At 73.7% G+C, this 55,867-nt stretch carries 55 protein-coding genes and 1 riboswitch (1 of these 56 only partly in view); of the genes, 29 read left to right on the forward strand and 26 right to left on the reverse strand.

What is annotated here, in order from left to right; all coding sequences use genetic code 11:
• Positions 1–194: 194 nt before the first annotated feature.
• A complete protein-coding gene (locus tag ACZ7G3_RS21420; RefSeq protein ID WP_470927701.1) occupies positions 195–716 on the forward strand; it encodes a GNAT family N-acetyltransferase in 522 nt (173 codons plus the stop codon).
• Positions 717–815: 99 nt separating this feature from the next.
• Positions 816–3,209 (forward strand): HAD-IC family P-type ATPase, encoded by a 2,394-nt coding sequence (locus tag ACZ7G3_RS21425; RefSeq protein ID WP_470927551.1) that lies wholly within the window; start codon positions 816–818, stop codon positions 3,207–3,209.
• Between the two features lie 170 nt (positions 3,210–3,379).
• Here the strand turns inward: ACZ7G3_RS21425 and ACZ7G3_RS21430 are convergent, their stop codons facing one another.
• The 3 genes from ACZ7G3_RS21430 to ACZ7G3_RS21440 form a co-directional block, all read right to left on the reverse strand.
• Positions 3,380–3,715: a CPCC family cysteine-rich protein gene (locus tag ACZ7G3_RS21430; RefSeq protein ID WP_470927553.1), complete on the reverse strand. Its 336-nt coding sequence runs from the start codon at positions 3,713–3,715 to the stop codon at positions 3,380–3,382.
• 48 nt (positions 3,716–3,763) lie between these two features.
• Complete coding sequence (locus ACZ7G3_RS21435) at positions 3,764–6,883, reverse strand: sacsin N-terminal ATP-binding-like domain-containing protein (protein ID WP_470927555.1); 3,120 nt, start codon at positions 6,881–6,883, stop codon at positions 3,764–3,766.
• Between the two features lie 233 nt (positions 6,884–7,116).
• Positions 7,117–8,043, reverse strand: a complete 927-nt coding sequence (locus ACZ7G3_RS21440; protein WP_426596791.1) for a DUF3027 domain-containing protein — start codon at positions 8,041–8,043, stop codon at positions 7,117–7,119.
• 333 nt (positions 8,044–8,376) lie between these two features.
• Between ACZ7G3_RS21440 and ACZ7G3_RS21445 the strand changes: the two genes are divergently transcribed.
• The 4 genes from ACZ7G3_RS21445 (at position 8,377) to ACZ7G3_RS21460 (ending at position 12,237) form a co-directional block, all read left to right on the forward strand.
• Entirely contained in the window at positions 8,377–9,780 is a 1,404-nt protein-coding gene (locus ACZ7G3_RS21445) for an MFS transporter (protein ID WP_470927557.1), read from the forward strand.
• Positions 9,781–10,176: 396 nt separating this feature from the next.
• A complete protein-coding gene (locus ACZ7G3_RS21450) occupies positions 10,177–10,665 on the forward strand; it encodes a DUF2771 domain-containing protein (protein WP_426596793.1) in 489 nt (162 codons plus the stop codon).
• Positions 10,666–10,676: 11 nt separating this feature from the next.
• Positions 10,677–11,384 carry a futalosine hydrolase gene (locus ACZ7G3_RS21455; RefSeq protein ID WP_470927559.1) on the forward strand — a complete coding sequence of 236 codons (708 nt, stop codon included), beginning with the start codon at positions 10,677–10,679 and terminating at the stop codon, positions 11,382–11,384.
• Entirely contained in the window at positions 11,374–12,237 is an 864-nt protein-coding gene (locus ACZ7G3_RS21460) for a 1,4-dihydroxy-6-naphthoate synthase (protein ID WP_426596795.1), read from the forward strand. The genes ACZ7G3_RS21455 and ACZ7G3_RS21460 overlap by 11 nt, the downstream gene beginning before the upstream one ends.
• Before the next feature lie 16 nt (positions 12,238–12,253).
• Here ACZ7G3_RS21460 and ACZ7G3_RS21465 read toward each other — a convergent pair whose 3' ends face one another.
• The gene (locus ACZ7G3_RS21465) at positions 12,254–12,637 is read right to left on the reverse strand and encodes a cold-shock protein (protein ID WP_426596796.1); all 384 of its coding nucleotides are present in this window, start codon (positions 12,635–12,637) and stop codon (positions 12,254–12,256) included.
• A gap of 162 nt (positions 12,638–12,799) precedes the next feature.
• Here ACZ7G3_RS21465 and ACZ7G3_RS21470 point away from each other — a divergent pair, with 162 nt between their 5' ends.
• On the forward strand, positions 12,800–13,084 hold the full coding sequence (locus ACZ7G3_RS21470) for a hypothetical protein (RefSeq protein ID WP_426596797.1): 285 nt from the start codon (positions 12,800–12,802) through the stop codon (positions 13,082–13,084).
• Here the strand turns inward: ACZ7G3_RS21470 and ACZ7G3_RS21475 are convergent.
• Both ACZ7G3_RS21475 and ACZ7G3_RS21480 read right to left on the reverse strand, forming a co-directional pair.
• Complete coding sequence (locus tag ACZ7G3_RS21475) at positions 13,027–13,695, reverse strand: HAD family hydrolase (RefSeq protein WP_470927561.1); 669 nt, start codon at positions 13,693–13,695, stop codon at positions 13,027–13,029. The two genes, ACZ7G3_RS21470 and ACZ7G3_RS21475, sit on opposite strands and share 58 nt — an antisense overlap.
• A gap of 482 nt (positions 13,696–14,177) precedes the next feature.
• Complete coding sequence (locus ACZ7G3_RS21480; RefSeq protein WP_470927563.1) at positions 14,178–15,314, reverse strand: hypothetical protein; 1,137 nt, start codon at positions 15,312–15,314, stop codon at positions 14,178–14,180.
• A gap of 131 nt (positions 15,315–15,445) precedes the next feature.
• On the opposite strand from ACZ7G3_RS21480, the gene ACZ7G3_RS21485 reads away from it, so the two are divergent.
• The 3 genes from ACZ7G3_RS21485 to ACZ7G3_RS21495 all read left to right on the forward strand — a co-directional run bounded on the left by ACZ7G3_RS21485 (position 15,446) and on the right by ACZ7G3_RS21495 (position 20,715).
• Complete coding sequence (locus ACZ7G3_RS21485) at positions 15,446–18,091, forward strand: helicase C-terminal domain-containing protein (RefSeq protein ID WP_470927565.1); 2,646 nt, start codon at positions 15,446–15,448, stop codon at positions 18,089–18,091.
• A gap of 653 nt (positions 18,092–18,744) precedes the next feature.
• Positions 18,745–18,978 carry a hypothetical protein gene (locus ACZ7G3_RS21490; RefSeq protein WP_426596801.1) on the forward strand — a complete coding sequence of 78 codons (234 nt, stop codon included), beginning with the start codon at positions 18,745–18,747 and terminating at the stop codon, positions 18,976–18,978.
• A gap of 93 nt (positions 18,979–19,071) precedes the next feature.
• Positions 19,072–20,715, forward strand: a complete 1,644-nt coding sequence (locus ACZ7G3_RS21495) for a DNA repair helicase XPB (RefSeq protein WP_470927567.1) — start codon at positions 19,072–19,074, stop codon at positions 20,713–20,715.
• Between the two features lie 148 nt (positions 20,716–20,863).
• Here ACZ7G3_RS21495 and ACZ7G3_RS21500 read toward each other — a convergent pair whose 3' ends face one another.
• Together ACZ7G3_RS21500 and ACZ7G3_RS21505 are read right to left on the reverse strand one after the other, a co-directional pair.
• Positions 20,864–21,253, reverse strand: a complete 390-nt coding sequence (locus ACZ7G3_RS21500) for a hypothetical protein (RefSeq protein WP_470927569.1) — start codon at positions 21,251–21,253, stop codon at positions 20,864–20,866.
• A 140-nt stretch (positions 21,254–21,393) separates the two neighbouring features.
• Complete coding sequence (locus tag ACZ7G3_RS21505; RefSeq protein ID WP_426520540.1) at positions 21,394–21,579, reverse strand: hypothetical protein; 186 nt, start codon at positions 21,577–21,579, stop codon at positions 21,394–21,396.
• A 277-nt stretch (positions 21,580–21,856) separates the two neighbouring features.
• Between ACZ7G3_RS21505 and ACZ7G3_RS21510 the strand changes: the two genes are divergently transcribed.
• Positions 21,857–24,025, forward strand: coding sequence for a HelD family protein (locus ACZ7G3_RS21510; protein WP_470927571.1), 2,169 nt, complete (start codon positions 21,857–21,859; stop codon positions 24,023–24,025).
• Between the two features lie 176 nt (positions 24,026–24,201).
• On the opposite strand, the gene ACZ7G3_RS21515 is transcribed toward ACZ7G3_RS21510, so the two are convergent.
• Positions 24,202–24,891, reverse strand: a complete 690-nt coding sequence (locus ACZ7G3_RS21515) for a copper homeostasis protein CutC (RefSeq protein WP_470927573.1) — start codon at positions 24,889–24,891, stop codon at positions 24,202–24,204.
• A gap of 94 nt (positions 24,892–24,985) precedes the next feature.
• Positions 24,986–25,669 carry a maleylpyruvate isomerase family mycothiol-dependent enzyme gene (locus ACZ7G3_RS21520; RefSeq protein WP_470927574.1) on the reverse strand — a complete coding sequence of 228 codons (684 nt, stop codon included), beginning with the start codon at positions 25,667–25,669 and terminating at the stop codon, positions 24,986–24,988.
• Positions 25,670–25,887: 218 nt separating this feature from the next.
• On the opposite strand from ACZ7G3_RS21520, the gene ACZ7G3_RS21525 reads away from it, so the two are divergent.
• Entirely contained in the window at positions 25,888–26,550 is a 663-nt protein-coding gene (locus ACZ7G3_RS21525) for an HD domain-containing protein (protein ID WP_470927575.1), read from the forward strand.
• A 10-nt stretch (positions 26,551–26,560) separates the two neighbouring features.
• Positions 26,561–27,637: a GNAT family N-acetyltransferase gene (locus tag ACZ7G3_RS21530; RefSeq protein WP_470927577.1), complete on the forward strand. Its 1,077-nt coding sequence runs from the start codon at positions 26,561–26,563 to the stop codon at positions 27,635–27,637.
• A 181-nt stretch (positions 27,638–27,818) separates the two neighbouring features.
• Here ACZ7G3_RS21530 and ACZ7G3_RS21535 read toward each other — a convergent pair whose 3' ends face one another.
• Together ACZ7G3_RS21535 and ACZ7G3_RS21540 are read right to left on the reverse strand one after the other, a co-directional pair.
• A complete protein-coding gene (locus ACZ7G3_RS21535) occupies positions 27,819–28,097 on the reverse strand; it encodes a DUF4031 domain-containing protein (RefSeq protein ID WP_470927578.1) in 279 nt (92 codons plus the stop codon).
• A 10-nt stretch (positions 28,098–28,107) separates the two neighbouring features.
• On the reverse strand, positions 28,108–28,491 hold the full coding sequence (locus tag ACZ7G3_RS21540) for a hypothetical protein (protein WP_426596811.1): 384 nt from the start codon (positions 28,489–28,491) through the stop codon (positions 28,108–28,110).
• Positions 28,492–28,546: 55 nt separating this feature from the next.
• Here ACZ7G3_RS21540 and ACZ7G3_RS21545 point away from each other — a divergent pair, with 55 nt between their 5' ends.
• Genes ACZ7G3_RS21545 through ACZ7G3_RS21560 form a run of 4 tightly spaced genes read left to right on the forward strand, consistent with a single transcriptional unit; the run spans position 28,547 to position 32,732 of the window.
• Positions 28,547–29,461: a MurR/RpiR family transcriptional regulator gene (locus tag ACZ7G3_RS21545; RefSeq protein ID WP_470927580.1), complete on the forward strand. Its 915-nt coding sequence runs from the start codon at positions 28,547–28,549 to the stop codon at positions 29,459–29,461.
• Between the two features lie 51 nt (positions 29,462–29,512).
• Positions 29,513–30,448, forward strand: coding sequence for an N-acetylmuramic acid 6-phosphate etherase (gene murQ, locus ACZ7G3_RS21550; RefSeq protein WP_470927581.1), 936 nt, complete (start codon positions 29,513–29,515; stop codon positions 30,446–30,448).
• A 15-nt stretch (positions 30,449–30,463) separates the two neighbouring features.
• Positions 30,464–32,212, forward strand: coding sequence for a PTS transporter subunit EIIC (locus tag ACZ7G3_RS21555; RefSeq protein ID WP_470927583.1), 1,749 nt, complete (start codon positions 30,464–30,466; stop codon positions 32,210–32,212).
• Entirely contained in the window at positions 32,160–32,732 is a 573-nt protein-coding gene (locus ACZ7G3_RS21560) for a hypothetical protein (RefSeq protein ID WP_426596815.1), read from the forward strand. The genes ACZ7G3_RS21555 and ACZ7G3_RS21560 overlap by 53 nt, the downstream gene beginning before the upstream one ends.
• Before the next feature lie 18 nt (positions 32,733–32,750).
• Here ACZ7G3_RS21560 and ACZ7G3_RS21565 read toward each other — a convergent pair whose 3' ends face one another.
• Entirely contained in the window at positions 32,751–33,344 is a 594-nt protein-coding gene (locus ACZ7G3_RS21565; protein WP_470927585.1) for a dihydrofolate reductase family protein, read from the reverse strand.
• Between the two features lie 82 nt (positions 33,345–33,426).
• On the opposite strand from ACZ7G3_RS21565, the gene ACZ7G3_RS21570 reads away from it, so the two are divergent.
• A complete protein-coding gene (locus ACZ7G3_RS21570; RefSeq protein ID WP_470927587.1) occupies positions 33,427–34,011 on the forward strand; it encodes a TetR/AcrR family transcriptional regulator in 585 nt (194 codons plus the stop codon).
• A gap of 12 nt (positions 34,012–34,023) precedes the next feature.
• On the opposite strand, the gene ACZ7G3_RS21575 is transcribed toward ACZ7G3_RS21570, so the two are convergent.
• Positions 34,024–34,773, reverse strand: coding sequence for an SDR family NAD(P)-dependent oxidoreductase (locus ACZ7G3_RS21575; protein WP_470927589.1), 750 nt, complete (start codon positions 34,771–34,773; stop codon positions 34,024–34,026).
• A 97-nt stretch (positions 34,774–34,870) separates the two neighbouring features.
• On the opposite strand from ACZ7G3_RS21575, the gene ACZ7G3_RS21580 reads away from it, so the two are divergent.
• On the forward strand, positions 34,871–35,479 hold the full coding sequence (locus ACZ7G3_RS21580; RefSeq protein WP_470927591.1) for a TetR/AcrR family transcriptional regulator: 609 nt from the start codon (positions 34,871–34,873) through the stop codon (positions 35,477–35,479).
• Between the two features lie 20 nt (positions 35,480–35,499).
• Here the strand turns inward: ACZ7G3_RS21580 and ACZ7G3_RS21585 are convergent, their stop codons facing one another.
• Positions 35,500–35,889 (reverse strand): hypothetical protein, encoded by a 390-nt coding sequence (locus tag ACZ7G3_RS21585; protein WP_426596820.1) that lies wholly within the window; start codon positions 35,887–35,889, stop codon positions 35,500–35,502.
• Between the two features lie 117 nt (positions 35,890–36,006).
• Between ACZ7G3_RS21585 and ACZ7G3_RS21590 the strand changes: the two genes are divergently transcribed.
• The 5 genes from ACZ7G3_RS21590 (at position 36,007) to ACZ7G3_RS21610 (ending at position 39,467) form a co-directional block, all read left to right on the forward strand.
• Complete coding sequence (locus ACZ7G3_RS21590) at positions 36,007–36,846, forward strand: helix-turn-helix domain-containing protein (protein ID WP_470927592.1); 840 nt, start codon at positions 36,007–36,009, stop codon at positions 36,844–36,846.
• Complete coding sequence (locus ACZ7G3_RS21595) at positions 36,830–37,048, forward strand: DUF397 domain-containing protein (protein WP_470927593.1); 219 nt, start codon at positions 36,830–36,832, stop codon at positions 37,046–37,048. The genes ACZ7G3_RS21590 and ACZ7G3_RS21595 overlap by 17 nt, the downstream gene beginning before the upstream one ends.
• 205 nt (positions 37,049–37,253) lie before the next feature.
• Positions 37,254–37,943: a hypothetical protein gene (locus tag ACZ7G3_RS21600; RefSeq protein WP_470927594.1), complete on the forward strand. Its 690-nt coding sequence runs from the start codon at positions 37,254–37,256 to the stop codon at positions 37,941–37,943.
• A 91-nt stretch (positions 37,944–38,034) separates the two neighbouring features.
• On the forward strand, positions 38,035–38,568 hold the full coding sequence (locus ACZ7G3_RS21605) for a SigE family RNA polymerase sigma factor (protein WP_470927595.1): 534 nt from the start codon (positions 38,035–38,037) through the stop codon (positions 38,566–38,568).
• Entirely contained in the window at positions 38,565–39,467 is a 903-nt protein-coding gene (locus tag ACZ7G3_RS21610; RefSeq protein WP_470927597.1) for a hypothetical protein, read from the forward strand. The genes ACZ7G3_RS21605 and ACZ7G3_RS21610 overlap by 4 nt, the downstream gene beginning before the upstream one ends.
• Before the next feature lie 161 nt (positions 39,468–39,628).
• On the opposite strand, the gene ACZ7G3_RS21615 is transcribed toward ACZ7G3_RS21610, so the two are convergent.
• The 6 genes from ACZ7G3_RS21615 to thrC all read right to left on the reverse strand — a co-directional run bounded on the left by ACZ7G3_RS21615 (position 39,629) and on the right by thrC (position 45,335).
• On the reverse strand, positions 39,629–40,759 hold the full coding sequence (locus ACZ7G3_RS21615; protein ID WP_470927598.1) for an NADH:flavin oxidoreductase: 1,131 nt from the start codon (positions 40,757–40,759) through the stop codon (positions 39,629–39,631).
• A gap of 101 nt (positions 40,760–40,860) precedes the next feature.
• Positions 40,861–41,004 (reverse strand): hypothetical protein, encoded by a 144-nt coding sequence (locus tag ACZ7G3_RS21620; RefSeq protein WP_470927600.1) that lies wholly within the window; start codon positions 41,002–41,004, stop codon positions 40,861–40,863.
• A gap of 125 nt (positions 41,005–41,129) precedes the next feature.
• The gene (gene groL, locus ACZ7G3_RS21625) at positions 41,130–42,755 is read right to left on the reverse strand and encodes a chaperonin GroEL (RefSeq protein WP_356359560.1); all 1,626 of its coding nucleotides are present in this window, start codon (positions 42,753–42,755) and stop codon (positions 41,130–41,132) included.
• 393 nt (positions 42,756–43,148) lie between these two features.
• Positions 43,149–43,352: a cold-shock protein gene (locus ACZ7G3_RS21630; protein ID WP_004929928.1), complete on the reverse strand. Its 204-nt coding sequence runs from the start codon at positions 43,350–43,352 to the stop codon at positions 43,149–43,151.
• A 406-nt stretch (positions 43,353–43,758) separates the two neighbouring features.
• Complete coding sequence (locus ACZ7G3_RS21635; protein WP_426596827.1) at positions 43,759–44,034, reverse strand: MoaD/ThiS family protein; 276 nt, start codon at positions 44,032–44,034, stop codon at positions 43,759–43,761.
• Complete coding sequence (thrC, locus tag ACZ7G3_RS21640; protein ID WP_470927603.1) at positions 44,031–45,335, reverse strand: threonine synthase; 1,305 nt, start codon at positions 45,333–45,335, stop codon at positions 44,031–44,033. Before thrC ends, ACZ7G3_RS21635 begins: the two co-directional genes overlap by 4 nt.
• A gap of 17 nt (positions 45,336–45,352) precedes the next feature.
• A riboswitch (SAM riboswitch) is annotated at positions 45,353–45,500 on the reverse strand.
• 171 nt (positions 45,501–45,671) lie between these two features.
• Here thrC and ACZ7G3_RS21645 point away from each other — a divergent pair.
• Positions 45,672–46,616 (forward strand): glucosyl-3-phosphoglycerate synthase, encoded by a 945-nt coding sequence (locus tag ACZ7G3_RS21645; protein WP_426596829.1) that lies wholly within the window; start codon positions 45,672–45,674, stop codon positions 46,614–46,616.
• 130 nt (positions 46,617–46,746) lie between these two features.
• On the opposite strand, the gene ACZ7G3_RS21650 is transcribed toward ACZ7G3_RS21645, so the two are convergent.
• Positions 46,747–47,445, reverse strand: coding sequence for a hypothetical protein (locus ACZ7G3_RS21650; protein WP_470927605.1), 699 nt, complete (start codon positions 47,443–47,445; stop codon positions 46,747–46,749).
• A gap of 144 nt (positions 47,446–47,589) precedes the next feature.
• Here ACZ7G3_RS21650 and ACZ7G3_RS21655 point away from each other — a divergent pair, with 144 nt between their 5' ends.
• Positions 47,590–48,993 (forward strand): alpha,alpha-trehalose-phosphate synthase (UDP-forming), encoded by a 1,404-nt coding sequence (locus ACZ7G3_RS21655; RefSeq protein ID WP_470927607.1) that lies wholly within the window; start codon positions 47,590–47,592, stop codon positions 48,991–48,993.
• 124 nt (positions 48,994–49,117) lie between these two features.
• Here ACZ7G3_RS21655 and otsB read toward each other — a convergent pair whose 3' ends face one another.
• The 3 genes from otsB to ACZ7G3_RS21670 form a co-directional block, all read right to left on the reverse strand.
• Positions 49,118–49,984: a trehalose-phosphatase gene (otsB, locus tag ACZ7G3_RS21660; RefSeq protein WP_470927609.1), complete on the reverse strand. Its 867-nt coding sequence runs from the start codon at positions 49,982–49,984 to the stop codon at positions 49,118–49,120.
• Between the two features lie 211 nt (positions 49,985–50,195).
• Positions 50,196–50,420 (reverse strand): DUF3263 domain-containing protein, encoded by a 225-nt coding sequence (locus tag ACZ7G3_RS21665; protein WP_426520588.1) that lies wholly within the window; start codon positions 50,418–50,420, stop codon positions 50,196–50,198.
• Between the two features lie 112 nt (positions 50,421–50,532).
• Positions 50,533–51,798, reverse strand: coding sequence for an ABC transporter substrate-binding protein (locus ACZ7G3_RS21670; RefSeq protein WP_470927611.1), 1,266 nt, complete (start codon positions 51,796–51,798; stop codon positions 50,533–50,535).
• 146 nt (positions 51,799–51,944) lie between these two features.
• Between ACZ7G3_RS21670 and ACZ7G3_RS21675 the strand changes: the two genes are divergently transcribed.
• From ACZ7G3_RS21675 to ACZ7G3_RS21685, 3 genes are all read left to right on the forward strand, one after another.
• A complete protein-coding gene (locus ACZ7G3_RS21675; RefSeq protein ID WP_470927613.1) occupies positions 51,945–53,030 on the forward strand; it encodes an ROK family protein in 1,086 nt (361 codons plus the stop codon).
• The gene (gene nagA / locus ACZ7G3_RS21680) at positions 53,030–54,175 is read left to right on the forward strand and encodes an N-acetylglucosamine-6-phosphate deacetylase (protein ID WP_470927615.1); all 1,146 of its coding nucleotides are present in this window, start codon (positions 53,030–53,032) and stop codon (positions 54,173–54,175) included. Before ACZ7G3_RS21675 ends, nagA begins: the two co-directional genes overlap by 1 nt.
• A 224-nt stretch (positions 54,176–54,399) precedes the next feature.
• Positions 54,400–55,332 (forward strand): 1-phosphofructokinase family hexose kinase, encoded by a 933-nt coding sequence (locus tag ACZ7G3_RS21685; protein WP_470927703.1) that lies wholly within the window; start codon positions 54,400–54,402, stop codon positions 55,330–55,332.
• Between the two features lie 25 nt (positions 55,333–55,357).
• Here the strand turns inward: ACZ7G3_RS21685 and ACZ7G3_RS21690 are convergent, their stop codons facing one another.
• On the reverse strand, positions 55,358–55,867 hold the 3' portion of the coding sequence (locus ACZ7G3_RS21690) for a carbohydrate-binding protein (protein ID WP_470927617.1). 471 nt of this gene lie beyond the right edge of the window; only the last 510 of its 981 coding nucleotides appear in the window; its start codon lies beyond the right edge, outside the window; its stop codon occupies positions 55,358–55,360.

Here is a 55,867-nt window from a genome sequence, read left to right on the forward strand (position 1 = left end):
GGTGCGGTATGGGGCTGCGGATTTGGTGTGTGTGTGGGGGCCCCCCCCCCCCCCCCCCCCCCCCCCCCCCCCCCCGACGGCGCCTGACGCCCGTGACCGAGCACGGGCCGACCGCCCCGCCCGGGCCGGCGCCGACCTGCCCGCCCGGGCCGCACGGGCCGACCGCCCCACCCGGGCTGCCTGAGCCGACCGCCCTGCCCGGGCAGCCCCGGCTGCAACGGCTGCGGCCCGGCCACGCGCCCGCCCTGCTCGCCTTCGAGCGGGAGAACCGGGCCTGGTTCGCCGCCTCCGTACCCGACCGGGGTGACGACTTCTTCGCCCGTTTCGACGAGCGGCTGGACGCACTGCTGGCCGAGCAGGAGGCCGGGGTCTGCCACTTCCACGTGCTGACCGGTGCCGGCGGCGAGGTACTCGGCCGGGTCAACCTCGTGGACGTGGAGCACGGCGTCGCCGATCTCGGCTACCGGATCGCCGAGCATGCCGCCGGGCGGGGCCTGGCCACCCGCGCCGTGCGGGAGGTCTGCGCCCTCGCCGCGCGCGACTACGGACTGACCGCGCTGCGGGCCGCCGCCACACTCGAGAACGCCGCCTCACGGGCCGTACTGGCCCGCACCGGGTTCGTCCGCACCGGCGAGACACGGCTCGACGGGCGCCCCGGGCTGACGTTCCGGCGCGAGCTCGGGGACCTCTGCCGTCCCGCGGTACACGCCCCGTAGTACTACGGCATCACTACCCGGACCGCCCCGTCCTCCCGTGGTCGGAACTTCCGCCCATTCGGGGGGTGAAGCCCCAAAACCGCACGTACCGTCGAACGCATGACGCATCTCGACGCGGACGACCGGCCCGGCTCCGCGCTCCCCGTGCACGCCCCGACCCCGGCGACCGGCCTGACGGCAGCCGGGGTCGCCGAACGGGTGGCGCGCGGCCAGGTCAACGACGTGCCCGTGCGCAGCAGCCGGTCCCTCACCGACATCGTCCGCGCCAACGTCCTCACCCGGTTCAACGCGATCATCGGCGTGCTCTGGGTGATCATGCTGGGCGTCGCGCCGATCCAGGACAGCCTGTTCGGCTTCGTGATCCTCGCCAACACCGGCATCGGCATCGTCCAGGAGTGGCGGGCGAAGAAGACCCTCGACTCCCTGGCCCTGATCGGCGAGGCCCGGCCGACCGTGCGCAGGGACGGGACGGCCGCCGAGGTCAGCACGTCGGAGATCGTGCTGGACGACGTCATCGAGATCGGCCCCGGGGACAAGGCCGTCGTCGACGGGGTGTGCGTCGAGGCGGACGGGCTGGAGATCGACGAGTCGCTGCTGACCGGCGAGGCGGACCCGGTCGTCAAGCAGCCGGGGGACCAGGTCATGTCCGGCAGCTTCGTGGTGGCGGGCGGCGGGGCGTTCCAGGCGACCAAGGTCGGGCGCGAGGCGTACGCCGCGCAGCTCGCCGAGGAGGCCTCCCGCTTCACCCTGGTCCAGTCCGAGCTGCGGTCCGGCATCTCCACGATCCTGAAGTACGTCACGTGGATGATGGTCCCGACCGCGATCGGCCTGATCCTCAGCCAGCTGCTCGCCAAGGACGACGAGCTGGACGACTCGATCGCGCGGACCGTCGGCGGCATCGTGCCCATGGTCCCGGAGGGCCTGGTCCTGCTCACCTCCGTCGCCTTCGCGATCGGCGTGATCCGGCTCGGCCGCAAGCAGTGCCTCGTCCAGGAGCTGCCCGCCATCGAGGGCCTGGCCCGCGTCGACACCGTCTGCCTGGACAAGACCGGCACCCTCACCGAGGGCGGCATGGACGTCACCGGGCTGCGCGTCCTCGACGGCGCCGACGAGGAGCACGTCCGCACGGTGCTCGGCGCCCTCGGCGAGTCCGACCCGCGCCCGAACGCCTCCCTCCAGGCCGTCGTCACGGCGTATCCGGCCCCGGACGACTGGCGCTGCACCGAGTCGCTGCCCTTCTCCTCCGCCCGCAAGTACAGCGGCGCCGCCTTCAGCGAGGGCGACGGCGCCTCCAGCACGTGGCTGCTGGGCGCGCCCGACGTGCTGCTGGCGGAGAACGACCCCGCCCTCGCCGAGACCGGGCGGCTCAACGAGCAGGGCCTGCGGGTGCTGCTGCTGGCCCGCGCCCACCGTGACCTGGACGACCCGGGGGTGGCCGAGGGCGTCACGCCCGCCGCCCTGGTCGTCCTGGAACAGCGGCTGCGCCCGGACGCGGCCGACACCCTGCGCTACTTCGCCGACCAGGACGTCAGCGCCAAGGTCATCTCCGGTGACAACGCGGTGTCGGTCGGCGCGGTGGCCGCCAAGCTGGGGCTGTCCGGCACGGTGGTCGACGCGCGCCGGCTGCCCGCCGGGCGGGAGGAGATGGCCGGGGCGCTCGACGACGGCACGGTCTTCGGCCGGGTCACCCCGCAGCAGAAGCGGGACATGGTGGGTGCCCTCCAGTCGCGCGGGCACACGGTCGCGATGACCGGTGACGGCGTGAACGACGTGCTGGCGCTCAAGGACGCCGACATCGGCGTGGCGATGGGCTCGGGCTCGGAGGCCACCCGGGCGGTCGCGCAGATCGTGCTGCTGAACAACAGCTTCGCCACGCTGCCGTCGGTGGTGGCCGAGGGCCGCAGGGTCATCGGCAACATCACCCGGGTCGCGACCCTGTTCCTGGTGAAGACCGTGTACTCGGTGCTGCTGGCGATCCTGGTGGTCTGCTCCCAGGTCGAGTACCCGTTCCTGCCCCGGCACCTGACCCTGCTCTCCACGCTCACGATCGGCGTGCCCGCCTTCTTCCTGGCCCTCGCGCCGAACAAGGAGCGGGCCAGGCCCCACTTCGTACGGCGTGTGATGCGGTACGCGATCCCCGGCGGGGTGCTGGCCGGGGCGGCGACCTTCACGACGTACCTCGTCGCCCGGCAGCACTACTCCGGTCCGGGGGCGCTGGACGCGGAGACGAGCGCGGCGACGCTGACGCTGTTCCTGATCTCCATGTGGGTGCTGGCGATCATCGCCCGCCCGTACACCTGGTGGCGCGTGGGGCTGGTGGCGGCGATGGGCGCGGGCTTCCTGGTGGTGCTGGCGGTGCCGTGGCTCCAGGACTTCTTCGCGCTGAAGCTGGTGGGCGTGACCATGCCGTGGGCGGCGGTCGGCATCGCGGTGGCGGCGGCGGCCGTCCTGGAGTTCGTGTGGAGGTGGGTCGACCGCCGCGTACCGGCCTAGCCGGGCCGGACCGCCGGGCTGCTCCGGCCCGGGGGCCACCACCCTGCCCGGAAACCGTGAACACTTCGGCCCCCACTGTCCTCGTGCCGCTCATCTGAGCGCATCGAGGACGATTCGGCCGTCGCGTACTCACGCCGGCGAGTACGCGGCGAGCGTTGCCGGACGCCTCTCTACGCAGCGCCCTCCTCTTCACCCAGGTCCGGGATCTGGCGTCGTGCTTCCGACAGCCACAGACCTTCGCCGCCGCGCGTCATGGACTCGTCGCCCGTCTCGGCTACGTCCTCAAGGTAGTCCAGCCGGGCCTGGGTCAGGCTCAGCGAGCCGTTGGGCCCGCCTCGGACCATGTGGGCGTCCGCGTCGTCCTGGCCGTCGTCCTCCCAGCCGCACTCCGGACAGATCTCGAAGCCGGCCCGCGCCGCCAGGGTCTGCTGGAAGCAGCAGGGGCAGGCGACAAGGCCGCTCGCAGGGTCGTCCGAGGGGCCGGGGGCCGGATCCACAGAGGTCATGGCCGACATCGTTCCGTTCTCACGGGTGGTCCACAAGAAGCGCCCCGGCTAGTCGAACCAGCGGTCCCGGGCCAGTTCGTCCGTGCGGGACTCGTCCTCCAGCAGGGCGGCGACCTCGAAGCGGCGCGGCCACTGACCGGCCGCCCACGCGAGCCCGGCGGCGACGCCCTCCAGGGTCGCCGCGTGCAGCACGCCGTCGCCCGTCAGCCGCCAGTCGATCTCCACACCGTCGACGACCAGCTCCTCGTGCTCCACGTACGACGCGGGGGTCCGCGCCCCGAGCAGCGCCCGCACCGGCTCCGGTACGCCGTGCTCGGCGCCCTCGGAGTCCACCTCGCCGGTGACGGACTCGCTCAGCCGCCGCACCTGGAACAGTTCCGCCAGCTCGGCGGCCCGGGCCGGCCGTACGGGCAGCAGCGGCACGCCCGACGTGAAGGGCAGCAGGTCCGGCGAGTCCACGACCACGGCGTCGGCGGCGTCCACCACCTCCACCCGGCCGTCGACGACGGCCCGTACCTCGTCCGGCAGGGTGACCTGGTCCGGGTCCAGCTCGGCCAGCGCCCCGTACAGGGCGTGCAGTTGGGCGGCCGTGACCGGACGGTCGGGGTCGGCGAGGCGGTCCAGCAGCTCGGCCGCGCCGCCGGGCTCGGCGAGGAGGGCCGCGACGGACGTCCGTACGCCCAGCGCCCGCAGCACCTGCTCGTCCTCGAAACCGGCGGCGTCGGCCTCGTCGTACAGGCCCCGCAGCAGCGGGTCGCCGCCCGCCGCGCGCAGCCCCGCCGGGCGGCGCCCGCCGAGGACCGGGTGCCCGCGCAGCCACCACGCGGTGTACGGCCGCACGATCTCGTGGGTGCCGTCGGGCAGGAGGACCCGCACGGGCAGGACCAGCGCGTCGCGCAGCGGCGGCTGCGACAGCAGGGCGAGCGCCTGCGGCCACCGGTCGTCGTCCACCAGGTCCAGGTCGCGCACGGCGACGATCTCGGTGGCGACCGGCGGTACGGGGCTGTCCGGGAAGCGGTCGAGGACGTCCTCGCTCCACACGTCCACGGCGTCCAGCAGGCCCGCGTCGTCCGGCTCGGCGAAGTCGCCCTCGCGGGGCTCCAGTTCGTCGGGGTCGAGGACGACGTCGGTGGCGCGGACCAGGGCGAAGGTGACGAGCACGCCGCAGGCGGCCAGGGGCTCCGGCCCCCACTTGCGCGCCAGTTCCGCGTCCACGGTGGCGAGTTCGTCCTCGCGCATGACCTGGGCGAACGGGCCACCGGGGAAGACGAGTTCGCCCGCCGGGGAAAGTTCGCCGTCCTCGTCGGGCAGGGCGAGCGCGCCGAGCCAGGGCTCGTCCCCGGGGTCGAGTCCGGCGTCGCGGACCAGGCCGAGGACGGTGTCGGCCAGTTCGTCGGCGTCGAGGACGTCCTCCTCCCAGTTCGTGCCGCCCTCGTCGTCCAGGGACGCGGCGACGGCGGCCCGGACCTGCGGGGTGGTGAGCACGGCACGCGGGGTGGCCGGCAACGCGCCCAGCTTCTCCAGGAGCCCGTGGGCGGCGTCCGGGTGGGCGACCTTCAGGCCGAGCCGGGTGAGGACCTCCGGGTCGAGGGAGGCGGCGTCCGCGGAGGGCAGCAGCACCTGCCGGGGTCCGATGGTCGTACGGCCGTCCGCGAGGGGCACGGGCAGTCCGGACAGCCGGTCGGGATCGACCCCGGCGAGGCTGTCGTAGAGCCGCCGCCACCAGCCGGGGTCCTTCTCCAGGCCGGCCAGCCGGTCGATCGCGTCGGTCAGCGGCACCCGGGCCACGCCCAGCGTGCGCAGCTCCGCCCGGCGTTCGAGTCCGGCGGGCAGCAGGGTCGGCAGCACCTCGGCGAGGACCCGCACGGTGTCGGTGCCCGCGCCCTCGACGACCTCGGCGTCGCGGGGCCGCAGGGAGACCGGCAGGTCGGGGTCGTCCTCGCGCGGTGCGGCGGGCGGCAGGAAGGCGGTGCGCGGCAGCCGTGCGAGGATCGCCTGCCGCAGCGCGCCGTCCAGCTCGCCCTTGCCCAGCGGGCCGGGTACGAGGTCGATGAGGCCGGCGGCGACGGGGCTCCAGTCGGCGAGCAGCCCCGCGTAGGCGTCCGCCGCCCGCTCCGTCAGGAAGTCGGTCAGCGGGCCGCCGGCCGCGTGCCGGCGGGTGGAGTCCAGCGGGAACGACGCGATGAGCAGCGCGGGCACGCCGAGCGGCTCGTCACTGGGCGTGGGCGCGTGGACGACGGGGGTGGTGCGGGGCCGGGCGGGAGCGCCGTCGGCGTCCACGGGCACCGCCCACGTCACCGACCAGTGGGGGCGCAGCCGCTCCTCCACCGGCCGGTCGGCGAGGAGGTCGGGAGTGAGGGGTCCGTGCGCGGCGGCGGTACGCCAGCGGGTGACGCCCTCGCGGGAGTCCTCCACGACGGTCAGGGCGTCCTCGGTACGGCGGGAGAGCGTGCGCACGTCGTCCGCGACCTCGACCACGACCTCCCGCAGCCCCGGCAGGGCGAGGAGCAGGGCGTCGTCCACGGCGCGCAGGAGGCGCTCGGCGAGGTCGGCGGCGGCCGTGTCGCGCAGCGGCAGGATGACGGCCGTGTCGTACGGGTCGGGGGCGGTGCCCTCGGCGGGGAACGGCAGCCGCAGCAGCGGGACGTGCCCGTCGCGCCGCCGGATCTCGTTCCCCAGGCCGGGACTGTGCCGTGCGGTGTCGGCGGCCAGGTCGCGGGCCTCGGCCAGGGACCAGCGCACACCGCCGTGCCGGCCGACGACGGCGGGCTCGTCGGTGACGGCCAGGACGGCGGCGAAACCGACCCCGAACCGGCCGACCGTGCCCTCGCCGCCCTCCCGCTTGGCGGAGGCGCGCAGCGTGGACAGCGACTCGACACCGGCCGCGTCCAGCGGGGCGCCGGTGTTGGCGGCGACGAGGACACCGTCGCGCAGGGTGAGACGCAGCCGGCCGGGCACGCCGGCCCGTGCGGCGGCGTCGGCGGCGTTCTGCGCGAGCTCGACGACCAGCCGGTCGCGGTAGCCGCCGAGGACGAGGTCCTCCTCCGCGTTGGCGTCCTCACGGAACCGGGCCGGGCTCGTCGCCCAGGCGTCCAGCACCCCGCGCCGCAGACGTGCCGTACCGAACGGATCGGCGCCCTCGGCGGCAGGCCGCACGTACATGCTCACGGTGACTCTCCTCATCGACGGACCACGAAGGTACCGCTCCGACCCGCGTCGGGCAGAACGCCGGCCGCGGCGGCCGGGCCGCCCGACCGGTGAGCACTCGGCCCGTCCGGCGACCGGTGAGCACTCGGCCCGTCCGGCGCCCGGGGAACGAGGCCGTCAGGGCCGGCGGGGGCCGGGGCGCGGCCCCGGGGGCGCGAGCCACGACGCGCCCGCACCACCGTCACCGGCGCGCCCTACGAGTGCCCGAGCTCCGCGGCCGCCTCGTCCTCGGCCACCGGAACCGACCCGGAGTCCGGCGCGGGCCGCAACGGGAACGGGTCGACCCGCGTCTCGTCGATCACCGGCGGAGCCGGCTGCGGCGGCTTCGGCATCACCGCGGCCTCCGAGTGCCCGCCGCACCCGTAGGCCAGCGACACCACCCGGCCGTCCGCCGGGGAGAACTCGTTGGCGCACACCCCGAAGGCCTGCCCCAGCGAGCCGCCGATACGCGCCAGGAAGCCGCAGCTCACGCAGGACGCGGGGGCCGCCTGGGCCATCGCGGTCTTCGGGCCGTAGCCCTCCTCCCAGCGGTCCGCGGCGACGTGCAGGCCGTACCGGGAGAGCACCCGCGTACGGCGCAGGCCCAGCTCCTCGGCGACCGCGGAGATCGTGCCGCGGGCCGGGACGACCGACAGCTCGGCGGGCGGTCCGGCCGTGACCTCGGCGTCCTCGGCCTCCACGAGGTCGGCCATCTCGTGGGAGACGGCGGAGTTCGGCGGCGGCTCGTCCTCGCCGGTCCAGCCCGGCTCCAGCCGCAGGTCCTCCGCGTCGGTGGGCAGCAGGTCGCCGGGGCCCATGTCACCGGGGCGCAGCCGCTCGCTCCACGGCACCCACTCCGGGGCGAGCAGCGCGTCCGGGCCGGGCAGCAGCACCGCCTCGTCCACCGTGACGATCTTGGCGCGGGAGGCGCGGGCCACGGTGACGGCCCAGCGCCAGCCCCGGTACCCGAGCTCCTTGCAGGCGAAGTAGTGCGTGACGACCCGGTCGCCCTCCGACACCAGCCCGGCGTGCTCGCCGACGACGCCGGGTGCGGCGGCCTCCTCGGCTGCCGCGCGGGCGAGGTCGATGGCCTCGGCGCACAGACGGTCAGGGGTGCGGCTTCGCGTTGTCGCTGCGCTCACAGGTATCGCTTCTCTCCATACGCCGTCTCACGAGTGCGCCGCTGCCTGCGAGGGGCGGACGGAGCGGACCTGTGGACCGCGTCGACGTCCGCGCCCGATCGCGCTCGGGCACACCTACGTCATCCATTCTGCGGGATGCCCGTAAGGCGCGCGGCCGAGAACGTTCGCCACGGCGCGCTAGGCACGCTACCTGCTCAGGTGCGCTGGGCCTACACCGACGGGAGTTTCGGCGGGGTACGAACCCGGCGTTCCCCGGTGGTGTCACCCGACTCGTTCACCGCCATCCGTGCCGTACAGACGCTATAGCCCCCGCTCTCGGGGCACTATGACGGGGTGGCAGCCGCACGGACGGAGTTCAAGGGCGGGAGCCGGGGGCGCGGCCCCGGCTCCCGGTTCCGAGCGCTCGGCCGCGCGCTGCGACTGCCGGTGACCAAGACGGTGCGCGGCATCCGCCGGGCGACGCACGCGCACGGTGCCGGCGAGTCCGGTCTCGGCAAGCTGATCGAGCTGCACGGGGTGAACGGCGCCGGCGACGTCATGATCACCGTCGCGCTCGCCTCCACCGTCTTCTTCTCCGTCCCCACCGACGAGGCGCGCGGCCGGGTCGCGCTCTACCTCGCCATCACCATGGCCCCGTTCACGCTTCTCGCGCCGGTGATCGGTCCGCTCCTGGACCGCCTGCCGCACGGCCGGCGCGCGGCGATGGCGGCGGCGATGGGCGCCCGGGCGCTGCTCGCGCTGGTGCTGTCCGGGGCGGTCGTCAGCGGCAGCATCGGGCTGTACCCGGCCGCGCTCGGCGTGCTGGTCGCCTCGAAGGCGTACGGCGTGGTCAGAAGCGCGGTGGTGCCCCGGCTGCTGCCGCCGCGTTTCTCCCTGGTGAAGGCGAACTCGCGGGTCACGCTGTGCGGGCTGCTCGCCACCGGGGCCGCCGCGCCGATCGCGGCGGGGCTCCAGCAGATCGGGCCGCGCTGGCCCCTGTACGGCGCCTTCGTGATCTTCGTCGTGGGCACCGTCCTGTCGTTCACGCTGCCGCCGAAGGTGGACTCGGCGCGCGGTGAGGACCGGGCGCTGCTCGCGGCCGACGAGCACCATCTGCACGGACCGCTGCACGGTCCGCTGCGCGGGCCGGACAAGCGCCCCGGGCTGCGCACGGTCGGCCCGGCGGTGACGCACGCGCTGGCCGCCAACGCCGGCATCCGCTGCCTGACCGGATTCCTGATCTTCTTCCTGGCCTTCCTGCTGCGCGTGCATCCGCTGTCCGGGCAGAGCGCGGCCGTGTCGCTGGGGATCGTGGGCGTCGCGGCCGGTGCGGGCAACGCGCTGGGCACCGCGGTCGGGGCCTGGCTGCGGTCACGGGCGCCGGAGATGATCATCGTGACGGTGGTCGCGGTCGTGCTGGGCACGGCGGTCACGGCCGCGGTGTTCTTCAGCACCGTCCTGGTGGCGTGTCTGGCCGCGGTCGCGGGGTTCGCGCAGGCACTGGCCAAGCTGTCCCTGGACGCGCTGATCCAGCGGGACGTGCCCGAACAGGTCCGCACCTCGGCGTTCGCGCGCTCGGAGACGCTGCTCCAGGTCTCCTGGGTGCTCGGCGGGGCGGTCGGCATCGTCCTGCCGCTGAACGGCACGCTGGGCCTGTCGGTGGCCGCCGCGATCGTCGCCGCCGGCTGGCTGACGACCGTACGGGGCCTGATCGACTCGGCCCGGCGCGGGGGACCGGCACGCCCGCGGGTGGCGTGAACGCGGGCAGCGTGAACGCGGGCGGCGGGACCACGGGTGTCACCACGGGCGGCGGGACCGGATGAGGCGACCGCGAGTGGCGCGACCACAGGCGGCGCGACCCGCAGGTGGCATGACCGCAGGCAGCGCCACCACGGGCAGCGCGCCCCGGGCGGCGCCACCACGGATGAGGCGACCACCGGGCGGCGCGACCCAGACGGCGCCACCACGGATGAGGCGACCACGGGCGGCGCGACCCGCGGGCGGCGTGACCCAGGCGCCGCCACCACGGGCGGCGCGGCCGGGTGGCGCGGCCGTGGGTGAGGCGACCGCGAGGTGGGCGACCGTGGGTGGCGTGATCACGCCACGCCGTACCCAGGTGGGGGGCGGACCGGGGGCGCCATATAGCCTTCGCCCATGACCACGTTGCAATCCGCTGTGCGACGCCGCCGCGCCGTCGCCGCCGCCGGCGCCGTATCCGCCGGACTGCTCCTGCTGTCCGCCTGTGACCAGCCGACGCCCATGGCCACGGTCACGGTCGGCAGTGACTCGGTCAGCTCCGAGGCCACCTGCGGTGGCGAGGACAAGGTCCTGGAGACCGCCGAGATCCAGAAGTGCCTGCAGGACGACGACGTCGAGTCCATCGCCGTCGACCCCGACGAGACCGTGCGCTTCGGCGTCGACCCGGACCTCGCGGACAAGCGCTGGACGATCCTGATGAACGGTCAGCAGCTGGTCGACGACACGGACAACACCTACCGCACGGTGCCGGGCAGCGTGTTCTTCAACGCCCAGTACGGTGCCCAGGGCGACTCGACGCTGGTCACCATCAAGGCCGGCGACGGCAAGGACGACAGCGAGGCGGCCACCGGTCTGTGGTCCTTCAAGCTGAAGAAGGACGACTGACCACGTCCCCCGTGCGCGTCCTCGTGGCCACCGCGGTCCCCGTCGAACGGGACGCGGTGGCCCGGGCGTTCCCCCGGCCGGGCACGGAGGTGCCGCTGCCCGGGGCGCGGCTCCACCGGCTCCCGGGCGGCCCGGACCTGCTGGCCGCCGGTGTCGGCCCCGCCCTCGCCGCCGCCTCCACCGCCGCCGCCCTGACCGCGGCGACCCTCGACGGCGCCCCGTACGGCCTGGTCGTCTCGGCCGGCATCGGCGGCGGCTTCGCCCCGGACGCGCCCGTCGGCTCGCTCGTCGTCGCCGACGAGATCACCGCGGCCGACCTGGGCGCCGAGACGGCCGACGGTTTCCTGCCGGTCACCGACCTCGGTTTCGGCGCCGTCACCCACCACCCGCCCGCCGGGCTCGTCCGCGCGGTCGCCGCCGCGACCGGGGCCCGCCCCGGCACCGTCCTGACCGGCTCCACCGTCACCGGCACCGCCGGACGCGCCGCGCTGCTGCGCGCCCGCCACCCGCGCGCGCTGGCCGAGGCCATGGAGGGCTTCGGCGTCGCCGAGGCCGCCACCGCGCACGGGGTGCCCGTGCTGGAGCTGCGCGCGGTCTCCAACCCGGTCGGCCCGCGCGACCGCGCCGCCTGGCGCGTCGGCGACGCGCTCACGGCCCTGACGGACGCCTTCGGGAAGCTCGCACCCGTCCTCACGAGTTGGAACCCACATGACGACTGAGCCCTCGCAGACCGAGCCCCTGCGGATCGCGTACTCCCCCTGCCCCAACGACACCTTCGTCTTCGACGCCCTGGCCCACGGCCGTGTCCCCGGCGCCCCCGCCCTCGACGTGACGTTCGCGGACATCGACATCACCAACGGCATGGCCGAGCGCGGCGAGTTCGACGTGCTGAAGGTGTCGTACGCCGTACTGCCGTACGTCCTCGGCGAGTACGCCCTGCTCCCCTGCGGCGGCGCGCTGGGCCGGGGCTGCGGGCCGCTGGTGCTGACCCGGGAGGCCGACGCCGACCTGCGCGGGCGCACCGTCGCGGTGCCGAGCGAGACCTCGACGGCCTACCTGCTGTTCCGCCTCTGGGCCGCGGACACCGTGCCCGGCGGGGTCGGCGAGATCGTCGTCATGCCGTTCCACGAGATCATGCCGGCCGTGCGCGACGGGAAGGTCGACGCGGGGCTCGTGATCCACGAGGCGCGCTTCACGTACCAGAACTACGGGCTGCACAAGCTCGCCGACATGGGCGAGCACTGGGAGCGGACCACCGGGCTGCCGATCCCGCTCGGCGCGATCATCGCCAAGCGGTCGCTGGGCGCCGAGACGCTGACCCGCCTCGCCGACTCGGTCGTCGCGTCCGTACGCGCGGCCTGGGACGACCCGGAGGTGTCCCGGCCGTACGTCATGGAGCACGCCCAGGAGATGGACCCGGCCGTCGCCGACCAGCACATCGGGCTGTACGTCAACGAGTTCACGGCCGGGCTCGGCGAGGACGGCTACGCGGCGGTCCGTGGCCTGCTGACCCGCGCGGCGGCCGAGGGACTGGTACCGGCCCTCGGCCCGGACGCGCTGGCTTTTCCGTAGCGGGTGAGGCGCGGGGTCAGACGTCCAGCTGGTCGGCGACCGCGCGGAGCAGGCCGGCGATCTTCTTGCCGGCGGCCTTCTCGGGGTAGCGGCCCCGCTCCAGCATCGGGGTGATGTTCTCCAGGAGGGTGGTCAGGTCCTGGACGATGGAGGCCAGTTCGTCCGGCTTCTTGCGCTGCGCGGCCGCCACCGACGGGGCCGGCTCCAGCAGGGTCAGGGACAGGGCCTGGTCACCGCGCTGCCCGGCGACGACGCCGAACTCCACGCGCTGGCCCGGCTTCAGCGCCTCGACTCCGGCGGGAAGGACCGAGGAATGGACGAAGACGTCACCGCCGTCGTCGCGGGAGAGAAAGCCGAAGCCCTTCTCGCTGTTGAACCACTTGACCTTGCCGGTAGGCACGTCTGTCCTCGTCCTCGTACTCGTCGGAAAACTGCTCGGAAACGGCTCTTGATAGCACTTGGGCGGGTCGTCCGGACCCGCCGGTACCAAGGCTAATGGTCTTCAGGCCGGTGACAAGACGTCCCCCGGTCGTTCTCCAGGCCTGGGAACTACCCTGGTCGGGTGCGTGACAAAACCCAAACGAATTCCGCCGCGCCCGGTGACCGACTGATCCGCGCCGGTGCGATCGTCTTCTTCATCGGTACCGTGGCCACTCTGGTCACGGTGGCCCCGCTGTTCCTGGGGACGACGCCCTTTCCCACCTACATGTTCGTTCTGAGCATGCTGATGGGAGTGGGCTTCCTGATCGCCGGTGCGGGGGTGTTCCAGTCGATCGCGGCGGGCCGGCGTCAGGCCCGCGCCGCGTCGAGCCCCTCGGCGTCGCCGTCGCCCTCACCGTCGCGGTAGGCCGCGAGCCACTCCGGGAACTCCGTCAGGTCGCCGAGGACGACGTCGGCGCCGGCCGCGCGCAGCTCCCCGGCGCTGCACGGCCCGCTGGCCACCGCCACCGCGAGGGCACCGGCGGCGCGGGCGCCGCGTACGTCGCCGAGGTGGTCGCCGACGTACACGTCCGCGCCGTGCTCGCGCAGCGCCACGGCCTTCTGCTCGGCCCACAGGTCGCCGATCACCGCGTCCGGCCCGATGCCGAGGTGCGCCAGGTGCAGCTTGGCGTTCGGCTCGTACTTGGCGGTGACGACGATCGCCCGTCCGCCGGCCTCGCGCACGGCGTCGACGGCCTCCCGGGCGCCGGGCAGCGCGGGCGTGGCGGCGACGGCGTACGCCGGGTACATCTCCCGGTAGAGGTCGGCGGTGGCGGCGATCTCCTCGGCCGGGAACCAGTGGGCCAGCTCCTCCTCCAGCGGCGGGCCGAGGCGCGTGACGGCCAGGTCGGCGTCGACGAACGTCCCCGTCCGCTCGGTCAGCGCCAGGTAGCAGGCGCGGATGCCGGGGCGCGAGTCGATCAGCGTCATGTCGAGGTCGAAGCCGACGGTGGGCGCGGGACGGGTCGTGGAGGCCATGGCCCCCATTGTGCCGGGAGGGCCGACGGACCCGGCCGGGGCGGGTCGGATCCCGGTCGGGCGTCGGGCCGGTCGGGCGTCGGGCCGGTCGGGCGTCGGACCCGGTCGGGCATCGGACCCGGTCGGGCGTCGGGCCAGTCGGGCGTCGGACCCGGTCGGGGCGGGGCGGGCCCGGTCGGGCGTCGGGCCCGGTCAGGCGTCGGACCCGGTCGGGGCGGGGCGGGCCCGGTCGGGGCGGGGCGGGCCCGGTCGGGCGTCGGGCCCGGTCAGGCGTCGGACCCGGTCGGGGCGGGGCGGGCCCGGTCGGGCGCCGGGCCCGGTCAGGCGTCGGACCCGGTCGGGCGTCGGACCCGGTCGGGGCGGGGCGGGCCCGGTCGGGCGCCGGGCCCGGTCAGGCGCCGGCCCGGTCAAACGCCGGACCCGGTCGGGGCGGGTCGGGGCGGGTCGGGCCCGGTCAGGCACCTGTCCTCGGCCGGGGCGGGTCAGACCCGGGGGCCGCGGGAGCGCCGGAGGAGGTACAGGGCCGTGGCGACGGCGGCGGCGCGCAGGACCCAGGGCCAGGTGTCGGCGATGGCGTCGCTCATGTGGCCCTCGGCGACCGGGTCGCCCCAGCGGCCCTCCGTACGGCCCCACAGCCAGACGACGCCGGCGGCGGCGACCGTGCCGGGCAGGCCCAGTACCGCCCACTTCACCTGGGCCGGGGTCAGGCGGCGGGAGAGGTAGACGATCCCCCAGCCGAGGCCCATCGGGATGAGGCTGCCGACGACCGCGCCGGCGACCAGCAGGACGGCGGCGAGCAGCAGCAGCGGGTTGTTCCAGCCGCCCTCGGGCCACAGCCGGGGCAGGCGGCGGCGCGGTGCCCCGCCCGCCTTCCCGGCGACCGGCTCCGCGGCCTCCTCCACCGCCTCGGCTTCCGTCTTCCCGGCCGTCCCGTTGCTCTTCGCCGGCCCGCCCGTCTCGTCCTCGTTCCTCGGCGGGGGCCTGAGCAGCTCCGGGATCTCCACACCGCCGACGAAACCCGGCACGCTGTCGCCGCCGCCCCCGAACGGGCCGTTGTCCGTCCGCCACCAGTCCGGCCGCGTGGCGCTGCCGTCCCCCAGCTCGTGCGCGCCCGCCCGGTGCGGCGGGAGGGCGGCCGGCGCGGGCTCGGACTCGGACTCGGGCGTGGCGGGGCGAGGGCGGGGGCGGGGGCGCGGTACGGCACGCCGCAGCCCCTTGAGCCGCTCCGCCATCCGCGGCTCGCCCTCCGGCTTCCGTGTCCCGCCGTCCGCCTTCCGCGGCCCGCCGTCCTCCTTCCGCGGCTCACCCTCCGGCTGCGCGGGCACGGAGGCGGACCGCGGCACCGACGGCCGCGGGGCACCACCGGCACCGGTCACACCGCTGGCGCCGCCCACACCGTCCGCCGCGTCGACGATGTCGTCCGGACTGCCGAGCCGGTCCAGGATGCGGCGCACGGCGGCGGGGCTGTCCACGGTGGTCCTGGCCCGGTGCCGGTCGATCTCGTTGCGCAGCTCGGAGACCAGCCGCATGCGCGTGGCCGACGGCAGCTGCCGTTGCTGGGCCACGTCGCCGACGCGGCTCAGATACTCGTAGACGACCTGGTCGCTCTCGATCCCCACGGAGCCCTCCGGGGCGGTGTGTTGTGGTACGCCGTCGGACGAAGGTACCGAATCCCCCCGGGCGCGGCGGACGCGCACCGCACCGCCGCACACGCACCCCGCCGTCACACCCACCCGCTAACGTGGGCCGGATGAGCACCGAGGAGAAGTCCGCGGCCCCCCGGTCCCTCGCGGAGGCGCTCCGCGCCAGGGACGACGTCTCGCTGGCCGCCCTCCTGCGCAGCCGTCCCGACCTCATCACCCCCGTGCCCACGGACCTCACGCAGCTCGCCACCCGCGCCGGCACCCGCGCGTCGGTCGTACGGGCGCTGGAGCGGCTGGACCGGTTCGCGCTGCAGACGGCGGAGGCGCTGGCCGTGGCGGCGGACCCGGCGTCCTACGCCGAGCTGCTCCGTCTGATGGCCGGAGACGAGGGCGATCCGGCGGTCGCCGCGGCCCTCCCCCGTGCCCTCGCCGTACTGCGCGAACAGGCCCTGGTGTGGGGGGCCGACGACCGGCTGCGGCTGGTGCGCACCGCACGCGAGCTGCTCGCGCCGTCCCCGCAGCACCCCTCCCCGACGGGGCTCGGCCCCACCGTGCGGGAGGCCACGGCGGGGATGTCACCGGGCCGGATCCAGGAGGTCCTCGCCACCGTCGGCCTGCCCTCGACCCACGACTCCGTGTCCGCTGTGTCCGCGCTCGGCGCCCTGTTCGCCGACCGGCCGCGGATGGCGGTGCTCCTCGCCGGCCTGCCCGAGGAGTCCCGGGAGGTGCTGGACCGGCTGGTGTGGGGCCCGCCCTACGGCCAGGTCACCCACGATCCCGCGCCGCACCTGCGCCGGCTGCTGGAGCGCGGCCTGCTGCTGCCGACCGCGCCGGGCACGGTCGTCCTGCCCCGCGAGGTCGCCCTGCACCTGCGCGGGGGCCGGGCGCACCGCACGCCCGAGCCGGTGCCGCCGCCGGTGGAAGCCGCCGCCGCGCACCGTCCACAGGTGGTGGACGCCACCGCCGCCGGGCAGGCCCTGGCGGCGCTGGCGACCGTCGAGGAGCTGCTCAAGGAGTGGGACGAGGGCGGTCCGGCGGTGCTGCGGGCCGGCGGGCTGAGCGTGCGCGACCTGAAGCGGACGGCAGTCGCCCTGGACGTGCCCGAACCGGTCGCCGCGTTCTGGGTCGAACTGGCCTACGCGGCCGGACTCATCGCCTCCGACGGAGAGGCCGACGAGCGGTACGCGGTGACCCCGGCGTACGACGAGTGGCGGGAGCTGCCCCCCGCGGAACGCTGGGCGCGGCTCGCCGGGACATGGCTGACCTCCACCCGCACGCCGGGTGTGGTCGGGGGGCGGGACGCGAAGGACCGTACGCTCTCGGCGCTGGGCCCCAACCTGGACCGTTCGGCGGCGCCGGAGGTACGGCACCGGGTGCTGGCCCTGCTGGCGGGGCTGCCCGAGGGTGCCTCGCCCACCGAGGAGTCGGTGCTGGCCCGGCTGCGCTGGGAGCGCCCGCTGCGCGGCCCGCGACGGGACGGGCGGGACGGCCAGGACGACGACCTGCGCACCCGGCTGGCCCGCTGGACGCTGTCCGAGGCCGAGCTGCTGGGCGTCACCGGGCGCGGCGCGCTGGCGGCGCCGGGACGGGCGCTGACTGGGGCGCCCGAGCCGTCCCGCCCGGCGCAGGTACCCGAGGCACCCGGGACGCCCGAGCCGCCCCAGGGCCCCGGCGACCGGCTCCCCGTCCACCACCGCACGCCGTCCACGCCCGCTCCCCGGCCCCCCGCCGAGCAGGCCACCGCCACCGCGAGGGCCGCCCGGCTTCTCGCGCCGCTGCTGCCCGAACCGCTGGACCACGTGCTGCTCCAGGCCGACCTGACGGCGGTGGCGCCGGGGCCCCTGGAGCCCGAGCTGGCCGGCCTGCTGGGGATGCTCGCGGACGTGGAGTCCAAGGGCGGGGCGACCGTCTACCGGTTCACGCCGGGTTCGGTGCGCCGCGCACTGGACTCCGGGCAGACGGCCGCGGACCTGCACGCGTTCCTCGCCCGGCACTCCCGTACGCCGGTGCCGCAGCCGCTCACCTACCTGATCGACGACGTGGCCCGGCGGCACGGACGGCTGCGGGTGGGCGCGGCCTCGGCGTACGTGCGCTGCGACGACGACGCGACGCTGGACGAGATCCTCGCCGACAAGCGGGCCGCCGGCCTCGGCCTGCGCCGCCTCGCGCCGACCGTGCTGGCCGCGCAGGCCGACCCGGCGGCGCTGTTGGAGGGGCTGCGCGCGATGGGGTTCGCGCCGGCCGCCGAGTCCGCCGCGGGCGACGTGCTGATCGCCCGCGCCGACGCCCACCGCACGCCGCCGCGGACGGCACCGGAACCGGTCCCGGACGGTCCGCCGGTCCCCGACGACACGCTCCTGGCGGCGGCGATCCGCGCCGTCCGGGCCGGCGACCTGGCCGCCACGGCCCCGCGCAAGCCGGGCCCCGGTAGCGGGACGGGCCCCGGTAGCGGGACGGGCTCCGGAGGCGGGGCGGGTTCCGGCGGGGCGGGCGACACCCCGGCCGCGGGCGGCGAGCTGCCCCGTACCGCCGCCGCCGAGACCCTCGCCACCGTGCAGGCGGCGGTCATGACCGGCGAGGCGCTGTGGATCGGCTACGTGAACGCCGAGGGCGCCGCCAGCCAGCGCGTCATCGCCCCGATCCGGGTCGAGGGCGGTTTCGTGACGGCGTACGACCACACGGCGGACGAGGTGCGCACCTATCCGCTGCACCGGATCACCGGCGTGGCCGAACTCGCCGACGACGCCACGTGACGCGACGGGTGGCGTCGCCTGCGGTGACATGACCCCCCGGGTTTTACGCGCGCCCGGCCGTGATTCCGCTCGGATGCGCACTTTCGGGCGTACGCGGTGACTCATGCACGCCACGCCGGGTGATTCGCACCTGAGAGGGAGCTTTTTTCATATTCCGCATCGGTTCGCGGACGGTCGGGCAGCCACCGGGTGCCCTGCAAACCAACCGAAAGGGAGAACCCGATGCGTACCGCTGTTCGCCGCGTCGCCACCGTCCTGACCTCCACCGCCGCCCTCGTCGCGGCGTTCGCCGCCGAGGCCGCCGCGGTCGGCATCGACCTCGGCGGAGGCCTGACCCTCTGACCGTCCTCTGATCCCTCGCTGATCCCCCCGATCAGCGTCCCCGTCGGCGGGCCGGGTCCCCAGCCCCCCTGGGCCCGGCCCGCCTCCGCCCGCTCCGGGCTCCCCCCATCGCCCCCTCCCCCCATCGCCTCCTCCCCTGATCACGGCCTCCACCCCTGATCACGGCCCCCTGATCCACAGCCCCTCTCTTCTGATCCACGGGCCCTCCTCTCCTGATCCACGGGCCCTCCTCTCCTGATCCACGGGCCCTCCTCTCCTGGTCCACGGGCCCTCCTCTCCTGATCACTCCCCCTGAAAGGCCGGACACCCCCATGCGTTCCGAGCTTCCCGATCACGACCGCTCCGCCACCCGCTCCGCCGCCCGCAACGCCGTCGCCGTCTCCGTCGCCGCCCTGATCACCGCCGCGGCGCTGTTCGGCGCGCTCGCTCCCAAGGCCGCCGCGCTGCCGCTGCCCCTGCCCCCGCCGGTCAGCGGCGTCCAGTCCCTGGTCACGGAGGGGATCGCCCTGGAGGGCCCGCTGATCAACAACCTCACTCTCCGGTAGCCCGGCTGCCCGGGCGGCCCGATCAGGCACACTGGACGTTTGGCCGATCCGTCCAGTCGCTGTCGGCCGTACGCGCGCGAAAGGGTGCCGCCCGTGAATGGTCCGCTGATCGTCCAGTCCGACAAGACCCTGCTCCTCGAGGTCGACCACGAGCAGGCCGGCGCCTGCCGCCGGGCCATCGCGCCGTTCGCCGAGCTGGAGCGGGCGCCGGAGCACATCCACACCTACCGGGTGACCCCGCTCGGCCTGTGGAACGCGCGGGCCGCGGGCCACGACGCCGAGCAGGTCGTGGACGCGCTCGTCGAGTACAGCCGCTACCCGGTGCCGCACGCGCTGCTCGTCGACATCGCCGAGACGATGGACCGCTACGGCCGCCTCACCCTCTCCAAGCACCCGGCGCACGGTCTGGTCCTGACGACCACCGACCGGCCGGTGCTGGAGGAGGTGCTGAAGTCGAAGCGGATCGCGCCGCTGGTCGGCAACCGCATCGACCCCGACACGGTGGCCGTGCACCCCTCCGAGCGCGGGCAGATCAAGCAGACGCTGCTGAAGCTGGGCTGGCCCGCCGAGGACCTCGCCGGGTACGTCGACGGCGAGGCGCACCCCATCGAGCTGGCCGAGGACGGCTGGGCGCTGAGGCCCTACCAGAAGCAGGCGGTGGAGAACTTCTGGCACGGCGGCAGCGGTGTCGTCGTGCTCCCCTGCGGCGCCGGGAAGACGCTGGTCGGGGCGGGTTCGATGGCGCAGGCCAAGTCGACGACCCTGATCCTCGTGACGAACACCGTCTCCGCCCGGCAGTGGAAGCACGAGCTGGTGAAGCGGACCTCCCTCACGGAGGACGAGATCGGCGAGTACAGCGGGACGAAGAAGGAGATCCGTCCCGTCACCATCGCCACGTACCAGGTGCTGACGACGAAGCGGAAGGGTGTCTACCCGCACCTGGAGCTGTTCGACTCCCGGGACTGGGGGCTGGTCGTCTACGACGAGGTGCACCTGCTGCCGGCGCCGGTCTTCAAGTTCACCGCCGACCTCCAGGCGCGGCGGCGGCTCGGACTGACCGCGACCCTGGTCCGCGAGGACGGCCGCGAGTCGGACGTGTTCTCCCTCATCGGGCCGAAGCGTTTCGACGCCCCGTGGAAGGAGATCGAGGCGCAGGGCTACATCGCGCCCGCCGACTGTGTGGAGGTCCGGGTCAACCTCACCGACTCCGAGCGCCTCGCGTACGCCACCGCCGAGACGGAGGAGAAGTACCGCTTCTGCGCGACGACCGCGACGAAGCGGAAGGTGACCGAGGCGATCGTGCGGCGCTTCGCCGGGCAGCAGATCCTCGTCATCGGCCAGTACATCGACCAGCTCGACGAACTGGGCGAGCACCTGGGCGCGCCGGTCATCAAGGGCGAGACGTCCAACGCCCAGCGGGAGAAGCTCTTCGAGTCCTTCCGCCAGGGCGAGATCAGCGTCCTCGTCGTGTCGAAGGTCGCGAACTTCTCCATCGACCTGCCGGAGGCGACCGTCGCCATCCAGGTGTCGGGCACGTTCGGGTCCCGGCAGGAGGAGGCCCAGCGGCTCGGCCGGGTCCTGCGCCCCAAGGCCGACGGCCACCAGGCGCACTTCTACTCGGTCGTCGCCCGCGACACCCTCGACCAGGACTTCGCCGCCCACCGCCAGCGCTTCCTGGCGGAGCAGGGTTACGCGTACCGGATCGTGGACGCGGACGAGTTGCTGACGGAGAGCTGAGCGGACACCCCCGGCCGGGTCAGGCCCGGCCCCGGGGAAAACGGTCGGGCCCCGGGGAGGGACGGTCAGGTTCCGGGGAGGGACGGTCAGACCCCGGGAGGGACGGTCAGACCCCGGGGAGGGACGGTCAGACCCCGGGGAGGGACGGTCAGGCCCCGGGGAGGGTGAACACCAGGATCAGGACGAACACCGGCGGCAGCAGCGACAGCGCGGCCATCCAGATCCGCAGGGCGGACCAGCGCCGGGTCCAGGGCAGCGCCCAGGAGGTGACCCAGGCTCCGTGGGTGAGGAAGGCGCCGAAGAACAGGGTCCCGTAGATCAGCGTCAGCGAGGTCGTCAGCGCCCGCGAGCAGTCGGTGCCGCAGCTGTCGGTCGCCATGACCGACAGCAGGCCGAGGAACGCGGCCGCCGGTACCAGAACCGTCAGGAGCACGGTGGCGACGGTCGGCGCGATCCACGCCGTGCGGTCCCGCTGCTCCCGTGGGTCCCGCCAGGCGGCCGGGTACGGCGGCCATGCCGTGGGGTGCTGTGGGTTCATGCGGCCAGTCAAGCCGCGCGGGCGTGCCCCGCGCACCGGCGTGCGTACTCAGACCGGCACGCGTGCGTACTCAGTCCGCGCGACGGCGGACGCGGCGTCACCGGCGAGCGACGCGGACGCCACCGGCGAGCAGCGCGGCGTCACCGGCGGCGGACGCCGGCCTCCTCGCCGTACTCGCCGAGGACGACCACGTCGAAGGCGGCGCCCGCGAACACCCTGACGGCGCGCAGGGCGTCACCGAGCCGGTGCCGGTGGCTGCCGGCCACGGGCGTGGCACCGGACGCGCGGCCGGGAGCCGGAAGGGGGGAGATGGTTGCTGCGCTCATGTCTCCATGGTGCGACCGCGGCCCCCGTACCGGCATCGGTCTGCGGGGCCAACCCACACCCCCGCTCCGTACTCCTCCGGACGGACGCCGCCCCCTCAGGTGGGAGGGCCCCGACCCCTAGGGGACGTAAAACCATTTGGCCCGCGCGGCCCCCGCTCCCTAGAATCTCCGCTCTTGCCCGCCTCCCCACGGGAGTGCCGCCGTCCGGACGGAAACCGGTCGGCCCACCGCGCGCAGCCCGCGCCCACCGCACCGCAGGTCACCCGGAGGCACCCCCTTGTCCACGCCCGACCACGACGACCCTCTGTCCAAAGAGCGCTCCCACCTCGCCGCGTCCCGTTCCGCCCTGCGTGCCATGCGCGAGGACGTCGAGTCCCTGGACATCACCGACGTCACCGCGAACTGGGTCAACGCCGCCGTGCTGGAGAGCCAGATCGAGGAGCGCATCAAGGCGCTCGCCGACCTGAGCGGGACCCCGCTGTTCTTCGGCCGGCTCGACTACCTGCACGCCCCGGGGGCGGAGCAGGCGGAGGGCGGGGAGGGGGAGCGCCCGCGGCCGGAGGCCGCTTATCGGACACTGCACGTCGGGCGCCGGCACGTGCACGACGCGGACGGCGACCCGATGGTGATCGACTGGCGGGCGCCCGTGTCGCAGCCTTTCTACCAGGCGTCGAAGAAGAACCCGATGGACGTCGCCCTGCGCCGCCGCTTCGGCTACACCGGCGGCGAGCTCACGGCGTACGAGGACGAGCACCTGTCCGACCCCGACGAGGCCGCGACCACCAGCAAGCTGCTCCAGCAGGAGATCGAGCGGCCCCGCGTCGGCCCGATGCGGGACATCGTGGCGACCATCCAGCCCGAGCAGGACGAGATCGTGCGCGCCGGGCTGGCCGGATCGGTCTGCGTGCAGGGCGGCCCCGGCACCGGGAAGACCGCCGTCGGCCTGCACCGGGTCGCCTACCTCCTCTACGCCCACCGCGAGCGCCTCGCCCGCACCGGCACCCTCGTCATCGGGCCGAACAAGTCCTTCCTGCACTACATCGAGCAGGTGCTCCCGGCCCTGGGTGAACTGACGGTCCGGCAGGCCACCGTCGACGACCTGGTGGCGCACGTCGAGGTGCGCGGCACGGACGAGGCGGCGACAGCGGTGGTCAAGGGCGACGCGCGGATGGCGGAGGTGCTGCGCAGGGCCCTCTACTCGCACGTCACCCTGCCCACCGAGGGCGTCGTCGTGGTGCGCGGCTCGCGCCGCTGGCGGGTGGCGGCGTACGAGCTGGAGGAGATCGTCCGCGAGCTGCTCGCCCGCGACATCCGCTACGGCGCCGCCCGCGAGGCCCTCCCGCAGCGCATCGCGCACGCCGTGCTGGTGCAGATGGAGCGGGCGGGCGAGGCGCCGGACGACCGGGTGCAGAACGCGGTGGCGCGCGACGCCGCCGTGAAGGCGGTGGTGAAGACCGTCTGGCCGCAGGTCGAGCCCGCGAAGCTCGTGCTGCGGCTCCTGACGGACGCGGACTTCCTCGCCGAGCACTCCGAGGGCGTCCTCACCGAGGAGGAGCGGAAGGCGGTGCTGTGGGCGAAGCCGGCCCGCTCCGTGAGGTCCGCCAAGTGGTCGCCCGCCGACGCCGTGCTGATCGACGAGGCCACCGACCTGATCGAGCGCACCCACTCCCTCGGGCACGTGGTCCTCGACGAGGCGCAGGACCTCTCCCCGATGCAGTACCGCGCGGTGGGCCGGCGCTGCACCACCGGTTCGGCGACCGTGCTGGGCGACCTGGCGCAGGGCACCACGCCGTGGGCGACCCGGAGCTGGGGCGAGGCGCTGGCGCACCTGGGCAAGGGCGAGGCCGTGGTCGAGGAGCTGACCGCCGGTTTCCGCGTGCCGACGGACGTCATCGCGTACGCCTCCCGGCTGCTGCCGCACATCGCGCCGGGCCTGACGCCGGTGGCGTCGATCCGTGAGAACCCGGGCTTCTTCGACATCCGGGCGACCGCGGACGGGAAGGCGGACGGGACGGCCGAGGCGACCGCGGACGGGATCACGGACGGAAAGACGGACGGGACGGCGGAGGCGACCGCGGACGGGACGGCGGACGGGATCGCGGACGTGCTATCCGCCTGCCGTGAGCTGCTGGAACGCGAGGGCTCGGTCGGCCTGATCGCCGCCGACGCGCGGGTGCCGCGGCTGGCGGAGGCTCTCGAGGCGGCGGGGATCGGCTTCGTCGGGCCGGGCGAGGAGACGACCCACGCCACCCGCCTGACCCTGGTGCCGGCCTCACTGGCCAAGGGCCTGGAGTACGACTACGTGGTCCTGGACGAGCCGCAGGCCGTGCTCGACGGCGAACCGGACGAGCGGACGGGGCTGCGACGGCTGTACGTGGCGCTGACCCGGGCGGTGTCGGGGCTGATCGTGACGCACGGGGCGGGGCTGCCGCCGCAGCTGGCCTGACCGCGGGCGGTCGCGCCTCCCCGCGTGCGAACGGCCCGGGAGGCGCCCCGTTCGCGCCGGGGCGGCGCCGGCCCGCCCCCACGAGCGGCACCGCGGGCAGCCGCTCACCCCGCAAGCGGCACCGCGGGCAGCCGCTCACCCCGCAAGCGGCACCGCGGGCAGCCGCTCGACGGCGCTCAGCGCCCGAGTACCTCGCGCCACTCCGCGACCGCCTGTGCCGACACCGGCCCGTCCCACCCGGAGGGCCTCGCCGCCCCGCCGATGTGGAAGCCGTCGATTCCGGCGTCCAGCAGCCCCGGCACGTGGTCCAGCCGCAGGCCGCCCCCGACCAGCAGCTGCTGCTCGTACCCCGGCTCCCCGCGCCGCCGGGCCTCGGCGAGCAGTACGGTCAGCCCGTCGTCCACCCCGCCGGCCGCCCCGGCCGTCAGATAGGTGTCCAGGCCCGGGAAGTCCGCGAGCTGTTTGCGCAGGGCGTCCCGGTTCGCGGCGCGGTCGATCGCGCGGTGGAACGTCCACCGGCACCCCTCCAGCACCCCGGCGACCCGCTCCACCGCACCGAGGTCCACGTCGTCGTCCGCGTCGAGGAACCCCAGCACGAACTGCGTGGCCCCGGCCTCCCGCATCTCCCCGGCGACCCGTGCCAGCCGCTCGACGTCCCCGGCGGCGAACCCGTCCGCGAGCCGCAGCATCACCCGTACGTCGATGTCGACGGCGGCGCGGATCGCGGCGACGGTCGCGGTCGACGGGGTGAGTCCGTCGGCCGCCATGTCGGTGACCAGTTCGAGGCGATCCGCGCCTCCGGCCTGGGCGGCGACCGCGTCCTCGACGTCGAGGGCGATCACCTCCAGGACTGCACGCTTGCTCATGGGACCCCATTCGTCGGCCTGCTACAGGTCTAGTCCAATCCAAGACTACGCCCAGACGACCGGCCGGGGCTCCCCCTCGTTCCGGGCGGGCCGCTCAGCCGCCGAAGAGGTTCAGCTCCGCCGCCGTCACCCCGGCCAGCTCGTACCCGGCGGTTCCGTCCACGGGCCGGCCCGCGTACAGCCGTACGAGCGTGGCGGCGTCCCCGATGAACCGCCCCGGCGGCCGCTCACCGCTCACCTCGCCCAGCTTCAGCGGCTCGTCCACGTCGTCGAGGTCGGCGTGCAGCGGCACGTGACGGCGGTCGCGGGTGACCGCGGTCAGCAGCGCGAGCGCGTCCGGCAGCCCGCGCCCCGCGTACGCCCCCGGCTCGCCGAGGGCCACCCGGACATCACCCGCGTGCACCCACTCGCCCAGCGCGAGGCCGTCCAGGGCACCGCCCGCGCGGACGATCACCGGACCGGCCTCGGTCATGCCGCGCTCCAGCTCGTCCACGACCCGGGCGTTCGTCCAGTCGGCGCGTTCGGCGATGTCGCGGTCGTTCGACTCGGGCGAGAAGACGCCGTCCTCGAAGCGGTCCTCCACCACCCGCGTCAGCGCGCCGGAGCAGTGCGCCAGCACGTCCCGCACGGTCCAGCCCGGACACGCGGCCACCGGCAGCGCGAAGTCCCCGTCCGCCCGGGACCGCAGCAGCGGCACCAGCTCGTCGCGTTCGGTGGCCAGCAGCCGCCCGGGCAGCCCATGGTCGCGTACGTCGTGCACATCCGCAGGAGTCGTCATGGAACCCACGTTAGGGGCGGTCCCGCCCCTGCGGTCGGCGTTCCGGCAGGCGCAGCACGCCCCAGCGGACTCCTGCGGGCTCCCGCAGCCGAGGAGGGGTCATCGGCCTGGGACCGTCTTCCGCACGCCGCGCTCCCCCGCCGCCCCCGACACGGGTCCCGCTGCCCGAGGGAGCTCTCAGGGGCACCGGACCGGCGCGCACCGGTGACAATGGCCGCATGGCCGACCTCGACGCCCTGCGTTCCCGCTGGCTGCGCGCCCTCCTCCCGGCACGTGACGGCGCCTGTCACCCGGATCCGTACCGGTACGCCGACGAGTTGCTGCGCCGGTGGTCCGAGCCGCAGCGGCGGTACCACACGCTCGCGCACCTGACCGCGGTCCTGGACCACGTCGACGTACTGGAGGAGTACGCCGACGACCCGGACGTGGTGCGGCTGGCCGCGTGGTTCCACGACGCGGTGTACCTGCCCGACCGGTCCACCAACGAGGAGCGCTCGGCCCGCCTCGCCGAGCGCGCGCTGCCCGAGGCCGGGGTCCCGGCGGGGAAGACCGCCGAGGTGGCCCGGCTGGTCCGCCTCACCGTCACCCACGCCCCGGCCGGCGACGACCGGGACGGGCAGGTGCTGTGCGACGCGGACCTGGCGGTCCTCGCCTCGCCGCCCTCGGCGTACGCCGCGTACACGGCGGCCGTCCGCGAGGAGTACCACTTCGTGCCGAACGACGCCTTCCGCGAGGGCCGCGCCGCGGTGCTGCGCCAACTCCTCGGCCTGCCACGCCTGTTCCACACCCCGCACGGGCGCCGGGAGTGGGAGGCCACCGCCCGCTACAACCTCACCGGCGAGCTGGAAATGCTGTCGCCGGGCGATGCCCCGGCCCCGTAGCCTGCCCGGCATGCGGAGCATGGGCGGGGAACAGGTGGAAGAGGCCGTCGCGGGCGCCGTCGCGCTGCTGCGGACGGCGGCCGGCCGGGACTGGGAGACGGTGCGGGCCGGGCGCCTGGAGTGGAGCTGCCGGTACACGGCGGAGCACGTCGCGAGCGACCTCATCGCCTACGCGGGCCAGCTCGCCGGACGCGCCACCGAGGCGTACGTCCCCTTCGAGATCACCCTGGACGAGGGCACCGGCAACGAGGACGTGCTCCAGGTGATCGAGACGACCGGCGCGCTGCTCGCCGCGACCGTCCGCACCACGCCGCGCGAGGTCCGCGCCTTCCACCCGTACCCCTTCCGCAGCGCGAACCGCGAGGGTTTCGCCGCGATGGGCATCACCGAGGTCCTCGCACACACGCACGACATCGCCGAGGGCCTCGGCCTCACCTACGAGCCTCCCGCCGGGCTGTGCGCGGACGTCCTCGCCCGGATCTTCCCGCACGTCCGGCCGGGCACCGACCCGTGGCGCACCCTGCTGTGGGCCACCGGCCGCGGCGAACTGCCCGGACGCGCCCCGGTCACCGAGTGGCGCTGGCGCAACAACCTGCTGGTCCCGGCCGAGCGCCTCACCCTCCAGGGCGTCACCCCGGCCGCCGCCACCGACCTGGCCGCGGGCGGCGACGGGGGCTTCGACTGGGTCGGGGGCGGCCCCTACCAGGGCACCCGGGACGCGGCCGGAATGCTGCTGAAGGCGTACGAGGCGGGCGCGCACCGGCCGGAGTGGGGCGTGTTCGCGCTCGTGCGCCGCCAGGACGGCCGCGCGGTCGGCGGCATGGGCTTCCACGGCCCGCCCGACGAGGACGGCCGGGTGGAGATCGGCTACGACCTCGCCGAGGCCGCCCGCGGCCACGGCTACGCCACCGAGGGCCTGCGGGCACTGTCCGCGTGGGCGCTGGCCCGCGAGGAGGTGACGTCCGTGTTCGCGACGACCGAGCCCGCCAACCTCGCCTCCCAGGCCGTGATCGTCCGCGCCGGTTTCATCCGGGTCGCCGGGGACGAGGAGCAACTCGCCTACGAGCTGCGGGGCCCGCAGGGCTAGGGGGTGTCGTTCGGATCAGGTCGGCTCCAGGCAACGGTGCCTTGCGATCGACCCGAGCGGGGTCTGGTGCGTGCGGCTGCAAGGCGGAGGAGGGCGACAGGGCGGAGCCCTGGCAACCGACGGCAACGCCGCAGATGTGCGTGCCGACCCCGCGACCCCGGCAAGATCCGAACGACACCCCCTAGCGCGGCCGCGCGGAGCCGGAGCCCTTGCGTCGCCGCAGCCCCGCCCCGTGCAGCAGCCGCACCACCTCGCGGCTGCTGACCTCCAGCGCACCGGCGGACACGGCGTCGGCGTACCGCTGGGCGGGGAGGTCGTAGTGGTCGCGTTCGAAGGCGCGGCGCGGCACGCCCAGGGTCTCGGCGAACGCGTGCAGTTCGGCGTAGGAGACGTCGCTGACCAGGTGCGACCACATGCGGCCGTGGCCCGGCCAGGCCGGCGGGTCGATGTAGACGGTCACCGGGCCGTCCTCACGAGGAGCGGGTGCCGCCGACGGCACCGCCCAGCGAGCCGACCGCCGCGACCTTCACGCCCGCCTTGCCGCACACCCAGTGCGGGTCGGGACCGAGTTCGGGCTCGACGTCCAGCGCGTGCGGGTCGCCGGAGCCGCACACCGGGCACAGCGGCCAGCGGCCGTACCGCTCCAGCAGGGCGTCCTGCACGTCCTGCGCGACCAGCCCGGCCACGAACTCCGCGCCCTCCGGCCACTGCTCGACCCACCAGCGCCGCTGCACGACGGACTCCTCGACCAGCGAGACGACGTCCGGCTCGGCGACCTGGCCCGTCACCAGGTCGGCGAGCACGAGGGCGCGCGCGGCGTGCAGCGCCTGCTCCAGGGGGCTGATGGGGTCCATGCACCCATTGTGCGCACTCTTGACCCCCGCACCGAAACGAAAATATCTTTCATGAGTGACCGATGAAGTGAAGGAAACTTTCGCCTCTCCTCCCGCACCCGCCGCCCTGGTGGCCAAGGTGCGCACGCTTGCACCGTCGATGACCCGCTCCATGCAGCGGGTCGCCGAGGCCGTCGCGGGCGACCCCGCGGGCTGCGCGGCGCTCACGGTCACCGGGCTCGCCGAGCTCACCGGCACCAGCGAGGCGACCGTCGTGCGCACCGCCCGGCTGCTCGGCTACCCCGGCTACCGCGACCTGCGCCTCGCGCTCGCCGGGCTCGCCGCCCAGCAGCAGTCCGGCCGCTCGCCCGCCATCACGACCGACATCGCGGTCGACGACCCGATCGCCGACGTCGTCGCCAAGCTGGCCTACGACGAGCAGCAGACCCTCGCCGACACCGCCGCCGGACTGGACACCGTCCAGCTCGGCGCGGCCGTCGCCGCGCTCGCCGCCGCCCGCCGCACCGACGTGTACGGCATCGGCGCCTCCGGCCTGGTCGCGCAGGACCTCACGCAGAAGCTCCTGCGGATAGGGCTGATAGCCCACGCCCCGAGCGACCCGCACCTCGCCGTGACCAACGCGGTGCAGCTGCGCGCCGGGGACGTCGCCCTCGCGATCACGCACTCCGGGTCGACCGGCGACGTCATCGAACCGCTGCGGGCCGCCTTCGAACGCGGGGCGACGACCGTCGCCATCACCGGCCGTCCCGACAGTCCCGTCACGCAGTACGCCGACCACGTGCTGACCACGTCCACGTCGCGGGAGAGCGAGCTGAGGCCGGCGGCGATGTCGTCGCGGACCAGTCAGCTGCTGGTGGTGGACTGCCTGTTCGTGGGGGTGGCGCAGCGGACGTACGAGTCGGCGGCGCCGGCTCTCGCCGCGTCCTACGAGGCGCTGGCGCACCGGCACGGGCATCGCGGGAGACCGTAGGTCCCGCGGCACCGGGTAAGTACGGACACCGAAGTTGAAAAGAGCGGCTTCATGACTGCAACCCCCCACCACCCCGACCTCCGTTCCCAGTTGGAGACACTGACCACCGAGGCGTTCCGGCCGGAGCTCGCGGAGATCGACCGGATGCCCACCCTCGACATCGCGCGGGCGATGAACGGCGAGGACACCGCCGTGCCCGCCGCCGTCGCCGAGCGGCTGCCCGAGATCGCCGCCGCGATCGACGCCGTCGCCGCCCGGATGACGCGCGGCGGACGGCTGGTCTACGCGGGCGCCGGTACGGCCGGCCGGCTCGGCGTGCTGGACGCCTCCGAGTGCCCGCCCACCTTCAACACCGCCCCCGGACAGGTCGTCGGCCTCATCGCGGGCGGCCCCGACGCCATGGTCACCTCCGTCGAGGGCGCCGAGGACTCGGCCGAGCTGGCCCGCGCCGACCTGGACGCCCTCGCCCTCACCCCGGACGACGCGGTGGTCGGCGTGTCCGCCTCCGGCCGCACCCCGTACGCCGTCGGCGCCGTCGAGCACGCCCGCGCGCTCGGCGCCCTGACCATCGGCCTCGCCTGCAACCGGGGCAGCGCCCTGGCCGCCGCCGCCGAGCACGGCATCGAGGTCGTCACCGGGCCCGAGCTGATCACCGGCTCCACCCGCCTCAAGGCCGGTACGGCGCAGAAGCTGGTCCTGAACATGCTGTCGACGATCACGATGATCCGCCTCGGCAAGACGTACGGGAACCTGATGGTGGACGTCCGCGCCTCCAACGAGAAGCTGCGCGCCCGCTCGCGCCGTATCGTCGCGCTCGCCACCGGCGCCGCCGACGACGAGATCGAGCGCGCCCTGACCGCCACCGACGGGGAGGTCAAGCACGCGATCCTGGCCCTGCTGGCCGACGTGGACGGCCCGACGGCCGCCCGCCTTCTGGAGGACTCCGGCGGCCACCTGCGCGCCGCGCTGGCGGCGGCGAAGGGCTGACCGCACGCTCGGGGAGTGCACAAGGACCCCCACAAGGACCCCCACAAGAACCACCGCAAGGACCCCGCCGCCACGGCCGCCGCCCTGCTCCCCCTGGTCGGCGGCCCCGCGAACGTCACCTCCGTCGCCCACTGCATGACCCGCCTCCGCCTGGGCCTGGCCGACCGCTCCCGGGTCCGGGACGCGGCGCTGCGGGCGCTGCCCGGCGTGCTCGGGGTGGTCGAGGACGGCGACTCGTACCAGGTGGTACTGGGCCCGGGGGTGGTCGGCCGGGTGACGGAGGCGTTCGAGGCGCTGCTGACGGCCGGTGACGGCGGCACGACCACCGTCGGCGCGGGCCCGGCGAACGCCCCCGCCGGCACCACCGGTGCCCCGGCCGACCCGGCGGACACCCCGACCGGCACCGCGGGCCCTCCCACCGGCCCGGCGGACGCCCTCGTCGGCTCGTCGGACGCCCCCACCAGCACGGCGGACACCCCGACCGGCACCGCGGGCCCTCCCACCGACCCGGCGGACGCCCTCGTCGGCTCGTCGGACGCCCCCACCAGCACCACGGACACTCCCACCGGCACCGCCGACGCCCTCGCCCGGCGCGGCGCCGAGCTGAAGGCGCGGCAGAGGCGGCGCAACGCGACCCCGCTGAAGACGGCCCTGCGCCGCGTCGCGAACATCTTCGTCCCCCTCATCCCCGCCCTGATCGGCTGCGGGATCGTCGCGGGCATCGCCGGTCTGCTGACGAACCTGCGCTGGCTCCCCGGCATCACGCCCGCCCTGGCCGCCCTCTCCTCCGCCTTCATGGCGCTGATCGCGGTGTTCGTCGGCCACAACACGGCGAAGGAGTTCGGCGGCACGCCCGTGCTGGGCGGCGCGATCGCGGCCGTCGTCGTCTACCCGGGCGTGGCGGAGGTGACGGCGTTCGGCGCCGTGCTCGCCCCCGGCCAGGGCGGCGTCCTCGGCGCACTGGCGGCCGCGATGCTCGGCACCCGCGTCGAGAAGTGGTGCCGCGCCCGCCTCCCCGGCACCCTGGACGTCCTGCTCACCCCGACCCTGACCGTGCTGGTCTCCGGCCTGGTCACCCTCTACGTCCTCATGTACGCGGCCGGCGAGGTCGCCACCGCCATCGGCACGGCCGCGAACTGGCTCCTGACGACGACGGGCGCCCTGGCCGGCCTGGTCCTCGGCGGTCTCTTCCTCCCCCTGGTGATGCTGGGCCTGCACCAGGCCCTCATCCCCATCCACACCACGCTCATCGAGCAGCAGGGCCACACGGTCCTGCTCCCCATCCTCGCGATGGCGGGCGCGGGCCAGGTCGGCGCGGCGGCGGCCGTCTACGTCCGCCTGCGCCACGACACCACCCTCCGTACGACGATCAGATCGGCGCTCCCGGCCGGCCTGCTCGGCGTCGGCGAGCCCCTGATCTACGGCGTCTCCCTCCCCCTCGGCCGTCCCTTCCTCACCGCCTGCGTGGGCGGGGCGGCGGGCGGCGCCTTCGTCGGCCTGTTCGCGATGCTCGGCACCGACGTGGGGGCGACGGCGATCGGCCCGTCGGGCTGGGCGCTCTTCCCGCTCCTCGCGGGCGGCGGCGGCTGGGCGGTGACGGCGGGGGTGTACGGCGGCGGGCTGCTCACCGGGTATCTGGCCGGCTTCGCGGCGACGTACTTCTTCGGTCTGCCCGAGGGCACCGCCCGCACCGTGTGCGACTCTGGGAAACATGAACCACGCCCAGCTGACCGCCCTGGGCCGCGCCCTGCGTCTCCTCGGTGAGCACGGCGAGGCCCTGACCACCGACACGCCGGACGCCAAACTGCACGAGGTCCGCGCGGACCTGAAGCGCGCACTGGACCAGCTGGAGGAGAGCGTCACGACGACGGCCCCCAGCACCCGCTGCCCCGAGCACCCGAACGGCCCGGTCGACAAGGCCGCCCCCGACCTGTGCCTCCTGTGCGAGACCCGCCGCCGCACCGCCCGCCGCACCGAGTACAACGGCGGCCCGCTCCCCGCCCGGACCGCCGGCGAGCCGGTCCAGTCCCGGTACGGGGTGCGCGGCGACCGGCCGCAGCCCCAGCAGCGCTGGCTGCCCGAGCTGTGGAACGGGCAGGCGTGGCAGCTGTGCGGCACCCCGCGCCGCGACCGCCGCGAGGCCGAGCTGTACATCGCGGCCCAGCTGCGCGCACCCCGCGCGGCCATGGCGTACCGCCTCGTCCACGAGTTCACGGACTACGAGGTGCTGCGGGTGTGGGGGACGCCGGTACGGGTGGACATCGAACCGATGGGCGGGATCTGAACCCTGCCGGGTGTCTCCCTACCGGCGGGTGAAGCGGGTGAGCGTGACGCCGTTGGTGAAGGCGGTGCGCTCGGCGGCGTCGAACAGCGTGGGGTCGAAGACGCCGTCGACCAGCGGGACACCGGCGCCGGCGATCACCGGGTAGCTCTTGATCAGCAGTTCGTCGATCTCGGGCAGCAGGGCACCCGCGAGCTTTCCGCCGCCGCACAGCCAGATGTCCAGGCCGGTGTCCTCCGCCTTGAGCTCCCGGACGAGTCCGAGCGGGTCGCTCGGCACGACGGTGACGGCGGGGTCCGCATCGTCGGGCTTCAGGGTGCTCGACACCACGTACTGGCGCAGGTGCGCGTACGGGCTGGGGAACCCCTCGTCGAGACCGGGGCGGTAGCTGCCGAGTCCCATCAGGACGGTGTCGAAGCTCCGGTTGGGCACGTCCGTGAGACCGACGGCGGCGCGGTAGGCGGTCGGCACGGTCTCGGGGTAGAGCGGGTTGGTCCAGGCCGAGTAGGCGGCGGCCTGCCGTTCGTCGCCGATCGGGAAGAAGTCGAACTCGCCGCCGGGTCCGGCGATACGGCCGTCGAGGGTGACGGCGACGTAGTAGACGAGCTTGCGCAAGAAGAGCCCCTCACGTAGTACTCTGTTCGAAGTGGTTTGAACGTAGTACTACATACGGAGTGGTGTCAATGAGGTTGTACTCATGGTGAGAAGGAACGACCAGCGCCGCGCCGCCCTCGTCGACGCCGCGATCGAGGTCCTGGCCGAGCAGGGAGCCCGGGGCCTGACCTTCCGGGCGGTGGACACGGAGGCCGCGGTTCCGGGCGGCACCGCGTCCAACTACTTCGCCAACCGCGACGACCTGCTCACCCAGACCGGCGCCCGCGTCTACGAGCGCCTCCACCCCGACGAGGCCACGATCGCCCGCCAGCGGTCAGCCGGCCGCGACCGGGACACGTACGTCCAGCTCATGCGCGAACTCGTCGACCGCATCGCCTCGTTCCGCACCGGCTACCTCGCCCTGCTGGAACTCCGCCTGGAGGCCACCCGGCGCCCGGAGCTGCGCGCGATCCTGACCGAACGCATCCGCGCCGACGTCGCCGCCAACGTCTCCTACCACGAGGCGTCCGGCCTCCCCGGCGACGCCATGGCCGTCAAACTCCTCTACCTCGCCCTGAACTGGCTGATCGTCGAGCAGCTCACCCTGCCGGACGTCTTCACCCCGGCCGAGCGCGACGAGTTGGTGGCGGCGGCGGTCGAACGCATCGTGGCACCGGACCGGGACTGACGGCCCGCCAGGTCAGATCTGGTTCTCGCCGCCGTCGACGTACCAGTTGGCCCCGAGGACGAAGCTGCTCTGCCCGGAGGCGAGGAAGGCCACCACCGCGGCGACCTCCTCGGGGCGCCCCATCCGCCCGATCGCGGTGTCCGTGGCGAGCTTCGCCCGGACGGCGGACGCGTTCTCCGCACCGAAGAGGTTCGTGATCCCCGGGGTGTCGACCGGGCCCGGAGAGACGGCGTTGACCCGGATGCCGCGGCCCTTGAGTTCGTTGGCCCAGCCCCGCGCGAAGGACCGGACGGCGGCCTTGGACGCGGCGTACAGACTGAACGCCTCCGTACCGTTGTCACCGGCGGTGGAGGCGTTCAGTATCACCGACGCACCGTCGTTGAGCAGCGGCAGCGCCTTCTGCACGGTGAAGATCGTGCCCCGCACGTTGACGCCGAAGGTCTGGTCGATCTGCTCCTCGGTGATCTGCTCCAGCGGCGCGAGTGAGGCGGTCGCCGCGTTGGCGAAGACGACGTCCAGCCCCCGGCCCCGGGCACGGACCGCGTCGTAGAGCCGGTCCAGGTCGGCCAGGTCCGTGACGTCCCCGGCGACCGCCGTGACCTTCGCCGGGCCAATGGCCTCCACGGCCGCGTCCAGTTCGGCCTTGCGCCGGCCGGTGACGAACACGTGCGCCCCCTCGGCCGCCAGCCGCACCGCGGTGGCGAGGCCGATTCCGGTGCCGCCGCCGGTGATGACGGCGGTCTTGCCTTCCAGCTGTCCCATGACGAGTGCCCCTCCACAAGTTTTCGGTACCGATCGGTACTGAAAGCGACCGTAGCACATCCGCACCGACCGGTACCGAAGGCGTAGACTGGTGCGCATGGAGACGCGACAGAAGGGGCCGATCGGTCGACCGAGGGGCTTCGACGCCGACGAGGCCCTCGAACAGGCGATGCGGGTCTTCTGGAAGCAGGGCTACGAGGGCGCCAGCCTCACCGACCTGACCAGCGCCATGGGCATCACCCGCACCAGCATGTACGCGGCCTTCGGCAACAAGGAGGACCTGTTCCGCAAAGCCCTGGAACGCTACGCGGAGGGCCCCGCCGCCTACGTGGCCCGCGCCCTGCGGGAGCCGACCGCTCGCGAGGTGGCCACCGCGTTCCTGACCGGCGCCGTGCGGACCTCCACACGCCCCGGCTGCCCGCCCGGGTGCCTGGGAGTCCAGGGCTCCCTCGCCGCCGGCGGCACGGGGCTCCCCGTCCGGGACATGCTCGCCGCCTGGCGCAACGAGGGCGTCTCCCACCTCCGCGACCGGTTCCGGCAGGCCCTCGACGACGGCGACCTGCCCCTGGGCACCGACCCCGAGGACCTCGCCCGCTACCTCATGACCGTCGCCAACGGCATCGCGGTCCAGGCCGCCGGGGGCGCCGGCCGGGAAGACCTCCAGCGGGTGGCCGACATGACCCTGCGGGGCTGGCCACCCGCCTGACGGCAACGCGGAAGCGCCTCCTAGGGCCGCACACTCTCACGATTCGTCCTGCTCAGCCGTGCCCTCAGCACCTCCTCCGGCTGCGCCACCGCCACCGACGCCCGGGGGCAGTCCCACGCCCGGCCCCCGGCGACCGGCCGCAACCGCACGTCGCCGCCGGCGTGTCCCACCACCTCCCCCACGCGCCCGTCCCGCGCGTCCACGGCATGCGTCCCGACCGCCGGCCGCTCACCCCGCACCACCGACGCCAGCCGCTCGGCGACCCGGACGTTGCACCGCCCCAGATCCACCAGAGCGAACGGCTCGTCGCTCGCGCCGGTCACCGGATCGACACACAGGGACGGCAGCACGACCCCGACGCCCACGAGGGCCTGCCGCAAGGACTCGACGACTTCTTCGGTCGACCGCACCCTTCCTCACCTCCACGCTGAGTTTCCGAATCAGCACACAGCGTGTCTGCCCCGCCTCTAACCTGGCCATACAGGGCGCCCCAACAACCCCTCCTGTGCGACCGGAGTTTCACTGCCATGCCTGGACCGAAAGACCTCGACCCGTCGTCGTCCCCCCGCGCCCTGCTGGGCGCCGAACTGCGCCACGCCCGCGAGAAGGCCGGGCTGAGCCAGGAAGACCTGGGCGGACGGCTGTTCGTCAGCGGCTCGTTCATCGGGCAGCTGGAGTCCGGCACGCGGAGGATGCAGCCGGAGTACGCACGGCTGCTGGACGACGTCCTCGGGACGGAGGACTTCTTCCGGCGCAACTGCGCGGCTTCGGCGAAGTCGAAGTATCCGGAACATTTTGCGGAGGCGGCGGAAGCTGAAGCACAGGCCACGACCATGAGGGAGTACGCGCCGTTGCTGATCCCGGGCCTGCTGCAAACGCCCGCGTATGCAAGGGCGGTTTGCCGTGCGTACCAACCCACGGCACCGAACGAGGTGATCGAGGAACTGGTGGCGGCCCGGATGGAACGGACCCGTCTCCTCGCCGATCCAACAGTGCCTCAGTTGTGGGTCGTACTGGACGAAGCCGCGCTGCGGCGGGTGACCGGAGGCCGCGAGGTGATGGCCGAGGCGCTCGACCGCGTCATCGACCTGATCCGCAGGAGTCGGATCATCATGCAGGTTCTGCCGTTCGATGCGGGAGCGCATGCCTCGATGGAAGGCGCCATCAAACTGATGGACTTCGAGGATGCGCCACCGTTGGTGTACTTCGAGGGTGTTGGCACCGGGCGGCTGGAAGACGAACCCGCCGTCGTGCGGTACCAGCGTCACACGTACAGCCTCCTGTCAGCCTGTTCGCTGTCACCGGAGAACTCCCTGGCTATGGTCGAGGCGATGGCGCAGGATTACGCACATGAGGACCATTCCTGAGCACCAGCTGGACTGGTACAAGTCCAGTTACAGCGGGGGCAGCGGCGGCAACTGCCTCGAAGTCGCCCTCGGCAGCACGGCCGCCGTCCCGGTCCGCGACTCCAAGAACCCCCACGGCCCGGAACTGCTGTTCCGGGCCGACGCCTGGGCGGCGTTCGTCGGGAGTCTCAGGCGGCCGGCACTCGTCGACGAGCACTTCTAGGCGGGCCATCTGAAAGGCACGCCCGGAGACTGCCCGGCCCCACCCCGGGACACCGCGAGACCCCCCGCCAGAGCCGGAACACGCGATCGCCCACACGCGTACGCGGAGATCTGGCGCCGCGTGCAACCTCCGGGCCGGCAACGGGAGTAGGAGTGGATGGAGAGGCGCCCTCCGGTCCATCGACCCCACTTCCCGTAGGAGCAACGTGTCCAGCAGCATCAAGAAGCTCGCGGTCGCCGTCGGCGCGGTCGCCATCGTGGTCAGTACACCGGTAGCCGGTGCCTGGGCGGCCGACGGCTGGTCCGGTGACGCGTCCGGCAAGGGGCTGCGGACGCAGTCAGCCGTGCAGGGGGAGCAGCACCCGACTCGCCACACGCAGGACGGGGAACAGCGGAGCGTGACCCGTTCCGCCGGCTCCGGGATCATCGACGGCAAGGAGTGGTCGGTGACCCTGCAGTTCTATCCGGAGGTTCCGGAGGGCTTCCCCACCGAAGACCGGACCTCCGGCTTCGGTGGCTCCCGGCCCGTGGATCCCTCGCTGCTCTGCCAGCGGGTGTTCATCGGCGGGGTCCAGGTCGATCACCAGGCGGGACCGTGGGCGGGCTGCGCCGTCGTGGACGGCCGGGACGACTTCGTCGAAGGCGCCGGACTGCACGGCCTGACCGGCAAGGGCACCTCCGGGACCCGGATCTTCGTCGGCAACCCCGCTCCGGGTACGGCCACGGCCCGGTTGACTCTCGACGGCGGTACGGTCCGTACCGCCGAGGTCGTGACGCTGCCGGGGACCTCGTACCGCGCGTTCGCCCTGCCCGTCGCCGACGGGGAGACCATCGCGTCCGTCGACACCTTCGACCGACGGGGAAACCGGCTGACCCACGAGACGTACTGGGACTGACCCGCCGGTCCCCGGTCCCCGGGTGCCGCCCGCGCCCGGGGACCGGACCGTACCTCCTGCCCGCCCACACACCCGCAGGGACAGACCCTTCGTGCACATCGGACCGGCCCTCGCCGCCGAAGACGATTTCACGGCGTTCGCCTCGGCCTACTGGAGCCGCCTGGTCAGGACCGCCTACATGCTGACCGGGGATTTCCACGAGGCGGAAGATCTGGTGCAAACGACCCTGATCAAGGTGTACGCGCGGTGGGACCGGGTGCGGCGGGAGGACGCCGGCGCCTATGTACGGCGCGCGCTGGTGAACAACAACCGCAGCCGCCACCGCCGCAGACGGGTCGTCCACCTGCTCACCCCTCTGCTTCCGGACCGTCCGCAGGGGTCCGGCGAGACCGAACGTCTGGAGGAGCGCAACGTGCTGATGGAGGCCCTGGCCGAACTGCCCGAACGGCAACGTGCTGTGGTCGTCCTCCGTTATTGGGAGGACCTCGGGGAGGACGAGGTGGCACGGACCCTCGGGTGCACGCCCGGCACGGTCAAGAGCCAGGCTTCCCGCGCTCTCGCCAAGCTGCGGGCGCACCCCGCGCTGACATCGCACGACCGCGCGGATCTCGGAGGTGCCGCATGACCGCCTACCGCACACCCGGCGGACAACCGGATGCCTCGAGTGCCTCGGGCGGTTCGGACGCCTCCGTGCCGGACCGGCTCGGCCCCCTGCACGCTGCCGATTCCGCACAGGATGTGCGGCACGCGCTGGCCCGGGCGGCCGGGCGGAAGACGCCCGGACCAGCACCTGTGCAGGCCATCCTGGACGGTGCCCGTGCCCGGAGGTCGCGCCGCACCACCGTGAACGCGGCGGCCGGGGTACTGGTGGCCGCGGTCACGGCAGCCGTCGTCCTGCCGCTTCTGTCCGGCCCGCCGCAGGACGCCGGCCCGCGCATCGCGGCCTCGCCCCCCTCCGGCTCACCGGTTCCCGACGCGCTGGAAGCCGGAGAACGCAGCCGGGTGGTCCGCTCCGGCAGCATCGACGGCGAGGAGTGGTCGGTGACGCTGACGTTCTACCCGGACGCACCGGTCGGCTATCCCTCCGCTGACGCCGGCACCGGCGACGAGGCCGACCGCGACGCCGACGGGGACTTCGGCGGCGGTTCCCGGCCGGAGGGCCTCTCGCTGCTCTGTCAGCGGGTGCTCATCGGCGGGGTCCAGGTCGATCACCAGGCGGGACCGTGGGCGGGCTGCGCCGTCGTGGACGGCCGGGACGACTTCGTCGAAGGCGCCGGGCTGCACGGTCTGTCCGGCAAGGGCACGTCCGGGATCCGGATCTTCGTCGGCAACCCCGCTCCGGGTACGGCCACGGCCCGGTTGACTCTCGACGGCGGTACGGTCCGTACCGCCGAGGTCGTGACGCTGCCGGGGACCTCGTACCGCGCGTTCGCCCTGCCCGTCGCCGACGGGGAGACCATCGCGTCCGTCGACACCTTCGACGGCCAGGGCGACCGGCTGACCCACGAGACGTACTGGGACTGAAGCCGTCGGCTGACGGCTGCGCACCACGGGTTCCGGGACCTCGGAGCTGGTCCTGGATCACTTCCTCACCGGACGCCGCTGGACGTACGTACGGCAGTAGTGGGTGACTCCACGGACCTCACGCCGCGGTGCGCGACCGGATCAGGCCGGGGCGGGCCGGGTCAGCTGAGGGTCTTCAGCGACTCCGCGTCGAACGGCGCCAGCTCGTCGAAGCGGCCGGCCAGCACCTTACGGGCCCACTGCGGGTCCTGGAGCAGCGCGCGGCCGATGGCGACCATGTCGAACTCGTCGCGCTCGAACCGGTCCAGGAGGTTGTCGAGGCTGCCGAGCGCCGCACCCGCGCCCTGGAAGGAGTCGGTGAACTCGCCCTCCAGGCCGACCGAGCCGACCGTGATGACGGTCTTGCCGGTGAGCTTCTTGGTCCAGCCGGCGAGGTTGAGGTCGGAGTCGTCGAACTCGGGCTGCCAGTAGCGGCGCGTGGAGGCGTGGAAGGCGTCGACACCGGCCGAGGCGAGCGGGGTGAGGATGGCCTCCAGCTCCTCGGGGGTCTCGGCGAGGCGGGCGTCGTAGGCGTCCTGCTTCCACTGCGAGTAGCGGAAGATCACCGGGAAGTCGGGCGAGACCTTCTCGCGTACGGCGGCCACGATCTCGGTGGCGAAACGGGTGCGGGAGACCGGGTCACCGCCGTAGGCGTCGGTGCGGCGGTTGGTGCCCGCCCACAGGAACTGGTCGACGAGGTAGCCGTGCGCGCCGTGGATCTCCACGCCGTCGAAGCCGATGCGCTCGGCGTCGGCCGCGGCCTCGGCGAAGGCGCCGATGACGTCGTCCACGTCGCGCTGGGTCATCGCCTTGCCGGTGACCTCGTCCTCGCCGATCCGCAGGCCGGAGGGGCCGACGGCGGGGGCGTCGGGGAAGGGCTGCTCGCCCTGCTTGCGGACCATGCCGATGTGCCACAGCTGCGGCACGATCGTGCCGCCTGCCGCGTGCACCGCGTCGGCGACCTTCGCCCAGCCGGCCAGCTGCTCCTCGCCGTGGAAACGCGGCACGCGGTCGCTCTGCCCGGCCGAGTCGTGGCCGACGTAGGTACCCTCGGTGACGATCAGGCCGACACCGGCGGCGGCGCGGCGGGAGTAGTACGAGAGCACGTCCTCGCCGGGGACGCCGCCCGGTGAGAACATCCGGGTCATCGGGGCCATCGCGATGCGGTTGGGCACGGTCAGGCCGTTGATGGCCGTCGGACGGGCGAGGATCTGAGCGGCGCGCGAGGCGGCGTCGGAGGCGGTGATGGTCACGTGGGGGCTCCTCTGGAGGTACCGGTCGGTATGTGCATGCGCATGCACCTGCCGGTGACAACAACGGGCCCGCCCGTCCCGCCCATTCCGACCCTCCGCCATCAGTGGCGCAGGTCACAGCCGCAGTCCCGGCCGCAGTCGCGGTCGCAGTCGCGGTCGCGGTCGCAGTCGCGGTCGCAGTCGCGGTCGCGGTCGCGGTCCGGCGAGGCTGCGGGCCGGCGCCCGGCGACCGGGAGCGGCGCCATGACGATCCGCTGCGCGCCGATGACCAGGGCCTGCGGGAAAGGCCGGTGACACGCCCGAGGGCGGCACCCCCTGTCGGGGAGTGCCGCCCTCGGAACCGTAGGACGGTCGATCGACCAGAGGCCGATCAGAAGTCCATGTCACCGCCCGGCATGCCGCCCGGAGCACCGGCCGCGGCGGCCTTCTCCGGCTTGTCGGCGATGACGGCCTCGGTGGTGAGGAACAGCGCGGCGATGGAGGCGGCGTTCTGCAGGGCAGAGCGGGTCACCTTCGCCGGGTCGATGATGCCCTCGGCGATCATGTCGACGTACTCGCCGGTCGCGGCGTTCAGGCCGTGGCCGACGGTCAGGTTGCGGACCTTCTCCACGACGACGCCGCCCTCGAGACCACCGTTGACGGCGATCTGCTTCAGCGGGGCCTCCAGGGCGAGCTTCACGGCGTTGGCGCCGGTCGCCTCGTCACCCGAGAGCTCCAGCTTCTCGAAGACCTGGGAGGCCTGGAGCAGGGCCACGCCACCACCGGCGACGATGCCCTCCTCGACGGCCGCCTTCGCGTTGCGAACGGCGTCCTCGATGCGGTGCTTGCGCTCCTTGAGCTCGACCTCGGTGGCGGCACCGGCCTTGATGACGGCCACGCCGCCGGCCAGCTTCGCCAGGCGCTCCTGGAGCTTCTCGCGGTCGTAGTCCGAGTCGCTGTTCTCGATCTCGGCGCGGATCTGGTTGACCCGGCCCTGGACCTGGTCGGCGGAGCCGGCGCCGTCCACGATCGTGGTCTCGTCCTTGGTGATGACGACCTTGCGCGCGCTGCCCAGCAGGTCGAGCGTGGCGTTCTCGAGCTTGAGGCCGACCTCCTCGGAGATGACCTCGCCGCCCGTGAGGATGGCGATGTCGCCGAGCATGGCCTTGCGGCGGTCGCCGAAGCCCGGGGCCTTGACGGCGACGGACTTGAAGGTGCCGCGGATCTTGTTGACGACCAGGGTCGACAGGGCCTCGCCCTCGACGTCCTCGGCGATGATCAGCAGCGGCTTGCCCGACTGCATGACCTTCTCCAGGAGCGGCAGCAGGTCCTTGACGTTGCCGATCTTGGAGTTGGCGATCAGGATGTACGGGTCGTCGAGCGACGCCTCCATACGCTCCATGTCGGTGGCGAAGTACGCCGAGATGTAGCCCTTGTCGAAGCGCATACCCTCGGTGAGCTCCAGCTCCAGACCGAAGGTCTGGGACTCCTCGACGGTGATGACGCCTTCCTTGCCGACCTTGTCCATGGCCTCGGCGATGAGCTCGCCGATCTGGGTGTCGGCGGCGGAGATGGAGGCCGTGGAGGCGATCTGCTCCTTGGTCTCGACGTCCTTCGCCTGCTCCAGCAGGGCGGCGGAGACGGCCTCGACGGCCTTCTCGATGCCGCGCTTCAGGGCCATCGGGTTGGCGCCGGCCGCGACGTTGCGCAGGCCTTCCTTGACCAGAGCCTGGGCGAGAACGGTCGCGGTGGTCGTACCGTCACCGGCGACGTCGTCCGTCTTCTTGGCGACTTCCTTGACCAGCTCGGCGCCGATCTTCTCGTACGGGTCCTCGAGCTCGATCTCCTTGGCGATGGACACACCATCGTTGGTGATCGTGGGGGCGCCCCACTTCTTCTCGAGGACGACGTTGCGGCCCTTGGGGCCGAGCGTCACCTTGACGGCGTCCGCGAGCTGGTTCATGCCGCGCTCGAGGCCGCGCCGCGCCTCCTCGTCGAACGCGATGATCTTGGCCATGTGAAGTGGTCCCTCCAGGACTGGGGGTGATTCCTTCGGACCGCGCCCGCGCCCGCGACGGACGGCTCGCGTGCCGTGTGGTTCCTTCCCCACCCGGCCTGCGGGCCTCACCGACCCGGTCCTTCGTTGTCACTCTCACCTTCAGAGTGCTAACGCAATGATTAGCACTCGCCCCTGTCGAGTGCAAGCGCCTCTCGGGGATCGACACCCGGTCTCGGCCGACCGCGAACAAGGATCCGGGCGGGTCCGGGGAGACTCCGGGCCAGGCCCCGGGCCAGATCCGGGCCAGGTCCGGGCCAGGTCCTGAGCGGATCCGGGGCAGGCCGAAGGGCCCGCACCCCGGGAGGTACGGGCCCTTCGGATGAAGGCCAAATGCTGCGGTGGCCGCGCGTCTCAGGCGCTGAGGCGAACCATGTCGGCCTGCGGGCCCTTCTGACCCTGCGAGATCTCGAACTCGACCCGCTGGCCTTCTTCGAGGGTGCGGTAGCCGTCCATCTGAATCGCGCTGTAGTGGACGAAAACATCCGCACCACCGTCGACCGCGATGAAGCCGTACCCCTTCTCCGCGTTGAACCACTTGACGGTGCCCTGAGCCATGCCTAACTCCCCTATTACTGGCCCTTGCACAGATCCGCACTTCGCGGACCCGGGTCAGACCTCACCCCCCACGACTGGGGGCGTGCGCCGGAACGCGTCGACCGCGGCTGAATGTATCTGTCCAACTGCCCTCTGCAACAGGTCAATTGGACGAGAAATCTGGACGCGCCCGGTCCGGAATGTGGCGAGAATTCGCCTGAATTCGGGGCAAGTCAGGGCAGGCAAAGGGAACAAAAGCCGCGAAAGACGCCCACACTTTGGCTACATCTTGTCGGGCGTGCGGCAGGAACGAAGAGTTCCCGATCTTGTGATCGGGAGCCCGTTCCCCAACTCTACCGCGCTCAATCCCATGGAATTGCCCCCTCCGCTTCTCTTACGGAGGGGGCAGTTCGCGCTACGACGCGTATCAGCCGCCGGCGACCGCGGGAATGATGGAGACGCCCGCGCCGTCGGGGGTGGCGGTCTCCAGGCCCTGCTCGAAACGGACGTCGTCGTCGTTGACGTAGACGTTGACGAAACGGCGCAGCTTGCCCTGGTCGTCCAGGACTCGGGCGGCGATGCCGGTGTGGTTCTTCTCCAGGTCGGCGATGACCTCACCGAGGTTCGCGCCCTCGGCGCTGACCTCCGCCTTGCCGCCGGTGTAGGTGCGCAGGATGGTCGGGATGCGAACGGTCACGCTCATGCGAGGCCAGCCTCTCGGAAGGAGTCCAGGTTCGGGCGGATGGTGGCGGTGAGGCCGGTGCCGGCCACCGCGTCGAGGGTCTTCAGGCCGTCGCCGGTGTTGAGGACGACGGTGGTGAGCGACGGGTCTAGGACGCCGTTCTCGATCAGCTTCCTGGTGACGCCGACCGTCACCCCGCCCGCCGTCTCCGCGAAGATCCCCTCGGTGCGCGCGAGCAGCTTGATGGCGTCGACGACCTGCTCGTCGGTCACGTCCTCCACGGCGCCACCGGTGCGGCGGGCGATGTCGAGGACGTACGGGCCGTCGGCCGGGTTGCCGATCGCGAGGGACTTGGCGATGGTGTCCGGCTTCTGCGGGCGTACGACGTCGTGGCCGGCCTTGTACGCGGTGGACACCGGCGAGCAGCCCGCCGCCTGGGCGCCGAAGATCTTGTACGGCTTGTCCTCGACCAGGCCCAGCTTGATCAGCTCCTGCAGACCCTTGTCGATCTTCGTGAGCTGGGAGCCGGACGCGATGGGGACGACGATCTGGTCGGGCAGCCGCCAGCCGAGCTGCTCGCAGATCTCGTACGCCAGCGTCTTGGAGCCCTCCGCGTAGTACGGGCGCAGGTTGACGTTGACGAAGCCCCAGCCCTCGCCGGCCGGGTCGCCGATCAGCTCGGAGCAGAAGCGGTTCACGTCGTCGTAGTTGCCCTCGATGCCGACGAGCTCACCGCCGTAGACGGCGGCCATGACGACCTTGCCCTGCTCCAGGTCGTGCGGGATGAACACGCAGGAGCGGAAGCCGGCGCGGGCCGCGGCGGCGCCGACGGCGCCCGCGAGGTTGCCGGTGGAGGAGCAGGAGAGCGTGGTGAAGCCGAAGGCGCGGGCGGCCTCGATGGCCTGGGCGACGACGCGGTCCTTGAAGGAGTGCGTCGGGTTGCCGGAGTCGTCCTTGACGTACAGGCCGCCGGTGACGCCCAGCTCGCGGGCCAGGTTGTCGGCCTTGACCAGCTTGGTCCAGCCCGGGTTGATGTTCGGCTTGGTCGCCACGTCGGCGGGGACGGGCAGCAGCGGGGCGTAGCGCCAGATGTTGGCGGGGCCCGCCTCGATCCGCTTGCGCAGTTCCTCGGTGTCGTAGGCCGAGAAGTCGTAGGCGATCTCCAGCGGGCCGAAACACTCCTCGCAGGCGAAGACCGGGCCGAGCGGCACGCGGTGACCGCACTCGCGGCAGGAGAGGGCGTCGGCGGGGCCCAGATCGACGGATCCGGCGGGAACGGCAGCGGCGGGGGTGGTGGTGCTTTCGGCGGTCTGCACAGCCATGGAGGCGAGGCCCTTTCTCCTCATCTTCCTCACGACGCATCTCGCCGTGAGACGGATTTGGCACCTTCCCTAGTCGGGAGCCTCGCCACGTCTGCGTGACAAGAACCGACTGGAGGGTTGCCGGGGCTTCAACGGGCCGTATCCCTCTGCCCCTCTGGATGAGCGGTATTCGGTTGTTGTGCGGTGGTGCGGTTGTTGCGCGGTGGTGCCGCGCGGGCCCCCCGGCATGCGGTGGGCCCTCGCGTTGTTCAAGACTGTAACCGAAGGCCAGGGCGGTTGAGACAGTCGTCCGCACCGCGAGATGGATCACAACGGATCACGAAGGAGCCACCGGACGTGCTGGAAGAAGTCGAGCGCTGGCTGAGCACACGCTCCTGGTCCCTGGCGGACCGGCCGGTCCAGCAGCTCCTGACCGCCAAGCACGCCACGGGCCAGTCGGTCAGCGTGGTGCTCCCCGCCCTCGACGAGGAGGCGACGGTCGGCGACATCGTCACGGTGATCCGCCGGGACCTGATGGGGCGCGTCCCGCTCGTCGACGAGATCGTGGTCGTGGACTCCGGGTCGAGCGACCGCACGTCGGAGGTGGCCGCGGCGGCGGGCGCGCGCGTCGTGCACCGCGACGCGATACTCCCCCGTCTCCCGGCCGTACCCGGCAAGGGCGAGGTCCTGTGGCGCTCACTGCTGGTCACCGGCGGTGACATCGTCTGCTTCGTCGACGCCGACCTGCGCGAGTTCTCCGCCGACTTCGTCTCCGGGATCGTGGGGCCGCTGCTCACCGACCCGGACGTGCACCTCGTCAAGGCCATGTACGACCGCCCGCTGGGCACCGCGGCCGGTCAGGGCGGCCGGGTCACGGAACTGATGGCCCGCCCGCTGCTCAACATGCACTGGCCGCGGCTGGCCGGTTTCGTGCAGCCGCTCGGCGGCGAGTACGCGGCCCGCCGCTCCCTCCTCGAACAGCTTCCGTTCCCCGTCGGCTACGGGGTCGAGCTGGGCATGCTGGTCGACGCCCTGCACCTGGTGGGCCTCGACGCCCTCGCGCAGGTCGACGTCGGCGTGCGCAGGCACCGGCACCAGGACGGCCAGGCGCTGGGCCGCATGTCCGCCGCGATCTACCGCACCGCCCAGCTCCGGCTGGCCCGCGGCCACCTGGTCCGGCCGTCCCTCACCCAGTTCGAACGCGGCGCCGACGGCTTCGAACCGCGCACGTACTCCGTGGACACGGAGGAGCGGCCGCCGATGACGGAGATCGCGGAGTACGCGGCCCGGCGGGTGGCCTGACTCGCCGGGCCGCGGTCTCCGGGCCCGCGGTCTCCGGGCCCACGGTCTCCGGGCCCGCGGTCTCCGGGCCGCGGTCCTTGGTCCTCGGCCCCCGGTACGGGGTGGCCTGCCTCCCGGTCCCGGGGCCGCGTCAGCCGGAAACGCCGTCCGACCAGCGCCAGGTGCCGCCGGAGTCGCGTGCGCAGGTCAGGTACTCGCCGCCGCGTCCGTGGGTGCTCAGGCCGCGGTGCTTCTTGGCGCAGAACTGGCCGTCGGCATAGCAGTTGCCCGCGGGACTGGTGAGTTCACAGACGCCGGTACCACCGCCGGTACCGCCGCCGCTGCCGCCGCCCGTGCTGCCGCCGGTGGCGGTGCCGCCCGTGCCGGTGTCCTTCGGCTTCGCCGATTCGGGGGCGGGAGTCGGCTTCGGGCGCAGCGAACGCCCCGCGCAGTCCCGGCCGTCGCGGGGGACGGTGAAGATCACGCCGTCGGGGCCGCTGGTCTGCTCGCAGACCTTCTCGCCGGTGCCCCAGGAGGAGGCCTGTCCTCCGGTGCCCTGGAGCCGGACGGTGTAGGCGATGTCCGCCTTCTTGGCGGAGATGACGGCCGACCCGACGCTGCGGCCGGTGAAGTCCGGCAGCGTGGCGGGGGTGGGGGTGGGTGCCGGGGTCGGGGAGGCGGTGCTGGGGGACGCCTCGGGTGTGGGGCTGCTGTCCGGGGTCGCGGCGGCCGTCGCGGGCCGTGCTTCCGTCTCGTCGCCGGCGCCCTCGTCGCCGCAGCCGGTCAGCACCAGCGCGCAGGCCCCGACCAGCGCCGCGGCGCGCGCGAATCCGCGCTTGCGTATGGGCATGCGGCCCACCCCCCAGAAAGTTGAAATGTGCACCGCACATCCTTGTTCTTTTCACACCAACCTCACAAGGTGCGTGACGCGATCGATGCCGAGGGGGCATCCGGCCACGTTTGAGGCCCCCGGGGCCGGGCTAGGTTGAGGCGTATGGCTTCAAGCTTCGGTGCTGCTCAGGTGCTGGTCGCCTCCAACCGGGGGCCCGTCTCGTACGAGGTAGGGGAGGACGGTTCGCTGCACGCCAAGCGCGGCGGTGGCGGGCTGGTCTCCGGGCTGTCGGCCATCGGGCCGGACGCGGGGGCGCTGTGGGTGTGCTCCGCGCTCGGTGACGGCGACCGCGAGGCGGTGCGGCGCGGGGTCGGCGAGGACGGCGTACGGATGCTGGACGTACCGGCCGACGTGCACGCGGACGCGTACAACGGGATCGCCAACAGCGTGCTGTGGTTCGTGCACCACATGCTCTACCAGACGCCCCTGGAGCCGGTCTTCGACGCGGAGTTCCGGCGGCAGTGGGCCTCCTACGAGGCGTACAACCGGGCCTTCGCCGAGGCGCTGGCCGAGGAGGCCGCCGAGGGCGCGGTCGCGATCGTGCAGGACTACCACCTGACGCTGGTGCCCGGGATGCTGCGCGAGCTCCGGCCGGACCTGCGCATCGGCCACTTCTCGCACACGCCGTGGGCACCGGTCGACTACTTCCGGCTGCTGCCGGACGACATCGCCGAGCAGGTGCTGCGCGGCATGCTCGGCGCCGACCGGCTCGGGTTCCTCACCCGGCGCTGGGCCGACGCGTTCACCGCGTGCTGCGACGCCCTGGTGGGCGGGACCGGCGGCACGGAGACCGGCGTGCACGGGCTCGGGGCGGACGCGGAGTTCCTGCGGCAGCGCTCGCACGAGGCCGACGTGGACGAGCGGATGGCGGCGCTGCGGGCGGAGATCGGGGAGGGCCCGGACGGGACCGCGCGGAAGACGATCGTGCGGGTGGACCGGACCGAACTGTCGAAGAACATCGTGCGGGGGCTGCTGGCGTACCGGGAGCTGCTGGCGGGCCGGCCTCAGTGGCGGGAACGGGTCGTGCACGTCGCGTTCGCGTATCCGTCGCGGCAGGACCTCGCCGTGTACCGGGACTACACCGCCGAGGTGCGGCGGGTGGCGGACTCGGTCAACGCGGAGTTCGGGACGGCGGGGTGGACGCCGGTCGTGCTGCACGTGAAGGACGACTTCGCGCGGTCGCTGGCGGCGTACCGGCTGGCGGACGTGGCGCTGGTCAACCCCGTCCGGGACGGCATGAACCTCGTCGCGAAGGAGGTGCCGGTCGTCTCCGACGAGGGGTGCGTGCTGGTGCTGTCGCGGGAGGCGGGGGCGTACGAGGAGCTGGGTGAGGACGCGGTGGTGGTGAATCCGTACGACGTGTCGGGGACGGCCCAGGCGCTGCACGAGGCGTTGTCGGTGGGGCCCGGGGAGCGGGCGGAGCGGTCGAAGCGGCTGGCCGCGGCGGGTACGGCGCTGCCTCCGGCGCGGTGGTTCCTGGAGCAGTTGGAGGCTCTGAGGTCCTGACGGCCGGATGACCGGCGCCGGGCGGGCTGGGGCGGATGACCGGCGCCGGGGGTGGGGCGGGGCGCGAGGCCGGGACCCTGCCGGGTGCCGCCGCGCCCACCCCGGGCGGCACGACCGCCCGCGGTCAGGTGGCGTCCGCCAGGGCGCGGACGAGTGCCACCACTCCCGTCGGGCCGTCGACCACCACGTCCGCTCGTGCGCGCAGGTCCGGGACCTCGTCGCTGCCGCTGCACACCAGGAGGCCGGGGGTGCCCTCCGCGCGGAGGGCGTCGACCGCCGCGAAGGCGGGGAGGTCGCCCAGGTCGTCGCCGGCGTAGAGGACTGCGCCCGCGTCGAGCTCCCGGACGTACGCCCGCAGGGCGGCGCCCTTGTCCATGCCGGGTGGGCGCAGTTCCAGGACCATGCGGCCCGGCTCGACGATCAGGCCGTGGCGGGCGGCCAGGTCGGTGAGGGGGGCGCGCAGGGCGTCGAAGGCGGCCCGGGGGTCGGGGGCGCGGCGGGTGTGGACGGCGACCGCGTGGCCCTTCTCCTCGACCCAGGTGCCCTCCCCCGCGCCGGACCGCTCCAGCAGGCCGGGCAGTTCCGCGCGGACGGCGGCGACGCCGGGGTGCGGGTCGGGGGCGGTGAGGGTGCCGGTGGCGGCGTCCCAGCGTTCGGCGCCGTAGTGGCCGAGGACGACGAGGTGGTCGAGGCCGGGGACGCCCGCGAAGCCTCCGTGGTGGACGGCGACCTCGGCGGGGCGGCCGGTGATCACCGCGACGGCGGCGACCTTCGGGGCGAGGGCCGCGAGCGCCGGTACGGCGTCCGGGTGGGCGCGGGCCCGGTCGGGGTCGGCGACGATCGGGGCGAGCGTGCCGTCGAAGTCGAACGCGACCACCGCGCGGCCGGGACGGGCGAGAAGGGCGTCGAGCCCTTCGCGTCCGGCCTCCGTCGCGGGCGTCGGCAGGTGGTCCGGGGAGTCGTCACGGGTGGAGTCCTGGTGGCTGCCCATACCGCGAACCTATCCCGCCGGCGCGGGGGCACGCATGGCTCGTACGGCGACAGTCCGGCGGACGCCGACGGCCCGGCGAGCGCCGACGGCCGGCCCGCCATCGCGGCACGGTGCAGGGACGACGCCCGGAGGAGCCGGAGGAGCCGGAGGCAGGCGTGCCGGGCGGATCCTTGCCCTCCGGTCCGTCCGGTACCGTCCGGTCCGGTCGCCGTCACCGCTCCGAGCGCCGTGCCTCCCGTATCCGGCGCAGCCGGTTGACCGTCACCGGGTCGGCCGCCAGGGCGCGGGGGTCGTCCAGGAGGGCGTTGAGGAGCTGGTAGTAGCGGACGGGGGCCAGGCCCAGTTCCTCGCGGATGGCGCGCTCCTTCGCGCCGGGGCCGGGGAAACCGCGGCGTTCCAGCGCGAGGATGTTCCGCTCCCTCTGTCCCAGGTCCATGTACGGCACCGTAACGCCCGCCACCGACAGCGGCCCCCGCGCTCCTGCCCCGCTGCCCGTTGCCCCGCTGCCCGTTGCCCCGCTGCCCGTTGCTCCGCCGCTCCGTTGCTCCCTACTCCGCGCTGCCCGCCCGCATCGCCGTCGCCTGGATCTGGTCGAGCACCTGCTCGGTGCTGCCGCCGGGGGCGACCGCCTGGCCGATGCGCTTCTTGATGTCCGCGCTGACCGAGGCCCAGGAGGTCTTGCCGACCGGGTAGAGCTCGGAGAGCAGCAGTTCGTTCAGGAAGGGCTGGAGGTCCTTGTCCTCCGCCGCGGTGCTCATGACCTGGGACGCGGAGGTGGTCACCGGCAGCAGGTCGTACTGGCGGGAGAAGGTGAGGACGTTCTCGTCGCTGTAGACGAAGTCGAGGAAGTCGCCGATCTCCTCCTGGTGGCCGTTCTTCTTGAAGGCGGTCATCCAGTCGGTGACACCGAGCGTGTTCCTGCTGGCGCCGTCGATGCCGGGGGTCGGCACCATGCCGTACTTCACGCCCTTGCCGGACGCCGTCTTCATCAGCGTGGGGTGTCCGTTGAGCATGCCGACGTCGCCGTTCGCGAAGGCGGCGAAGGCGTCGGCCCGGTTGAGCTTGCCGGGGGCGACCGGGCCGGTGAGGCCCTTGCCGACCAGTTCTTCCTTGAGCCAGGTGAAGGTGGTGACGTTCTGCGGCGAGTCGATGGAGTAGGTGCCGACGTCGTCGGTGTAGCCGCCCCCGCCGCTGAGCAGCCACTGCACCGTCTCGGCCGGCGCCTCCTCGGGGCCCAGCGGCAGGGCGTACGGGAACTTCACGCCCTCCTTCTTGAGCTCCTCGGCCGCTTTCGCGAGGTCGTCCCAGGACTTGGGCGGGGTGACGCCGGCCTTGTCGAAGAGGGTCTTGTTGTAGAAGAGCACGCGGGTGGAGGCCGCGAAGGGCAGGCCGTACTGCACCCCGTTGACCTGGCCGGCGCCGGCGAGCTGCGAGACGTAGTTGGCCTGGACCGGGATGGAGAGCAGGTCGTCGGCCCGGTAGAGCAGGTCCTTGTCCGCGTAGTCGGAGTAGGCGCCGATCTGCGCCATGTCGGGGGCCTTGCCGGCCTCGACCATCTCGCGGACCTCGCGGTCCACGTCGTTCCAGGAGTACACGGTGACGTCCACGTGCACGTCGGGGTGCTTGGCCTCGTAGGCCTTGGCCAGCTCGTCCCAGTAGTTCTGCGAGCTGTTGGCCTTGCTGTCCCCGTAGTCGGCGGCCACCAGCTTCAGCGTCACCTCGCCGGAGTCTCCGGTGAGCCCGCAGCCGCCGAGGACCGCTGCCATGCCCAGTGCGGACACCACCGCGATCGTTCCTGTCCTACGCCGCTGCACCCTGATTCCCCAACCCTGCCGACGACTTGTGTCGTTCGCTGCTTTGCTTACGCGTTCGCTAGTTCGCTTGTTCGTTTAACGGATTAAGGTCTACACCACGGCAGTGGACTAGACCTCTCCCGGGTCAACGGGCCACACTGTCCCCCGTGAGACATGTCATCGCCCTCGACGTGGGCGGCACCGGGATGAAGGCCGCCCTGGCCGGGCCGGGGGGCGAGCTGCTGCACCAGGCACGCCGGGCCACCGGCCGCGACCGCGGGCCCGACGCGGTCGTCGCGGGCATCCTGGACTTCGCCGCCGAACTGCGCGCCTACGGCGCCGACCGGTTCGGCGAGCCCGCCCGCGCCGCCGGCGTGGCCGTCCCCGGCATCATCGACGAGGCCAACGGCACCGCCGTGTACGCGGCCAACCTCGGCTGGCGCGACGTCCCCCTGCGGGCACTGCTCGGCGACCGGCTCGGCTCCGTCCCGGTCGCCCTCGGCCACGACGTGCGCACCGGCGGGCTCGCCGAAGGGCGGGTCGGGGCCGGGCGGGGGGCCGACCGGTTCCTGTTCGTGCCGCTGGGTACCGGCATCGCGGGCGCCATCGGCATCGACGGCCGGGTGGAGTCGGGCGCCCACGGCTTCGCGGGCGAGATCGGCCACATCGTCGTACGGCCCGGCGGGACGCCGTGCCCGTGCGGGCAGCGCGGCTGCCTGGAGCGGTTCGCGTCCGCGTCGGCGGTCGGCCAGGCGTGGGCCGAGGCCTGCGGCGACCCGGACGCGGACGCCGCCGGCTGCGCCCGGGCCGTGGCGTCGGGGGACGCCCGGGCCGCCGCCGTGTGGCAGGACGCGGTGGACGCGCTCGCCGACGGACTGGTCACCGCGCTCACTCTGCTGGACCCGCGCGTCCTGATCATCGGTGGCGGCCTCGCCGAGGCGGGGGAAACCTTGTTCACACCGCTGCGGGACGCCGTCCGGCGGCGGGTCACCTTCCAGAAGCTTCCGGAGATCGTCCCCGCGGCGCTGGGGGACACCGCCGGCTGCCTGGGTGCCGGGCTCATGGCCTGGGACCTGCTCGACGCCGGCCGCACCGGCACCGGCCCAACCGGCACCGGCCCGATCGGCACCGGCACCGGCACCGGCACCGATCGGAGCACCGATGGGACCGGCACCGAACCGCTCGGCACGGAACCGCTCAGCACCACTTCTTCCGCTTCCACGACCGTGACTCCCCCGGAGGTAACCACCTGATGGCCCCAAGCAAGGTTCTCGCCGGTGCCCGGGTGGTACTGCCCACCGGGACCGTGGACGACGGCCGCGTGATCGTCGACGGCACGCGGATCGCGGACACGGCGCCCCCTCAGGCCGAGGTCCTCGACCTGTCGGGCCACTGGGTGGTCCCCGGCTTCGTCGACATCCACAACCACGGGGGCGGCGGCGCCTCCTTCACCGGCGGCACCGCCGAGGACGTCCTCAAGGGCGTCGAGACCCACCGCCTGCACGGCACCACCACGGTGGTCGCCTCCGCCGTCACCGGCGACCTGGACTTCCTGGCCCGGCAGGCCGGGCTGCTCGCCGAGCTGGCCCAGCAGGGCGACGTCGCCGGCATCCACTTCGAGGGGCCGTTCATCTCCCCGTGCCGCAAGGGCGCGCACGACGAGCAGTTGCTGCGCGACCCCGATCCGGCCGAGGTCCGCAAGCTCGTCGACGCCGCGCACGGCCACGCGAAGATGCTGACGCTCGCCACCGAGCTGCCGGGCGGCCTGGACTCCGTACGGCTGCTCGCGGAGCACGGTGTGATCGCTGCCATCGGGCACACGGACGCGACGTACGAGCAGACGCTCCAGGCCATCGACGCGGGCGCGACGGTCGCCACGCATCTCTTCAACGCGATGCCGCCGCTCGGCCACCGCGCCCCCGGCCCGATCACGGCACTGCTGGAGGACGAGCGGGTCACCGTCGAGCTGATCAACGACGGCACCCATCTGCACCCGGCCGCGCTCCAGCTCGCGTTCCACCACGCGGGCGCCGCCCGGGTCGCCTTCATCACCGACGCGATGGACGCGGCCGGCTTCGGCGACGGCCGCTACCTGCTCGGTCCGATGGAGGTCGAGGTCGCGGACGGCGTGGCCCGGCTGGTGGAGGGCGGCTCGATCGCGGGCTCGACGCTCACCCTGGACCGCGCCTTCAAGCGGGCGGTGACGGTGGACGGGCTGGCCGTGGAGGACGTCGTCGCGGCGATCTCCGCCAACCCGGCGCGGCTGCTGGGCCTGGACGACCGGATCGGCTCCCTGGAGCCCGGCAAGGACGCCGACCTGGTGGTCCTGGACGCCGCGTTCGACCTGGTGGGCGTCATGCGCCGGGGCGAATGGGTGGTCGATCCCCAACTGGGCTGATCCGTCCCCGGGTCCGCTCCCGGGCCGGCCGCGGTGGCCGGGCCGAGGGTGGGCCGGGGGGTGGGCCGGGGGGTGGGCCGGGGGTGGGCCGGGGGGTGGGCCGACCGCCGCCCTTTTGGCATGATCGTGTCCACGGAAGGCCGCCCCTGCGCGGGCGGCTGCCAGGCGATCGGGGGAGGTCGGCACAGGTGACGCAGGCGACACGGGCGACACGGGCGACACAGGTGATCCTCACCGTCACGCTGAACACCGCTCTCGACATCACCTACCGTGTCCCGCGCCTCAGGCCCCACGCCTCCCACCGGGTCACCGAGGTGACGGAGCGGCCCGGCGGCAAGGGGCTGAACGTGGCCCGGGTGCTGGCGGCCCTCGGGCACGAGGTGACGGTCACCGGCTTCGCGGGCGGCGTCACCGGTGACACCGTGCGCGAGGGGCTCACCGGCGTGCCCGGGGTGACCGACGCGCTCGTGCCGGTCGCGGGGGCGACCCGGCGCACCGTCGCCGTCGTGGACGAGCGCACCGGCGACACCACCCAGCTCAACGAGCCCGGACCGGCCGTCGCACCCGCCGAGTGGAACGCCTTCCAGGACGTCTACGAGGACCTGCTCGCCGGTGCCTGCGCGGTGGCCCTGTGCGGGAGCCTGCCGCCGGGCGTTCCGGTGGGCGCCTACGCCGGGCTGGTGCGCACGGCGCGCGCCGCGGGCGTGCCGGTGCTGCTGGACACCGGCGGGGAGCCGCTGCGCCGGGGGCTCGCCGCCCGCCCGGACCTGATCAAACCGAACGCCGAGGAGCTGGCCGAGCTGACCGGCTCGCACGAACCGCTGCGGGCCACGCAGGACGCCCGGCGCCGCGGTGCCCGCTCGGTGGTCGCCTCGCTGGGCGCCGATGGGCTGCTCGCGGTGACCCCGGAGGGCCGCTGGCGCGCCGCCCCGCCCGCCCACGTGCACGGCAATCCGACGGGAGCGGGCGACTCGGCGGTGGCGGGACTGCTCTCCGGCCTGGTCGAGAACCTGCCCTGGCCGGACCGCCTGGCCCGCGCGGTCGCCCTGTCCACGGCGACGGTGCTGGCACCGGTGGCGGGCGAGTTCGACCGGGCGGCGTACGAGGACCTGCTCGGACGCGGGGTCGCGGTGACGGCGGAGGCCGACGCGGCGTGACGCCCCGGCCCGCGGCGCCCTACCCCTACTCCTTGACCTGGCCCTTCTTCAGGGAGAACTGGTCCAGCAGCACGTTGCACTTGTCGCCGTCGGCGCAGGAGAGCGAGATGGTGTTGGTGCCCTTGTTCAGGGTGGGCCAGGCGTAGGTGGTGGTCCAGCCCTTGGCGAAGTCGCCGTCCTTGGCGCCGGTGAAGTTGCCCATGTTCAGCTTGCTGCCGAACTCCTTGCCGTTGACCGTCAAGGTCATCGACTGGTCCTCGCCGGCCGCGCTGTACCCGGTGAACAGGGTGTAGAGGCCGTCCTCGGGGATGCCGTCCACGGTCCAGGTGACCGAGGCACCGGGCTGGTTGAGGTTGGCCACATAGACGCCGCCGTCCGACCGGGCGCCCTCGATCTCCGCGGCGGTGGCCACGCCGGGCGACAGCCGCAGCGCCTTCGCGTCGACCGCCGGGAGCTCCGCCTCCTCCTCGGCACCCTCGCTGGCCGACGGGCTCGGGTCGGTGGTCTGGGACTGGGTCGGGGTGGGGTCGCCCGC

Source organism: Streptomyces sp. NPDC037271, assembly GCF_055603605.1.

Coding starts and splice junctions, on each gene's coding strand:
- ACZ7G3_RS21425 (WP_470927551.1), top strand. CDS start 816: ATGACGCATCTCGACGCGGACGACCGGCCCGGCTCCGCGCTCCCCGTG.
- ACZ7G3_RS21430 (WP_470927553.1), bottom strand. CDS start 3,715: ATGACCTCTGTGGATCCGGCCCCCGGCCCCTCGGACGACCCTGCGAGC.
- ACZ7G3_RS21450 (WP_426596793.1), top strand. CDS start 10,177: ATGACCACGTTGCAATCCGCTGTGCGACGCCGCCGCGCCGTCGCCGCC.
- ACZ7G3_RS21460 (WP_426596795.1), top strand. CDS start 11,374: ATGACGACTGAGCCCTCGCAGACCGAGCCCCTGCGGATCGCGTACTCC.
- ACZ7G3_RS21475 (WP_470927561.1), bottom strand. CDS start 13,695: ATGGCCTCCACGACCCGTCCCGCGCCCACCGTCGGCTTCGACCTCGAC.
- ACZ7G3_RS21485 (WP_470927565.1), top strand. CDS start 15,446: ATGAGCACCGAGGAGAAGTCCGCGGCCCCCCGGTCCCTCGCGGAGGCG.
- ACZ7G3_RS21490 (WP_426596801.1), top strand. CDS start 18,745: ATGCGTTCCGAGCTTCCCGATCACGACCGCTCCGCCACCCGCTCCGCC.
- ACZ7G3_RS21500 (WP_470927569.1), bottom strand. CDS start 21,253: ATGAACCCACAGCACCCCACGGCATGGCCGCCGTACCCGGCCGCCTGG.
- ACZ7G3_RS21505 (WP_426520540.1), bottom strand. CDS start 21,579: ATGAGCGCAGCAACCATCTCCCCCCTTCCGGCTCCCGGCCGCGCGTCC.
- ACZ7G3_RS21515 (WP_470927573.1), bottom strand. CDS start 24,891: ATGAGCAAGCGTGCAGTCCTGGAGGTGATCGCCCTCGACGTCGAGGAC.
- ACZ7G3_RS21520 (WP_470927574.1), bottom strand. CDS start 25,669: ATGACGACTCCTGCGGATGTGCACGACGTACGCGACCATGGGCTGCCC.
- ACZ7G3_RS21525 (WP_470927575.1), top strand. CDS start 25,888: ATGGCCGACCTCGACGCCCTGCGTTCCCGCTGGCTGCGCGCCCTCCTC.
- ACZ7G3_RS21530 (WP_470927577.1), top strand. CDS start 26,561: ATGCGGAGCATGGGCGGGGAACAGGTGGAAGAGGCCGTCGCGGGCGCC.
- ACZ7G3_RS21540 (WP_426596811.1), bottom strand. CDS start 28,491: ATGGACCCCATCAGCCCCCTGGAGCAGGCGCTGCACGCCGCGCGCGCC.
- murQ (WP_470927581.1), top strand. CDS start 29,513: ATGACTGCAACCCCCCACCACCCCGACCTCCGTTCCCAGTTGGAGACA.
- ACZ7G3_RS21560 (WP_426596815.1), top strand. CDS start 32,160: ATGAACCACGCCCAGCTGACCGCCCTGGGCCGCGCCCTGCGTCTCCTC.
- ACZ7G3_RS21570 (WP_470927587.1), top strand. CDS start 33,427: ATGGTGAGAAGGAACGACCAGCGCCGCGCCGCCCTCGTCGACGCCGCG.
- ACZ7G3_RS21575 (WP_470927589.1), bottom strand. CDS start 34,773: ATGGGACAGCTGGAAGGCAAGACCGCCGTCATCACCGGCGGCGGCACC.
- ACZ7G3_RS21580 (WP_470927591.1), top strand. CDS start 34,871: ATGGAGACGCGACAGAAGGGGCCGATCGGTCGACCGAGGGGCTTCGAC.
- ACZ7G3_RS21590 (WP_470927592.1), top strand. CDS start 36,007: ATGCCTGGACCGAAAGACCTCGACCCGTCGTCGTCCCCCCGCGCCCTG.
- ACZ7G3_RS21595 (WP_470927593.1), top strand. CDS start 36,830: ATGAGGACCATTCCTGAGCACCAGCTGGACTGGTACAAGTCCAGTTAC.
- ACZ7G3_RS21610 (WP_470927597.1), top strand. CDS start 38,565: ATGACCGCCTACCGCACACCCGGCGGACAACCGGATGCCTCGAGTGCC.
- ACZ7G3_RS21620 (WP_470927600.1), bottom strand. CDS start 41,004: ATGGCGCCGCTCCCGGTCGCCGGGCGCCGGCCCGCAGCCTCGCCGGAC.
- groL (WP_356359560.1), bottom strand. CDS start 42,755: ATGGCCAAGATCATCGCGTTCGACGAGGAGGCGCGGCGCGGCCTCGAG.
- ACZ7G3_RS21630 (WP_004929928.1), bottom strand. CDS start 43,352: ATGGCTCAGGGCACCGTCAAGTGGTTCAACGCGGAGAAGGGGTACGGC.
- ACZ7G3_RS21635 (WP_426596827.1), bottom strand. CDS start 44,034: ATGAGCGTGACCGTTCGCATCCCGACCATCCTGCGCACCTACACCGGC.
- thrC (WP_470927603.1), bottom strand. CDS start 45,335: ATGGCTGTGCAGACCGCCGAAAGCACCACCACCCCCGCCGCTGCCGTT.
- ACZ7G3_RS21650 (WP_470927605.1), bottom strand. CDS start 47,445: ATGCCCATACGCAAGCGCGGATTCGCGCGCGCCGCGGCGCTGGTCGGG.
- ACZ7G3_RS21655 (WP_470927607.1), top strand. CDS start 47,590: ATGGCTTCAAGCTTCGGTGCTGCTCAGGTGCTGGTCGCCTCCAACCGG.
- otsB (WP_470927609.1), bottom strand. CDS start 49,984: ATGGGCAGCCACCAGGACTCCACCCGTGACGACTCCCCGGACCACCTG.
- ACZ7G3_RS21665 (WP_426520588.1), bottom strand. CDS start 50,420: ATGGACCTGGGACAGAGGGAGCGGAACATCCTCGCGCTGGAACGCCGC.
- nagA (WP_470927615.1), top strand. CDS start 53,030: ATGGCCCCAAGCAAGGTTCTCGCCGGTGCCCGGGTGGTACTGCCCACC.